Source organism: Methylobacter sp. (genome assembly GCF_030680395.1).
Lineage (GTDB): Bacteria > Pseudomonadota > Gammaproteobacteria > Methylococcales > Methylomonadaceae > Methylobacter_A.
Map to the genome: position 1 here is coordinate 1 of NZ_JAUXVR010000024.1, position 57,671 is coordinate 57,671.

Sequence of the window (57,671 nt, forward strand, 5' to 3'; positions counted from 1 at the left end):
GCGCCGATGATAGTGTGGCAGTTTGCCATGCGAAAGTAGGGAATTGCCAAGCGCTTAAATTAAAAACCCAAGCCCAAACGCTTGGGTTTTTTTTTGACCGCAATTTGGGGAAAATCACGCGCAGACGCACGGGGCTCATCGTTTTTAGATGTATTAAACAGCATCAAATAATTAAAGAGTGGCTCAATAAGGTGTTTTGTTTTAGCTTTTTCGTTTTATCAGAAAAGACCAGTATTAATAATGCTAAATTTCATTCTGAAGCATGTTGCCGAATATAACATGCTGAGCTATCAAGTTGTTGAGGTGCAAGGTGCGTAAAATCCATGTTATAAATATTCATACCCTTGAAAGTTAAAAAATTGGGCGCATTATTAATTTCTCTAACTATAGAGTCTGAATGTCATGTATTTTTTATGCTTTTGACAAATGTTATTTATTTTTAACCAGTTCGCGTAAAATCAAGTGATAAAAATCCATTAACACTTCCGGGAAACATCATGAAAAAAATTCTTTTCTTAACTGTTTTATTGTCGGCAGCAACAGCTTTTGCTGATGATGCTAAAAATGAATGGCATAACACTACTCTGTCTGATGCCACAATTAAGAAAATTCAGGATGCTAAATATCAATATAAAAAGTGTGTTTCGGATGAAATGCAAAAACCCGCTTATCAGGAGCAGGAAAGTCGTCGGGCAACTGATGCGATTATGAAACAATGTGAATCGGTTTTATCCGAAATGCGCGAAGTTTATCTGGCTGAAAAAGTGCCGGGTACCATTGCTGATCGTCATTTGAAACAAATGCGCATGCAAACTACCCGTAACGTTCTGCAAGGTATGATGTTTGGTGAAGCGGCCCGCAAATCAGGTCAACAATAACAACTAAAAGAGCCTTATGTAATGAATACTTATGCAATCGATTTATCCTTGAAACCTACTACATTCGATTTATGGCATGTTTATTTGACAGGCACTGTCGCCTTGCTATCGCTGATTTTAATCGTATTATTGCTGTCGATGTTGATCAGTCAACTTCGTTGCAAAAAAAGATCGGCTGTTCAGCAAACTGCACCAGCGCCTGAACCGATAGTAAAAATTGTCGAGAAAATCGTCGAAGTTGAAAAGCTTGTTCATGCACCCGCACCGGAACCTGTTGTATTAAAGGAGGCAACCCCGGATTCTGCTTTGCAATTACTGGGTTTGCTGCAAGCAGAAGCGCGCTTTATCGATTTTATCAAAGAAGATATTGCAGCTTTCAGCGATGCCGATATTGGTGTTGCTGCCCGCGTCGTCCATGAAGGATGTAATAAGGCAATTAATGAGCACTTTACTTTAGCCGTCGTCCGCAACGAGCAGGAAGGCAGTAAAGTCACTCTGCCGGAAGGTTTTGACGCCGCTACTATACGCTTAACCGGCAATATCGTTGGTGCTGCTCCTTTTACCGGCACACTGGTTCATAAGGGCTGGCAAGTTACCGGTATCAAGCTGCCTAAATTGACCTTAGGGCATAACGCCGCTATTGTTGCGCCGGCAGAGGTTGAGCTATGAGTGATTTGTCCGATCAGATACAACCGGAAAATGTTGCAGAGGGAACAGCTGTGACAGACACAGAAAGCTCCCCGGACCAACTAATGACAGCTGAATATCCGCAAAACGGAATACGGTTTGCTGTCGGTATTGATTTGGGGACGACGCATTGCGTTTTGTCTTATGCTGATCTTGAGAATATCGATGATGAAGAGTTCTCACCTCAAGTTATGGCTGTACCGCAACTGACATCTCCCGGTTCAGTTGAGGAAAAGTATCAGTTGCCGTCATTTTTATATTTGGCTCACGAAGCAGAACTTGCAGAAGACTCGATCTCGTTACCTTGGGTTGCAAAACCGGATTATCTGGTCGGCGAAATCGCCCGTAATCTGGGCAGCAAGACTCCGATACGTTTGGTGTCCAGCGCTAAAAGTTGGTTATGTCATGCAGGGGTGGATTGCAAAGCGCCTATTTTGCCTGCCGAAGCTCCTGATGAAGTTAAACGCATCTCGCCATTCCAAGCAACTACTGCTTATCTGCAACATCTGCGTGATGCCTGGCAGAGCCTGCATCCAAATGCGCCGCTGGATCAGCAAGATGTGGTTATTACCGTGCCGGCCTCATTCGATCCTGCTGCACGAGAGTTGACGGTTGAAGCGGCGCGCGCCGTGGGCCTCGGTCAGGCAATTCTTCTGGAAGAACCGCAAGCCGCGTTATACAGTTGGATAGAGAAAAGCCACGGAGACTGGCGCAAACATGCAGAGGTGGGCGACATTATTCTGGTGATAGACATCGGCGGTGGAACCACCGACTTATCATTGATAGCAGTCACTGAACAAAACGGTAATCTGGAACTTACCCGAGTAGCGGTTGGCGACCATATCCTGCTGGGCGGCGACAATATGGATTTGGCCTTGGCTTATACCGTTAAAGCAAAGCTTGAGAAAGACGGAAAACGCTTGGAGCCTTGGCAGATCCAGGCCTTGACTCATAGTTGCCGCGATGCCAAGGAGAAAATCTTCAATAACCTCGAAGTTGACAATGTCCCGCTGGTGGTTGCAAGCCGCGGTTCTTCTTTAATCGGCGGGACATTACGCACCGAATTAACCCGTGAAGAAGTCAATCGGGTATTGGTCGAAGGCTTCCTGCCTCAAGTGGCAGTCAGTGAAAGACCGGTAAGTCGTCTCCGTACCGGTTTAAGAACAGCCGGTTTGCCTTATGCCCAGGATGCCGCCATTACTCGTCATCTGGCGGCGTTCCTGGGCAAACAACAAGGTGCTACGGACGAGCTTAAAGACATCAATCTACCGGAACATGCGAGTTTCTTGCATCCCACTGCTGTGTTGTTTAACGGCGGCGTGTTAAAAGCAGGAGCCTTGGCTGAGCGTTTAATGGATGTATTAAATTCATGGTTAAGTGCAGAGCAGGCCCCCGAAGCCAGATTATTGGCCGGTGCGGATCTTGACCTGGCGGTCGCCCGTGGCGCTGCTTACTATGGCTATGTTCGCAAAGGCAAGGGTGTGCGCATTAAAGGCGGCACGGCAGCCTCTTATTATGTCGGCATAGAAAGTGCTATGCCCGCAGTACCTGGTATGACGCCGGAAATTCAGGCCTTGTGCATTGCCCCGTTCGGTATGGAAGAAGGTACCCAACAGGAATTGCCGGATGATGAGTTCGGTTTGGTGATCGGGGAGCCGGTACGGTTTCGCTTTTTCGCCTCCAATACCCGGCGTGAGGATAAAGTCGGAACTCGTCTGGATTATTGGACTAACGAAGAGCTCGACGAATTGGATGAGATTGAGATTACCTTGTCGGAAGAAGGTCGCAAACCGGGCGAAGTCATACCTGTGCATTTATGCGCGGCCGTAACCGAAGTAGGCACGCTGGAACTGCAAGCGGTTTCCCAAAAAGATAGTGGTCGATGGAAGATTGAATTTGATGTCAGAGGAAGTGATGAGTAGAGCTAACGGGTTGATCGCTCTTTGAGAGCCAGTCTACTGAACAGTAGTGACCTGCCGATAAGTGGGTAAAGCAACAATGTCCACAAAGGGTGATCCTCTAACTGAGTCATATAAAAAATGAATCAAAAAAAACGATTAATCATAGCCATGACCGGTGCAACCGGTGCGGTTTATGGAGTAAGGATGCTGCAAATTTTACAGGCGCAGGAACAATGGGAAACGCATTTAGTTATTTCTTCGGCCGGTGTGGTGAATTTAAAGCATGAAATGGATATGAAGCGGGGCGAGCTGATCGAGTTGGCCGATGTCACTCATGGCATCAATGATATTGCCGCCAGTATTTCCAGTGGTGGGTTTAAAACGGAAGGAATGATTATCGCCCCGTGTTCAATGAAAACTTTGGCGGCGGTTGCGCATGGTTTTGGCGATAACCTGATTTCACGGTCGGCTGACGTGGTGTTAAAAGAGCGTCGGCGCTTGGTGGTTATGCCCCGCGAAACGCCGTTGAACCTGGTACATATTCGGAATATGGCGAGCGTGACGGAAATGGGCGGCATTATGTTTCCGCCGATGCCCGCTTTTTACAGCAAGTCGGATTCGCTGGCGGCAATGGTCGATGAAACCGTTGGCCGGGTTTTGGATATGTTCGGGGTTAATGTCGACGGCTTGTACACGCCTTGGGAAGGGTTAGACGCTTAAAAGGATAAATTTTTCCACCACAAAGACGCGAAGAAAAAACATAAATTTCGTGTCCTCGTGATGAAAATCCGAATATGCAAGATGTTATTTTTTACCGGGCAGCGACTTATGACAACAGTCGCGAATTTTTGCTGTTACGGAAAATGAGCGGTTTTTCATTGTCAGCTAGGGCGCTCGCCTTTGCTGAGTCTATCGCTTCCTGAATAACATGATGATTAGGTGATTTGCTGCACACCGGGTCGGCAGCATACATGTCGCCGCTTAATAAATAAGCTTGGCAACGGCAGCCGCCGAAATCTTTTTCTTTTTCATCGCAGCTGCTGCACGGTTCTTTCATCCATTCAAAACCACGGAAAAAATTGAAGGCTTTCGATTCGTTCCAGATTTGTTCGACGCTGTATTCTTTCACATTGGGGCAATCCAGTCCCGGCAATTCGCGGGCGGAATGGCACGGCAGGGCTACGCCGTCCGGTGCGATGGTCAAGAATGTTGTACCCCAGCCGTTCATGCAGGCTTTGGGCCGATCTTCATAAAAATCCGGCACCACATAATAGATCTTCATTTTACCGGCGACTTTTTCTTTAAAAGCCTGCGCGATTTGTTCTGCCTGTTCAAACTGTTCCTTAGTCGGTAGCAATAAATCGCGGTTGGCATGTGCCCAGCCGTAATATTGGGTATTTGCCAGTTCCAGATAATCAGCACCTAGTTCCTCCGCCATTTCCAGGATTTGCGGCATCTGGTGAATGTTTTCTCGATGTATGACCACGCACAGCACCATCGGGTAGCCGTGTTTTTTGACCAGATGCGCGACTTCTTTTTTGTGCTGGAATGATGCAGTGCCGGCGATATGGTCGTTCAGTTCCTGACTGCTGGCTTGAATACTGACCTGAATATGATCCAGTCCCGCTTCCTTGAGTTGAATGATTTTTTCTTCAGTCAGTCCATACCCAGAGGTGATCAGGTTGGAGTAGTAACCTAGATCTCTGGCATGTTTAACCAGTTCAGGCAGATCCTTGCGGGTTAACGGTTCCCCGCCGGAAAAGCCCAGTTGCACGGCGCCCATTTTGCGGGCTTGGGTGAGTACGCGCTTCCAGTCTTCGGTGTCCAGTTCGGATTGATATTTCGCATAATCAATCGGGTTAGAACAATAAGGGCATTGTAACGGGCAGGAATAGGTAAGTTCTGCCAGTAACCAGCGAGGAGGAGTCATATTAGTTTTGTTGGATCCAGCCATTTTTTAAAGCGACCTCTAAGAAAGCGGTAATGTCATTTGCGAGACCTGTCGTTGCAAATTTTTGTTCCAGGTCAGTGACGATTTGGGCAAGGTTGCGCGTGCCGTCACACATCTTCAGAATTTCCGCAGAGCTTTGGTTAAGTTCTACCATGCCTTCAGGATAGAGAATAACATCTTTCTGTTGTACTTCTTCCCACTGCAAACGGTGCATGGAGGAAAATTTGATGGTTTGCTTTGGATTAATGCTCATTTTTTAATATTAAAATAAGGCGGCATTTCGTGAACATAAGCCATATACATCGCATCCGCCATTGTCCATAACACGTCCAGTTTAAATTGCAGGATTTGAATCATGCGCTCTTGCTGTTCGCGGGTTTTATACCAATCCAGCGTGATCGCCAAGCCGTGCTCGACATCGCGTCGTGCTTCAGTCAGACGTTTCCGGAAATAGATATAACCTTCCTGTTCTACCCAAGGGTAATGTTCGGGCCAGTTATCCAGACGTTGCTGATGAATTTTAGGAGCAAACAGTTCGGTTAACGAAGAGCTTGCCGCTTCGTGCCATTCCGCCCGGCGGGCAAAATTAACATAAGCATCGACAGAAAAACGCACGCCCGGCAGAACATATTTTAACGAGGTAATGTCTTCGCGCGTCAAGCCGACGGCCATGCCTAGCTGTATCCATGCCTCAATGCCGCCCGGATCGCCGGGGTGTCCGTCATGATCCATAATACGCTGTATCCATTTTGCGCGGGTTTCGCGATCCGGACAATTGGCCAGAATATTAGCGTCTTTAATCGGAATGCAGACCTGATAATAAAAACGGTTGGCGACCCAGCCCTGCAATTGCGCTTTGGTGAGTTTACCTTCGTTCATCAGAGTATGGTAAGGATGATGAATATGGTAATGGCTTTCCATGCCGCGTAGTTCGGCTTCAAATTGTTCTTTGGTCCAGGCTTTATTATCGCTGCTCATGTTGCATCCTTTATAAGTCGATTTCCAAACCGTCGTAGGAGACTTCAATGCAGGCGGCATTAAGTATTTTACGTTGTTCGGAATCGTCGTCTAAGATCGGGTTGGTGTTGTTGATGTGGATCAATATTTTGCGGGCTTTTGCAACCCCGTTCAAGACTTCTATCATGCCGCCTTCGCCGGATTGAGGCAAATGGCCTATTTCTCGGGCTTTTTTATGGCTGATGTTCTGCGTACACATTTCATCATCGGTCCAGAAAGTGCCGTCTACCAATAAGCAGTCAACGGCTTGCATGGCCGCCATGACATGCGGTTCTATTTCACCCAGACCGGGGGAATAAAACACCTTTTTGCCGGTAGAAATTTGTTCGATGATGACGCCGATATTGTCGCCGTCATGCGGATCATGTCGGTGCGGAGAATAGGGCGGCGCCTTGCTTTTTAAAGCTTGGGTATAAAAGCGCAAGTCATCTATGCCGGGAATGGTAAAACTGCTGCCGTCGAAAGGAATCGGGTGATGATTAACGGTACAGTAATCTTCCAGCATGTTAAATAAGGGAAAGCCTGTGGTCAGGTCTTGCTTGACCATTTCCGTGCAGTAAACGTCCAGCGGTTTGCCTTCCCTGAGCATCAGCAGTCCGGTGGTATGGTCAATCTGGCTGTCGATCAGCATGATGGCTTTAATGCCGGTGTCACGAACGCCTTCTTTAGGTTGGATAGCGGGAAAAGCTTCCAGTTGCGCACGAATGTCAGGAGAGGTATTAAACAGCAGCCAGTTAAGGTTGTCGGTACTTACCGCAATGGATGACTGGGTACGGGCTTTGCCGTTCATTTCCTTGTGCCGCAAGCGGTGACAATTATGGCAGTTGCAGTTCCATTGAGGAAAACCGCCGCCTGCACCTGAACCGAGAACTCTGATCTTCATAGTTTGAAAGGTAGCTTAAATAAAGAATGAATATTAAATGATACGGGAATAAAGAATATCAGGCAAAAAAAAGGGGCTCATCAAGAGCCCCTTTTTGATCCAAATCGAATTAACGATTGTAGATGTACATTGTTACTTCAAAACCGAAACGCAGGTCTGTGTAGCTTGGTGTTTCCCATTTCATTGTGAACCTCCAGAAGTGTTTAAATTATTATGCTAGCTTGATCAAGTAAGCTGAATTGAAGTATACGATGAACTATTTTTTTACGCAACTTTTGACATTGCCGAAACCGACAATCTTTGTTTTTTATACGGTTCTTGCGCTGTTTAGCGGCAAGGCTGAAACAGGAAAATCGGTGATAACCGGTTAAATTACAAGATGTTTAGATAGGTTGTGAAAGATGTTTTTTTGCCAGGAAGAGAGTATTATCTTATTTCACCTTAAAAATAATAATACACATATGAAAATATGAGGAGGGGTCATGGGTGGAGTTACTGAGTTATTTTTTATTATGATACTTATTGCTGCGTTTGCGTTCGCACCATTAGGATATTTTATTTATAGATTTACGAAAGAAAGTGGCAAACCTTTCGGTGAAATTGAGCCGCATGGTGATAGTCCGTCTGCGGTGAACGATTTTGCAGAAAAAGCAATTAAATATGTCCAAGGATTGTTTGCCAAAAAATAATAATATGTTTATTAATGAGCTTTCCAGGTGATTTTATTCGCCTGGAAATTTCTCATACCAGCAAGTCTATAAATTGCCGCAGGTCGGGCAGTTAAGGTTTTTTCGCAGCTTCATCGTATTCCATTCCATCGTTAAGCCATCCAGCAGCAATAACCGACCGGTTAAAGTTTCTCCGATATTCATTAGTAGTTTCATTGCTTCCAGTGCCTGAATACTGCCGACTACGCCGGTAATAGGTGCTATGACCCCGTTTGTAGCGCAATTTTGTAATTCTTCGCCGTCGCTGTTATACAGGCAGTTGTAGCACGGGCTGTGATTTTTGCCGGGCGTAAAAACGGTCACTTGGCCTTCAAAGCGAATCGCCGCACCGGAAACCAGGGGCGTTTGCTGTTTGACGCAGGCCTTATTGATCGCAAAACGCGTTGAGAAATTATCACTACAGTCCAAAACCACGTCCGCTCTTGTCACCTCTAATTCAAGTTGTTCACCCTCCAGCCGTTGTTTGACAGCCCTGATCTTGACATCGGGATTTAGTTGATTAAGCGTTTGGCGGGTTGAAATTACTTTATCAGTCCCAATATCAGGCGTGTGATGAGTAATCTGCCTTTGCAAATTGGATAAGTCTACAACGTCATTATCATAAATAACGATATTGCCGACACCAGCCGCCGCAAGATACATAGCAGCGGGGGAACCGAGCCCTCCTGCGCCGACAATCAGTACGCTGGCAGCGAGAAGTTTTTGTTGTCCCTCAATATCAATCTGGGGAAGCATGATTTGGCGACTATAGCGTAATAGTTGGTTGTCATTCATAAGTCATGTTGTTGCTGTATTGTGACGCAAGATAATGCCAAAGAACTTGACACACTGCAAAAGCTCATTATCATTAGCACTCATTACTAGCGAGTGCTAATAACAAAGTTTACCCTTTAATTTTAATGTTAGGAGATATTGATGAAAATACGTCCGTTACACGACAGAGTGATAGTCAAACGTGTGGAAGAAGAAACTACAACTGCCGGCGGTATTTTACTGCCAGGTTCAGCAGCCGAAAAACCAAGCCAAGGCGTGATTTTGGCAGTAGGTACCGGCAAACAACTGGACAATGGCACAGTACGCGCTCTGGAAGTTAAAGTCGGCGATAAAGTATTGTTTGGCAAATACTCCGGCAACGAAGTTAAAGTTGACGGCGACGACCTCATCGTTATGCGTGAAGAAGACATCATGGGCGTTTTAGGTTAAACCTGAACACATTAATCATATTCATATCAAAATAGAAAGGAATAAAAATGGCAGCAAAAGACGTATTATTCGGTGATGATGCTCGTATTCGTATGGCGCGCGGCGTAAATATTTTAGCAAACGCAGTGAAAGTGACTTTGGGTCCTAAAGGCCGTAACGCGATTTTGGACAAAAGCTTCGGCGCTCCAACCATCACTAAAGACGGTGTATCGGTTGCTAAAGAAATCGAATTAAAAGACAAATTCGAAAATATGGGCGCACAGATGGTTAAAGAAGTGGCTTCACACACTTCCGATGTAGCCGGTGACGGTACCACTACTGCAACTGTGTTGGCGCAATCCATTGTTAACGAAGGCTTAAAAGCCGTTGCAGCGGGCATGAATCCTATGGATTTAAAACGCGGTATTGACTTAGCCGTCATTAAAGCCGTTGAAGCCATCGTTGCCTCCGCAACCCCTTGCACCGATAATAAAGCGATTGCTCAAGTAGGCACCATCTCTGCAAACTCTGATGAGTCTGTCGGCAAAATCATTGCAGAAGCGATGGAAAAAGTCGGTAAAGAAGGCGTTATCACTGTTGAAGAAGGCACAGGCTTAGACAACTCACTGGATGTCGTTGAAGGTATGCAGTTTGACCGCGGCTACTTGTCACCTTACTTCATCAATAAACAAGAAAACATGAGCGTCGAATTAGACGATCCATTGATTCTGATTTACGACAAAAAAATCTCCAATATCCGCGATATGCTGCCAACATTGGAAGGTGTTGCTAAAGCCGGTCGTCCTTTATTGATCGTTGCAGAAGATGTAGAAGGCGAAGCGTTGGCAACTCTGGTTGTTAACACCATTCGCGGCATCGTTAAAGTTGCAGCTGTTAAAGCGCCTGGTTTCGGCGATCGTCGTAAAGCCATGTTGGAAGACATCGCTGTATTAACTGGCGGCGTGGTTATTTCCGAAGAAGTTGGTTTGAGCCTGGAAAAAGCTGAATTATCGCAACTGGGTACAGCCAAAAAAGTACAAATCACTAAAGAAAACACCACTATTATTGATGGTGCGGGTTCTGAAGAACAAATCAAAGCGCGTGTTGCACAAATTCGCGCACAAGCCGACGATGCAACTTCCGACTATGACAAAGAAAAGCTGCAAGAGCGTCTGGCTAAATTAGCGGGCGGCGTTGCGGTTATTAAAGTCGGTGCGGCAACTGAAATCGAAATGAAAGAAAAGAAAGCCCGCGTTGAAGATGCATTGCATTCAACACGTGCAGCGGTTGAAGAAGGCGTTGTTGCCGGTGGCGGTTCAGCTTTGGTTCGCGCTATTTCCGCTCTTGATAACTTGGAAGGCATTAACCACGATCAAACAGTCGGTATCAACATTCTGCGTCGCGCAATGGAAGAGCCTTTACGTCAAATTGTTTCTAATGCCGGTGATGAGCCTTCAGTTGTTTTCAACGAAGTGCAAAAAGGCACAGGTAACTTCGGTTACAATGCGGCAACCGGTCAATACGGCGACATGATCGAAATGGGTATTTTAGACCCTGCGAAAGTAACCCGTACTGCACTGCAAAACGCAGCTTCTGTTGCCGGCTTGATGCTGACTACCGAAGTGATGATTGCCGATGCGCCTAGCGAAGATAAGGGCGGTCATGGCGGTCATGATATGGGCGGCATGGGCGGTATGGGTGGCATGGGCGGCATGATGTAATTTTGCTGTCTTAAAGCCTCGTCGCTTTAAGTGAAATAAAAGCCCCGGTTGTTTTTGAAACAGCCGGGGCTTTTTTTATTGCAGGATGTGTTAAACGCAGTGAAACGCATCCTTTGCGATTGGGGGGTGCACGTCGCCTAAAGCGCCTACTGTTGGTGTTTAGCTCACCCTGCGGCACTGGTCTTTCGCGTTCCGATCTGAAAGTTATCGGTATTTATTTTGGGCTGTGCTAAATTTAAACGGCTAATACCGTAAAGCGAGCGGTAAACTCTGTGCAATGATACCGGATGAATGGTTTTTAGAGTAAACAGGCAATCGCCAAAAGTAGGCGCTTTAGGCGAAGCTTCCGCTCCTTACCTACATCCGTGTAGGCAATGCGGATATTGCAGCAGTGCCGAGTTGCAGCTCATTAGACGCCGAAAAAATTTATAGCCGACTACAACTGACCAACTATCTCATGGATATTACCAAAAAAATTCGTATCGGCGATCTGCTGGTACAAAACCAGATTATCACCCAGGAACAACTCACATCGGCACTGGCCGAACAAAAGAAAACCGGGAGACAGCTGGGTCGCACCCTGATCAATTTAAACTTTGTTAATGAAACAGAGCTGCTTAATTTCCTGTCACAGCAATTAAAAATTCCGTTTTTGGATATTTCCCAATATCCCCGTAAACCTGAAATCATCAAACGATTATCTGAGGCATTAGCGCGACGTTTTCGTGTCTTGCTGCTGGAATATAATGAATTTGATGTCCTGTTGGCTATGGCGGACCCTACCGACTTAATGGGGCTGGATGAATTAACGCGTATTCTGAAAAAAACCATTCGCCCTGTGGTTGTCAGAGAATCAGATTTGTTGATTGCGATAGACCAGTCCTATCGCCGCACCGATGAAATCGATAATCTGGCCGAGCAATTGCGTAGCGATATGTCGGAAGACGACAATATCGATCTCAATTTGCTGTTGACCTCGGCCGATGCAGCCGATGCGCCCGTTGTAAAACTGCTCAAATCAGTATTCGAAGATGCTGTAAAAGTGCGGGTTTCCGACATTCATATAGAGCCGCAGGAACATAAACTGTATATCCGGTTTCGCGTTGACGGCGTACTGCATCAGCTAACCGAAGCCGATCTAAAAATTGCCACAGCGCTGGTATTGCGGCTTAAACTCATGTCCGGCCTGGATATCTCCGAAAAACGTTTGCCACAGGATGGTCGTTTTCAGATTAAAGTGCAGCAACAGGCGGTAGATGTGCGTATATCGACCATGCCGACTATTTACGGCGAATCCGTGGTCATGCGTTTACTGATTCAAAATGCCGACGGGTTTTCGCTGGAAAAACTGGGCATGCCGCCCGAGATGCTGGCGCGTTTTCGCAAGCTGCTGCATCGCCCGGATGGCATGATACTGGTTACCGGGCCAACCGGTAGCGGTAAAACTACCACTCTTTATGCAGCCCTCAGCGAACTCAACTCTACCGCTAACAAAATCATCACGGTTGAAGATCCGGTTGAATACCGTTTGCCTGGTATTAACCAGGTGCAGATCAACGAAAAGATCGATCTCGATTTTGCAAGAGTATTGCGCTCCGCCCTGCGTCAGGATCCTGATATCATCCTGGTGGGCGAGATGCGTGACCATGAAACCGCCCAGATTGGCTTGCGAGCCGCTATGACCGGCCATTTAGTGTTATCAACACTGCATACTAACGACGCTGCCAGTTCCCCAATTCGCCTGATTGATATGGGGGTGCCCCGCTTTATGGTCGCCATGTCCTTGCTGGCCGTCATTGCCCAGCGTCTGGTGCGAGTAGTCTGCACGAGCTGTATTCAGTCCGCCATACCGGAACCTTTCGAACAAACATGGCTCAAACTTGAATTGGGCGATACCTTGGATCAGCATGACTTTGTCCGGGGCAGAGGCTGTACCCAATGTAATGGCACCGGCTATCAAGGCCGGGTAGGTATTTACGAGTTGCTGGAAATGAACACCAAACTTACCGATGCCGCCAATAGTCATGACACCAATATTTTTATTAAACACGCACGCCAGCAGATGGCAGGAAAAACCTTGCGCAGTAGTGCAGTGGCAATGGTTGTTGCCAAACGCACTACAGTTGCAGAAGCCATGCGCATCAGCAATCAGTTTGAAGAATGATTAAAGAAGGCGAAAGACGAAGGGCTAAAGGCGAAAGTTACCTTTGCTTTCCCTGTACTTTTTTCGTGTCTGCCGTGGTTTAATATCTTAGCCTTTAGCCTTTAGCCTTTAGCCTTTAGCCTTTAGCCTTTAACCTTTAACCTTTAACCTTTAACCTGCTTCCATGCCATTTTTCTCATACAAAGGCCGTAACAATAAGGGCGAGCTGGTAAAAGGCGTATTGGAGAGCTTTGACCGTAACGCGCTGGCAAAACACCTGCTTAGTATCGATATTACGCCGGTCGAAATTTTACCCGGCTCAGCGCCCTCCGCCGAGATCAACCTGTCCATCAATCTGTTTGAAGAGCGTATAGAGCCGATTGATATCATGATGTTCAGTCGGCAGATGTACACGCTGCTCAAAGCCGGCATTCCTATCATGGGCGCTCTGAGTGGGTTGCTGTCCTCGACCAAAAACAAGGCATTGGTTAAAGTCATCTCCGACATTCGCTCAAGTCTTGATAGCGGTCGCGAGCTATCCGCCGCGCTCAACCTGCATCCGAAAGTGTTTGACGGTTTTTATGTCAGTATGATCCGCGTCGGCGAAACCACCGGTATGCTGGATAAAGTATTTATACGTTTGTTTGAACATCTTGAATTTGAAAAATTCATGCGTGAGCAGATCAAAGCGGCTTTACGCTATCCCACATTTGTCATGATTGCAATGACCGTGGCGGTTGTCGTTCTTAACATATTTGTTATTCCGGCATTTGCTAAAGTATTTCAAGGCTTGGGGGCAGAGCTACCCTTAATGACGCGCATACTATTGAGTTTTTCTAATTTTATGGTGACTTCGTGGCCTTATTTGCTGGCCGGTTTTGCTGGGATCGTATTAATGTTTCGCTCATATGTCGTATCGGATAAAGGCAGGTATCAATGGGACAGCTTCAAATTAAAAAGTCCTCTTGCCGGCCCGATTATCCATAAAGCAACGTTGGCGCGCTTTGCCAGGAGCTTTGCCCTGTCCAGTAAAAGCGGCGTACCGATCATGAGTGCATTAACGCTGGTGGCGCAAACCGTCGATAACGATTTTATTGCGCAAAAAGTGGAACAAATGCGCACCGGTGTTGAGCGCGGCGAATCTATTCTGCGCACAGCAACCAATACCGGTGTTTTTAACCCTTTGGTACTACAGATGATTGCTGTTGGCGAAGAATCGGGCGCACTAGATGACTTGATGGAAGAAATTGCCGATATGTATCAGCGCGATGTTGAGTACGAAATCAAAAACTTGGGTGCCAAAATCGAACCGATTATGATCGCATTTCTCGGCATACTTGTGCTTGTCCTGGCCTTGGGTATTTTTCTGCCAATTTGGGATCTTGGTAAAGCATCTATGCATAAAAGCTAATCATGAAGCTGAATATTTTTCATTTTGCAGTCGCAAACCTGTTCAATTTTGCCATCTCCAATGGCATTATCGCCATACTGGTCTTCGTTGTGCTGTCTAATATTGACCGCGCACAAAGCCAAGTTGAAGCGTCAATGATGGAAACCGACGTGGCTAATATACGTTGGGAGCTGCGCGAGTTGTGGGCTCACCGTAATGCGACCGGGCAATCGATTGCCGTTAGCGAGCTAGATAACGCCAATCCGTTACGATTGGTGAATGAACAGCCGAAAAATTATAGCGGCGAGTATGCACAAACGCCTTCAGAGGCTGAGTCCATCTGGTATTTTGATACTAAAGCCAAGCGCCTGGTTTACGTTTTTAAAGATGGTCACCAAGTACGCTACCGATTAACCGGCACTGCCAAACGTAATCGAGCTTCATTGGGAGCGATGGGCGGAATAGACCTGGTGCTTGAGTAGGGCTAATATTAGAAATCTTAATATCACCGCTTAGCGGAAACTCAAACCAGTGATAAAATTGAAACCGTATCACTCGTTCAGTTAAGAGTAGAATTTTTAATAACATCAAACCTTGTGAACGCAACTAAAAAACATGAATAAATCAAAAGGCTTCACCCTGATTGAATTGATCGTCGTCATCGTAATCCTGGCCATTTTGGCGGCAGTAGCATTACCGCGTTTGACCAATTTGCAGCTTGATGCCCGTATTGCCAAACTTAATGCGGCGCGCGGCAGTGTTGCAGCAAGTTCGGCGATGGTTCATGCCACCTTGTTTGCGCGCAATGGCAGAGCGGATACGGCAGCGTGTCCTGCTGGGGGCGGCACGGGCAATAATAACTCTACGGGTGCCGGCACCCTGTGCAGCGAAGCGGGCATTATTAACCTGGTTAATGGTTATCCCGCAGCTACCTCAATCGGCACAACGGGTATACTGACCGCCGCAGGCCTGACCACCGTATTTAATCCAAACCAGACCGAATTGCAGGCAGAGGGTTATGATTACACCACGTCAGGATCGGTAGCCACTTTTCAAGTACGCGGCGGAAGTTCTTCCAGCGCTTGCTCATTTACCTATACCGAACCTGTCGCTAATGCCGCGCCTATTATCAGCATTATTACCACGACCGGGTGTTAGTTATCAAACCCAGCGTTCGCGATTGATGGGCTGCACGTTGCTAAGCACATCTTAGGTTCTAAAAACGAATTCCTTCCCAGTCTCTAAGAAATATGAATATGAAACAACAAGCTGGTTTTACATTGATCGAGTTGGTCATGGTGATTGTTATTCTCGGTATTTTGTCGGCTACGGCATTACCCAAGTTCATCGACTTTGGCGATGATGCCGCTCAGGCTGCTGTGGATGCGGTGGCGAGCGCAATGTCTTCAGCTTCAGCCATCAATTACTCGGATCGCAAGGCAAACGCCAGCAAAGGTCAAGCAGTTGCTAACTGTAGTGATGCGGAAAGCTTGATGCAGGGGGACGAAATGCCGACTGATTATACGGTGGCTGCTGCGCCAATTGCTAACGGAGCAACGGGCAATTGCACCATAACCGGCAAGAACAGCAAAACGGCTACAGCAAGGGTCGTTGGCATTTCCTGAGCGGGAGGATGCCGGGTTGCGCGAGGCAGACCGTTATGAGCCGCTTTTTTAAAGGACTTTGCGTTTGCCCTGCGCAGGTACCTGTCAGCGGAAAGCTGCGTGCGGATTGTCCCGGCTTCCGAGACAATGGTTTTACCCTGATCGAGTTGGTGATGGTCATAGTGGTGCTCAGTATTCTGGCGATATTCGTCTCGCCGAAGATATTTGATTCCCAGGATTACTATGCTCGCGGTTTCCATGACGAAACGCTCGCCCTGTTGCGCTACGGGCAAAAGACCGCCATCGCACAACGCCGTATAGTTTGCGTGGCATTTGACTCTGACAGCGCGACCCTGACCATCGCCTCCGCTGAACCTCCTTCTTTAGACTGCAACACCGATCTTGTAGGTCACAACGGAACGACGCCTTACAAAGTCACAGCCAAACCGGATGTCAATTATGCAGCTGTGCCGACTGACTTCAATTTTAATGCCTTGGGTCAGCCAATTAATGCCCTGGGGCAACTAATTAATGCTCTGGATCAGCCAAGCGTCGAGGTATATGGACACTCTCAAACCGTTAGCGTTGAGGCGGATACAGGCTATGTACATGAATAGCTCACGGCAACGGGGTTTCACGCTGATCGAGTTACTCATGTTCATCGTGATAATGACCATAGGCATGCTCGGAATTCTTTCGGTAATGGATCTTACTGTGCAGCATAGCGCCGACCCCATGGTGCGTAAACAGGCGGCTGCGCTGGCGGATTCCGTTATGGAAGAAATTCTGCTGATGGCGTATGCAGATCCTGACGGCCTGCCGAACGTGGTGGAATCGGGACGGAGCACTTATGACGATGTCGATGACTACAACGGCCTGACCCAAACTGCGTTTGGCCTGCCGACGGAATTGGCCGGTTACGGGATCCTGATTACGGTGGCTCCTGAGGCGGCGCTGAGCGGCGTCACCATGAAAAAAGTCACCGTCCAGGTGACCAGCGGCGATGAAAGCATCAGCATGGTCGGCTACCGGGCAGGCTACTTATGATGCGCATTCAGAATCGTATGCAAGGCTTTACCCTGATCGAACTGCTCATGGTGATCGTGATTACCGGCATCCTGGCGCCCGTCATCGCGACCTTCATCAAGCAGCCGGTGGATGCCTATTTCAACAGCGTCCGTCGGGCAGCGCTTACCGACGAGGCGGATACCGCCATACGCCGCATGGCGAGAGACATTCACAAAGCTTTGCCCAACAGCATTCGTAACCCTGACAATAATTGCATCGAATTCATTCCTACCAAGACCGGCGGACGGTATCGTGCCTCGGGCAACGGAGATTTTCTGGACTTTACTGCGCTTGATACCAGCTTCGATATGTTCGGCCTGAACATCGCTCTGCCTGCCGACCAGAAAATTGCGGCGGGTGATATGATCGCGGTCTATAACCTGGGCATGACCGGTGCGAATGCTTACAACGCAGAGAATACGGCCACAGTGGCCAGTGTGGGGGATGGCGATCTGCCCGGCGAGGCCAAAATCACCTTTACCGCATCTAAGCAATTCCCGCTTGCCTCCAGCAGCCACCGGTTTCACGTCATTCCGGCTAACGAGAAAATTGTTTCTTTCGTATGCAGTGGCGGCGAGCTTTATCGCACCAGCAACTACGCCTATACAGATTCTTGTTCTACGATCGGAGGCGCATTGCTGGCGCAACATGTAACTAGCTGTACTTTCGCCTATAACAATTTCGACATGCAACGCAACGGATTGGTGCGGATGACGATCACATTGACCGATGACAGCGGTGAGAGCGTGTCGCTGTATCACGAAGCGCATGTCGACAACTCGCCATGATGCGCGCGCGACAGCCTCAGCAAGGGTTTGCCCTGATCGCCGCCATTTTCCTGCTGGTGGTGCTGGCTGCGCTGGGCGCTTTTATGGTGACAGTTTCCAATGGGCAACATCTGACCTCGGCGCAGGATATACAAGGCTCACGCGCTTATTGGGCGGCGCGTGCGGGGCTGGAGTGGGGGGTGGCCGGCGTTGTCGACTCTGAAGACTGTTCGGCTGGAACCCTAAGCGTTGAGGGGTTTACTGTGAGTGTGACTTGCACTCCGTTCTCTTATGACGAAGGTTCGGCGACGAAAAAACTGTTTACGCTGGAATCGGTCGCGAGTCAAAGCGGCGCAGCAGTGGGCAGTATTGGTTTTGTTGAGCGCAAACTGCGGGTATCGGTGGAGATTTGAATCAGATACTGAGGTATCCCCATAAAATAAGTTTATAAAACAACCGGTTTTTGATATTTTGCGCATTCAATATATACAACATAGTTGAAAAGTCGTCATGCCGGCAGGGATGCCGGACTCCAGTCACAAGGATGTGAAACTTTAAAATACCACTCGCTTTTATTAAGCGCCTGGAAAGTCACCCAAGTTACCATCCCCTTCGACTACGCTCAGGACAGGCATGGCACTGGATTCCGGCATCCCTGCCGGAACGACGAGCTTGGGAAACTCGTGGGGATATCTCAAAATCAGATAGCTTTATGCGGGTTTCCAAGTCTGACTTAACGCGAATCGGAGTTTGCCCCGTCCAAACGTTTATACCATGCCGAGCTAAGCAACTGCATTTAACCGGTGCAAAACGAATCGGACCGAACAGCAACCTAATCCGGCTTAAGTAGCGTGCTCCGGTAGGATGAGCGAGAATCTTATAATGGAGCTTTAGCAAGCCAGGAAAAAATGCTAGACTTAATACAATGTAGATTAAGTTTTAGGTTCATTGGATTGATTTTACTAAGAGGCGATCTGGTAATCAGGTGCGATATGAGGAGGGTGCGGAGATCCAGACAGCTGCGTTGATTTTTTAGAAGCTTAATATTTAGTCGCTATTTCTTACGAAGTACAATCCCATTATTTTTTTGCCGCAAAAACTGCGGCTTTTCCAGGAGTCAATAATGAATAAGCAATTCAACGGCCAACTTAAAGGCCAACAGTCCGGTTTTACCCTAATAGAATTGGTGATGGTGATCGTAATTCTCGGGATACTGGCCGCCACGGCTTTGCCGAAGTTCATTAATTTGGGTGCCGATGCGACAACCGCCGTGGCTTCTATGGATGCTGGCGCAATAAAAACACATAATGCCAACAGATTGGCGTGTTTAGAGCTTCATCCTGGTGATGATACGACATGTGGCGTCATAAGCACCCTCCAATAAAATTGCTTACCAGTCGATTGGTGTGGAACGGGGTTTGCCCCCGTTCCGAACGTTTACACGATGCCTGAGCCAAGCGGCTGTATTTTTAATCTGCACACAACGTTTTTCTCGTTCCCGCGCGTCACGTCCATTGTTATACACACGTTGTAGATTCTTGTAGGAACGATTGACCTCAGCTGCTGTACTTTCGCGCCGGGATTGGCGCTCCCACTCTACAGTTTTCAACCATAAATTTTCTGATGATGTCCTGGCTCAAGTTCTTTGTCTCAATCACCAAGGGGGCGCTTGCGCCCTTTTTTGTCGTTTGCGCATTAAGCTTTTGTTTGTTGACGCCATCAAGAGGTGGCGATTACGTTTACTGGTGGCAGGGCTTATGTTTGCTGATAGCATTGCTTAGCTTGCAACAACGGCAGTTTGCGCTGTCCTGGATCAGTCTCGCATTAGCCGGTTTTTGCGGCCTGTTGCTGGTCAATACGCTGTATCTCAACCCGGTTTACCATGCCGATGGCATTTATTTTCCTGCAACGCTGTTGCTGGCTTTTCTGGCCGCCTCACGCTATGCCGACTGGTTGGCGCAAACGGGCTTTAAGATATTCTGTGCGTTTATCGCCCTGATTGCGGTGTGGGCGCTGGTGCAATGGCTGGCCGGCTGGGGTTTTCTTGATGAAAAAAGCGCGCGTTCCGTGGCGCTGTTTGTAACGCCTAATACTCTGGCGACGGTGCTCAACCTTGGTTTGTTGCCGATCCTGGGCTTTTATCTGCTAGGTTGCGGCGGACGCAGCGTGTATATGCTGGTGCTGTTGCTTTTTGCGGCACTGCTGGCAACGCAAAGCCGTGGCGGTTATTTAGGTTTGCTGGCAGGCATTTTGTTCTTAGTGAGCTTTGTCGGACAAGCCTCGGTCATCGCCCAGTTGCAACGCTACCGTAAAATAGCGGTGGGGTTTATCGCCGTTTTTGGTTTCTTCAAATTTTACGCTTGGCTGGGGCTGGCCGATTGGAGTCTGGATAATGTTGCTGCTACGCTCAGCCACGGCGATTCCTCATTCCGCTGGGAAATATACCAGGCCGCTTGGGCCGGATTGGCTGAGCATCCGTGGTTGGGGATCGGTTACCATAACTTTCGCTATTATTTCGAGGCTCATAAAGTGTCTCCATTTCTCGATAGCACCCTGCTCTTTGTTCATAACGACTACCTGCAATTCGCGCTTGAGACCGGTTTGCCGGGCTTGGGTCTGTTTTTGTTGCTGATTGCCGTCGTGTATGGGCAGTTGATTAAATTGCGGCGGCAGGCCATGGTCGAGCAGCGTTTGCCGCTGATCCTGTCTGCGGCCGCCATCACCTCCATGCTGGTCCACGCGCTGGTGGATTTTCCTTTCTATATCACGGTTCTTCAGGCTGTTTTTGGCGCCTATTTGGGCGTTATCAATCGGTGTATTATCAACATGGGCGCAAGGCAGTGGTTGCTGCCAAAAATGCCGGAACAGGGTTTTTTAGGTCTGAGCCCCGGTTTTATCAACAATATGCCGGCGGTTGGCCTGATGGTATGGCTGGGCTTGCCGGCTTTTGCTGACGTTTCCGCCGGCTATGGTTTAGCTCGATTGCAACACGATGACGCGCAACATGGCTTATATGGGTATGCCGTTGCGCGGACTTTGCAACCGCGCAACGCCGATTACTACAGGCAAGAGGGGCTGATCTGGAAGGAACAGGGCGTTGCCCTGGCGAAGCTCGAGTGGCTGGAAAAAAGTGTTGCCGCTTTTGATCGAGGGATTGAAGTGAACCCGTATGGGACCAGAAATTTGCTAACTAAAATCGCCCTGTACCGCGAACATGGAACCCTGTTTAAACAACCGGCCTCACATCAGGACATCATGACCTGGATCAATCAAGCCAAAAGCCTGCGACCGCATTCATATGACGTTCAAATGGAATATGTGCATTGCCTGGACTTTGTCGGCGAATATGCCCAATCCATCGAACAAGCCAAAATACTGCTGCGCATGCGACCGCAATCCAAAGCAGCGCAAAAATTATTGGAATCAGTGTCGCGTAATTAAACGGAGCAAGGGCTTTACGGTGTCGAACTGGTCGTGATTATGGTTATACCATGGCATCCTGTTGACCTATACAGCCTCATGCCCATCACTATGGCTCTTCAATATTGAGCGTCACATGTCGCATCAAGTCATTTTAATCAACCGTATAGCCGGGTAGGGCGCGGGTTTGGATAAATTAGAAAAATAACCGATGATGAATTAAAATCGTCTTGCAGCCTCAAGGCGATATGTTTACGCATAATAACAATCCATGAGAATTGCACCTCTGACGCACTCGTCATCAAAGAAACCGCAAACGCAGTATTTGGCGAGCGAGCCGCCATATGGCTGTTCGGGTCATGCACGGATGGCACGTTAAAGAGTAGGGGCATTGATCTGTGTGTCGCCGATCAAAAAATAGACATCATCAATAAAACAGGTGCGCTCCGAAAAGACAGAACAACCAAGAGAATAAAAAATGCATGGCATGATGGTTTGGAAAAATAGAGTCTGTTTTAGTTTGTTTTGTTTGCTGCAAAGATGGGTAGGTTGGATTACGGCTTTTTGTAAGCCAATTTATTGCGGTCAAAAATATTGGACTAAGAAAAGCGACAACCCAGCCTACGGTGTTCGAGCCTTATCGCCGTTAGCTGAAAATAAACTTTTGGCCATTCTTTTTATAGCGGCAATTTTTTTATGCTCTCAACATGTAGCAAACGCAGCGGTTGCCTATGGTTCTAGTGGCAGCGCGGCTACAGGAACGACATCACTTTCAGTTCCGTATCCAGCCAGTATTGCCGCAGGTAATTTGCTTGTAATGATTGTTGGCAACAAGTATCCCACCAATGGTCCGGCAACACCGTCCGGCTGGACATTGGTTGCCAATGGGCAAGGGTCTGGCGGACTTGGCTCGGCCGGCGGCGACAGCGGACAGGTCTACAGCACCATTTTTGTCAAAGAAGCTCTCGGTACCGAATCTGGCAATCTCGCGGTAACGGTTACCTCAGCCAATACTTCCATGGCACGGATGTTTCGTTATACAAAAACTGCTGGCACGACTTGGAATTATGCTGCCACAAACGGGAGTGATAATTCTGCTGGAACCACGTGGTCTGTGACCGGTGCAGCCAATCCGGGGATTACTTTCGGTGACGTGCTGATTGTAGGTACCTCGTTGAATGGAAATAGAGTCACAAATTGGACTGAATCTGTTTCCGCCACGGGCGCTACTTTCGGAACCACTGCCGAGAGAAACGATTCAAACAGTAATACCGGGGATGATATGGCGCTCATCGTCTCGGAACATTCTGTAACCGCCGGGACTGCCTCGGCTGCCCCCGTCTTTACTATGACTGGGTCCAGTGGATCTGCGAATACTAATAGTCCCACAGGCGCATCGGTGATTTTGCGGGTCAGGGAGGTTCCTGTAAATTGTACCAGTCAAGCTACCGGCAACTGGAATGCGTCATCAACCTGGACGCAATGCCGAAACGGTATTCCACTGGCCAGCGACACTGTCACCATCGCCAGTACTCATAACGTAACGCTGAATGTCAACACGCCTACGCTGACTACGCTGACCATCAATTCTGGCGGCACCTTGACCAATACCGGCAGCAATACCATTACCCTTAGCGGCGCGATGAGCAATGCCGGTACCTATTTCGGCGGCAGCGGCGCTGTTACTTTCGGAAGCAGCTTTACCAATACCGGCAGCTATTCCGCGGGCAGCGCCACGACTACGCTGACGGGCAATTTCAGTAACAGCGGCACGTTTACCGCCAGTACCGGTACTTGGGTGTTTTCGGGTAGCTCGGCGCAGTCGCTGACCGGCGCTACCAGCTTCAACAACCTGACGTTAAACAATGCCGCAGGTCTCACGCTGAATAATGGCGTTACTGTCTCTAATACGCTAACACTAAGCAGCGGAACATTGGCTGTCGGGGCAAATACGCTAACGCTCAATGGCCCGGCGATTGCGGGTACTGCGAACAGTCTGGCGACGACAACGTCTTCGAATCTCATCTTTGGAGGCAGTTCTACGGGGGTAACGGTGCCTGGCAGTGTTACGACTCTCAATAATCTGACGATTAATAACAGCAACGGCATCAGCCTCGGCGGCAGTTCGGTGACCACTACGCTGAGTGGCATATTGGCGCTTGATACAAACAAGCTAACCACAGGCACGAATACGTTAACTTTGGCAGGAAACTGCACAGCGAGCAGTGGAAGCGGCAGTCTCACACGTACCAGTGGTTACGTGATTGGTAACCTGAAGCTGACGTTTCCGGCGGGAAACAGTACCTGCATTTATCATGTCGGCGACAGCATTGGTTACTCTCCGGTTACTATGGCTATAGCAGTCACTGGTGCCGGAACGCTTTCCGGGCGCGTTGATGCATCCGATCATCCCGATACAACGGCAGCCGCTTCCGGCCTCGACGCTACAAAAAGCGCAAACCACTACTGGACGCTGACGGCGGGGACACTAACCCATACCAGTTATTCGGCAACCTTCCAGTTTTGCGCCAATTCCGGTTCATGCACGGCTACCGAAGTGGATTCGGGAGCCGACACCAGCAGTTTTATCGTTGTTTTGAAGACCTCAGGTACTTGGTCGACAAAGACGGTCGGCACCAAGGACGCCTACTCCACTCAGGCTACCGGTATTACCGGTTTTGGTGAATTTGCCGTAGGCGAACTTTCCACCAATAACTGTTATAGCGACGAGTTTACCGGTGCCGATAGTTCTTCCGCTGGAACTAATTGGTCAGTAGGATACAAAACAGGGACTTTCGGTAATCCGGTTATTTACGGCAACAGGCTGCGGCTTACCAATGCATCAAGCAGCGCGGCCACTTGGGCAACGTTGCAAAGGCTATTCCCGGCATCGGGTAACAAGGTTACTGTAGAGTTTAATCTCTTCTCTTATGGGGGTACCGGTGGCGATGGTATTGCTGTGGTTCTCTCTGATGCCTCCGTGGCGCCCCAGGCTGGCGCCTTCGGGGGATCTCTCGGCTATGCTCAAAAAAGCAATCCCGGATCCGATTGCACGACGACAGGCGGTTGTCCTGGATTCAGTGGTGGCTGGCTCGGGATTGCGTTTGATGAATACGGCAACTTTTCGACCAATATCGAAGGTCGCTTTGGCGGTTATGCGGCAGCAATACCGCAATCAGTAGCCGTGCGTGGTTCCGGTTCAGGCATGTCCGGTTATCGTTTCCTGCAGGGAACAGGTACGCTGAGTCCGGTACTTGACGGCAACAATACGGCTAATCCTCCCCACCGTTACCGCATCATTGTCGATCATACAGACGGTGTTCACGCTTGGGCGTCAGTGGAGCGCGATACTTCCGGTGGAGGCACGGCCTATACGACGCTGATAGGCTGTTCTCCGGGGGTAACAAGCGGTTGTACGGCTTTTGATGTCAAAGATCCAGGATATAGCCAGAATGCGGTGCCCTCTTATTGGAATCTGTCTTTTACCGGTTCTACGGGAGGTTCAACCAACATACACGAAATTGATGCATTGAAAGTTTGTACTGTTCAAGGACTAGCCAGCCCAGTTCTTCACCATATTAAAATCGAGCATGGAGGAACGGCCTGTACCTCCAATGCTGCGACGGTAACAGTTAAAGCTTGTGCTGATGCGGACTGTAATGCACTTTATATGAGCAGTGTGACGGCCACCCTGAGCACCACGGGTGGCTCTTGGACACCTGCATCGCCGATTACCTTCAGCGGCGGTCAAACTACCGTGACACTCACCGATAATACCTCTCGCTCGGATACTTTGGGTGCGACTGCAACTTCGCCAACGGCAAATGATGTGACTGAGTGTTATAACGGCACGACACAGACGTGCATTTTGACCTTCGCTGCTTGCACATTTGATGTGATTGAGGTGGGGGCTGCCGTGAATACACCGATTTACACCAAACTGGCGAACACGGCTTTCAGCCTGGATGTGTTATCCAGGAGTGGTGCTAGTCAGACATTGACGGCTATAGAACTGGTGGATATGAGCAGCGGCACATGCACTAGCCCGGCCGGCGTGCTATCGCCAGTAACTTTAAGTCCCGCATTGACTGGCGGCGTTCCTAACTTTAGTGGAAATCAGCGCAAGACATTTAGCTTTACCCACAACAATGCCGCTCCTAATGTTCGGGTACGCGTCACTACTGCCGGTCCCTTTTATTCATGCTCGTCGGATAATTTTGCGATCCGCCCTCAGACTTTTACCGTAACAAGTAACAACGCTACGCAGACCGGTAGCAGCGGAGATCCCGTTTTTCGAGCAGGAGCAGACCCTTTTACGCTGTCCGCGACAGCTCTATACAGTTCAATCATTACCACCAATTACACAGGCACACCCAAGCTGAACCTTGATTCGGGAATGGTCACGACAACGCTGGCTCATGTAGGGAGTCTTGGCTCCACCACATTTTCATCGGCTACTAGCGGTGTTGCCACGGCAAGCGGTCTAACCTATTCGGAGGTGGGAAATTTCAGCCTTGCCCAGTATGCAGTTTATGACGATACCTTTGCCCAGGTGGACTCAGTCAAAGGAGAATGTACTTCGGCTTTTAGTAATACGTTGTCTAATAGCAGGTATTCATGCCAGTTCGGATCATCTGCTGCAGGAGCATTCGGTCGTTTCGTACCCGATCATTTTACGGTGTCTGCAACTGTAGCCAATGTCTGTACGGCAGGTACCTTTACCTATATGGGACAGACTTTCTCGCTGTCTACTGCCAATGTGGTTGAAGCCGAAAATGCGGCTAATGGCGTGACACAGAATTACGCTGGAGCTTATGCACATGGCACTATCAGTTTCGGTGCCGAGAATGACGATAATGGGACGGATCTATCTTCACGCCTTACTTTTTCCAATAATGGCAGCTGGGCTTCCGGTATCTACACTCTGACGAGTGCAATCGGTACGTTTGCCCGCCCCACGGCTGCGACAGCCGATGCTACATGGGGCTCTTACGAATCCCTCGATATTGGTCTCACGGTGAATGATAGCGATGTAACGACATCGCCCAAGGTCAAAGATGCCAACATGACCCCCGGTACTGTTGGCGGCAGTAGCTTTACGTACAAGAAACTTTCCGCAAGCGCGTTACATATGCGTTTCGGGCGTATCGGTCTGCAAAATGCCTATGGTTCTGAGTTAGTAGATTTGGCTATGCCGTTAACGGCTGAATATTGGAATGGCGATAGCTGGGTAAAGAACACTGATGACCAATGCACAACCGGCATTACTCTACTTTTACTGCCCGATCCCATTGCAGCTGATGGGCTAGTACCGGCAGAATTATGTGTTTGGGATACTGGGTCTGCTGGCAGTAGTGGTTTGGGCTGTGCAGTGGCTGGTACGATTGCCAATAGATTCACTCAGCCACCGTTAGCCGGGGATTTTAATTTAAATTTTAGAGCTCCCGGCATTGGTAATACCGGCGCACTGGATATTACGGCGACGGTACCTGTCTGGATGCGGTTCAACTGGGATGGTGTGGATCAGGGCAGTGATGGCAATTTGTTCGATGACAACCCCACCGCTCGCGTTACCTTTGGTATCTACAAGGGTAATAGTAGGTTTATTTATATTCGTGAGCTTTATTAAAGCGAGGTGTGGGCTTTAAATCGCCATGTTTTGTTTTTTGTCCTTAGGGCTAATGGAACAGTCTTACCTTTAATGAGTGCCTGACTTAAAGCAGTGTATCGATATTGCTCAATAGCTGCTGTAACTTCTCTGCGAGGACTTAAGTTATTACACCCTGTAAGAAAGAAGAGGCTGGCTGAGTATGCATCAACCAATGAATATTCATATTTGCTGTTAAATAAAAGCTAAATTACACTAGCCGTAACGGAGAATAATAATTAACCAAAAGGCGTGGGCCGGTAATTCCGGCGTAAAGAACACGCGACTTTTTCTGGATTTTATATCTCAATCCAGTGAACCGGGTTCGCGTATGTGACATTTTTCATAAGGTGTGCTTTCAAAGCATTATCCATAAGGAGAATAACCATGGCACAAAAAAAAGATTATTTAAAAGGCCAGCTTGGCAACGCTGTTTCCGCCATTATCAAGGGTATCGATCGTGATGTGGAACGTGGAGAAGATGCCCTGATGTTGGGGCTTTGCATTGTTATGTTGTCTTCCACTTTTGCACCTGTAGCGCCACCGAACATTCTACTGCCTCTGGTGGCGCTTACTTTTGCCACTTCGTCGGGCTTTGCACGGATGAATTACCGCAACATGGAACGAAAACTCCTGGAATCGATGGCTCAGCTTGAGGGGAATGACAAAATCATCCTGCATCCGATTGCCGCTGTTTTTGCCGAGTATCCGATGCATTCTTTGGCGGAGTCGTTTAATCCTTTAAAAAACCTGAAGAGAACGTGGAAAAGTGCGCTGGGTGGAATCCTGATTAATCCGCTATGGATGCCCATTTTCTATGTGATGGGTATGCAAATCATCGAAGAAAAAAATCTGGGTATTTTGAATCGGGCTATTATCGGTGTCGAGCAAAAAATATCGTCCTTGTCTTCTGTAGTTTAGTTGTAGTTGGGTTGGCAGCGTCAATCTAATCTATCTTACTTCATGTGCAAAATAGACTTTATAATGGACAAGATGTCCTTGAGTTTAAAAAATTGTTAATGACCCAAACCGCATAATCTCGTAAAATTACCCCAGTTTTGTTTTTTTACAACGGGATGAGTCCGTAAGGGTTCATCCCGTTTTGCACATTTGAGGTGACGTGTTTGACTAGGTCTGCTTTATTGGTTTTGGAAGATGGAACGGTTTTTAACGGTGTAGCCATAGGTGCAGATGGGTGTTCCGTGGGTGAGGTTGTTTTTAATACGGCTATGACCGGGTATCAGGAAATTCTCAGCGATCCTTCTTATGCCCGACAAATTGTGACTTTAACCTATCCTCACATTGGTAATGTCGGAACGACTGACGAAGATGACGAGTCTGCTGATGTTTTTGCCAGCGGACTGGTGATCCGGGATTTGCCGTTGTTGGCCAGCAACTGGCGCAGCAAAAAAACCTTGCAGCAATATTTGCTTGATAATAACGTCGTCGCTATTGCCGATATTGATACCAGGCAATTAACCCGGATTTTGCGTGACAAAGGCGCGCAACGCGGTTGTATTATGGCGGGTGAATCGGTTGATGTGGATGTTGCAAAAAAAGCGATTGAAGGCTTTCCAGGGTTAAAAGGGATGGATCTGGCTAAGGAAGTCACTGTTGATCGGCCTTATGAATGGACTGAAAATATCTGGCATTTGCAGCATGGACATACGCAAGCCGAAAATCTGACCAAGCACGTTGTGGCTTATGATTTTGGCGTTAAACGCAACATTCTCAGGTTACTGGCTAATCGCGGTTGCCGCGTCACCGTTGTTCCTGCAACGACACCGGCTGAAACGGTGTTGGCGATGAATCCTGACGGCGTTTTCCTGTCCAATGGCCCCGGCGATCCTGAGCCGTGTACTTATGCCATTGAGGCCATCAAAACCATTCTGGAAAAGAAAATCCCGGTATTCGGTATTTGCTTGGGACATCAGTTATTGGCTTTAGCCAGCGGCGCGACAACCGAAAAAATGAAATTCGGCCATCATGGCGCCAATCATCCGGTTCAGGAAATAGCCACGGGCCGGGTTATGATCAGCAGTCAGAATCACGGGTTTGCGGCCAATGAAGCCAGTCTGCCTGACAATGTCGTAGCGACTTATCGTTCATTATTCGACGGCAGCTTGCAGGGCATCAAGCGGACGGATTGTCCTGCAATGAGTTTTCAGGGCCACCCTGAAGCAAGTCCCGGTCCTCATGATGTGGAGGCTTTATTCGATGATTTCATCGAGATGATGGAACAAGCATTGTAGGGCGAATTCATTCGCCCTACATGGATGCAAGAGCAGCGTAGCGTAACCCGCAACAACCTTGGGTTACGCTATCCAGCCTACATAACTAACAGCAATATATAATGGTAACGCATACAACATGCCAAAAAGAACCGACATAAAATCGATTTTATTACTGGGGGCGGGTCCCATTGTTATTGGTCAAGCCTGCGAGTTTGATTATTCCGGAACTCAAGCCTGTAAAGCGCTTCGGGAAGAGGGTTATCGCGTTATCCTGGTAAATTCCAATCCGGCAACGATTATGACCGACCCGGATATGGCGGATGCGACCTATATCGAGCCTATCGACTGGCAAACCGTAGAAAAAATCATCGCTAAAGAGCGCCCCGATGCCATATTGCCGACCATGGGCGGACAAACTGCGTTGAATTGCGCGCTGGATCTTGATGCGCATGGTGTTTTGGAAAAATACGGCGTCGAGATGATCGGGGCTACCAAAGAAGCGATTAACAAAGCCGAAGACCGTGAGCTGTTCAACCAGGCAATGCGAAAAATCGGTTATGAAGTAGCCAAATCAAAAACTGCGCATTCTATGGAAGAGGCGCTGGCGGCGCAGCAGGAAGTGGGTTATCCGACCGTTATCCGTCCTTCATTTACGATGGGCGGCAGCGGTGGCGGTATCGCTTACAACAAGGAAGAGTTTGTTGAAATCTGCGAGCGCGGCCTGTATTTATCGCCAACCAATGAGTTATTGATTGAAGAATCGGTGCTGGGTTGGAAAGAATACGAAATGGAAGTGGTGCGAGATTCAAAAGATAATTGCATCATTGTCTGTTCTATTGAAAACTTCGACCCGATGGGCGTGCATACCGGCGATTCAATCACCGTAGCCCCCGCGCAAACGTTGACCGACAAGGAGTATCAGATCCTGCGTAACGTCTCTCTGGCGGTATTGCGCGAGATTGGCGTCGATACCGGCGGTTCCAACGTACAGGTTGCAATTAATCCGAAAGACGGCCGGATGATCGTTATCGAGATGAATCCGCGCGTATCGCGTTCGTCTGCATTGGCGTCCAAGGCAACCGGTTTTCCGATTGCTAAAGTGGCGGCAAAACTGGCGGTAGGCTATACGCTGGATGAATTGAAAAACGAGATTACCGGCGGCGCAACACCGGCATCGTTTGAGCCGACGATTGATTATGTCGTCACCAAGATTCCGCGGTTTACCTTTGAAAAATTCCCGCAAGCGGATGACCGTTTGACCACACAGATGAAGTCTGTCGGTGAAGTGATGGCTATCGGCCGGACTTTTCAGGAATCACTGCAAAAAGCGTTGCGCGGATTGGAAATCGGCATCAGCGGTCTTGATGAGATTATCGATTTGAATCGGGAAGATGCTCGCGAAAAGATGCAGCGCGAAATGCGCCATCCGGGGCCGGACCGTTTACTTTATGTTGCCGATGCGTTCCGTAGCGGCATGAGTCTGGACGATGTGCATGAGGCCAGTAAAATCGATCCGTGGTTTTTGGCGCAGGTTGAGGATTTAGTCATTACTGAAAAATCATTGTCGACTAAAACCTTATCGACCTTGAAAGAAGGCGAGCTGTATAAATTAAAACGCAAGGGCTTTTCCGATATACGTCTGGCCAAATTGCTGGATACGTCCGAGTCTGAAGTGCGCAATGTGCGGCACAAGCAGAATATTCGCCCGGTTTATAAACGCATAGATTCCTGTGCCGCCGAGTTTTCGTCCGACACGGCTTATTTGTATTCGACTTACGAACAGGAATGCGAAGCGCGGGTTTCCGACAGGGAGAAAATCATTATTCTCGGCGGCGGACCTAACCGTATCGGACAAGGTATCGAGTTCGATTATTGCTGTGTTCATGCGGCCTTGGCATTGCGCGAAGACGGCTATGAAACCATCATGATCAATTGCAATCCTGAAACGGTTTCTACCGATTTCGATACTTCGGACCGGTTGTATTTTGAGTCGTTAACGCTGGAAGATGTGCTGGAAATTGTCCATATTGAACAACCTAAAGGCGTGATTGTGCAATATGGCGGCCAAACGCCGTTGAAACTGGCGCGTGCATTGGAAGCGGCGGGCGTACCCATTATCGGTACATCGCCGGACTCGATCGATTTAGCTGAAGACCGTGAGCGTTTCCAGAAGCTGCTGGAAAGACTGAATTTAAAGCAGCCGCCCAATGCGACAGCCCGTTCTGTCGAACAGGCGATTAATGCGGCAAAAGAATTGGGTTATCCTTTAGTGGTTCGGCCTTCTTATGTTTTAGGCGGTCGGGCTATGGAAATCGTCTTCAATGAAGAGGGTTTGCAGCGTTATATGAAAGAAGCAGTCAGTGTTTCTAATGATTCGCCGGTATTGCTGGATCGTTTTCTTGACGATGCCGTCGAAATGGATGTTGATGCCATTTATGACGGGGAGCAAGTGTTGATTGGTGGTTTAATGGAGCATATCGAACAGGCGGGTGTGCATTCGGGAGACTCGGCGTGTTCGCTGCCCCCGTATGAATTAGCGCCGGAGCTTCAGGATAAATTGCGTGAGCAAGTGACCAAAATGGCCGAAGCGTTGGGCGTTGTGGGTTTGATGAATACCCAGTTTGCTATTCAGGGCGAGGATATTTACGTGCTTGAAGTTAATCCACGGGCTTCGCGTACTGCACCTTTTGTATCCAAGGCGACCGGTTATGCGCTGGCTAAAATTGCGGCGCGTTGCATGGTCGGGCAAACTTTGGCGCAACAAGGCATTACCAAAGAGCGCATTCCTGATTATTATTCGGTTAAGGAAGCGGTGTTTCCGTTTGTTAAGTTTCCAGGCGTTGATCCTTTATTGGGGCCTGAAATGAAATCAACCGGTGAAGTGATGGGGGTGGGCAAAACCTTCGGTGAAGCTTTTGCTAAATCTCAGCGTGCTGCCGGTGTCAACTTGAATCACAGCGGCAAAGTGCTGATCAGTATTCGCGATGCGGATAAAGCAAAAGCGCCTGATGTTGCCAGAATGCTGGTCGATAAGAAATATGAAATTGTTGCTACCGGTGGCACGGCAAAGTTTCTTAAAGACGCCGGCATTCCTTGTGAAGTGGTTTATAAGGTTAACGAAGGTCGCCCGAACACGGTTGATATGATTAAAAACGATCAGATTCAGCTGATTATTAATACGACGGAAGGCAAAAAAGCAATTTCGGATTCATTTACCATGCGCAGAGAAGCCCTGCAGCACCGCGTAACTTATTACACGACAATGGCCGGAGCAAGAGCGGCCTGTTACGCGCTGGGTGAATTGGATGCAGGCGATGTGAATTGCTTACAGGATCTGCATAAGAGTCTGGTTTGAGGCGAAAGGCAAAAGACTAAAGGCTAAAAGAGCGGCGACTTTCGCTGTTTGCCCTTAGCCTTTAGCCTAAAAAATAATTATTGGAGTTTTAAAATGAATAAAGTACCTCTCACCGTCAAAGGTGCGGAAAAATTACGTGCCGAACTGGAAGAATTAAAGTCGGTTGTGCGTCCGCGTATCGTTGCATCGATTGCTACGGCTAGAGCGCATGGTGATTTGAAAGAAAACGCCGAATATCATGCTGCGAAAGAGCAACAAAGCTTTGCCGAAGGACGTATTTCTGAAATTGAAGGTAAACTTTCTAATGCGCAAATTATTGACATTACCAAGGTGGATGCCAATGGGAAGGTGGTGTTTGGCGCGACAGTGGAAATAGAAGATATTGAATCCGAGAGAAAGGTGACGTATCAGATTGTTGGCGAAGATGAGGCCAATATCAAGGAAGGTCGTATTTCAATCGGCTCGCCGATTGCCAGGGCTTTGATCGGCAAAGAAGTTGAAGATGTTGTTACGGTTAAAGCACCGGGCGGCAATGTCGATTATGAAATTATTTCGATTGAATATATTTAAGTTAAAGGCTAAAGGCTAAAGGAGGCGTGTTATTCCCTTTTGCCTTTCGCCTTGTATCTTTGGCCTTGTTTATTTGTCAGGGTTTAATCTGTAAATAACTGCAATTTGCCCAATACTCTGAATGAGCTCTGCTCCGGTATCAGCGCAGATTTTCTCGCTGATCAGCTTACGATCGTCCCTTTCAGCGCGTATTCGCACTTTAATCAGTTCGTGGCTGTTAAGTGCCAATTCAATCTCTGCCAGCACGGCGGCTGTAAGTCCTGATTGGCCAATCATAATGACAGGCTTTAAGCTGTGCGCTTGAGCCCGGAGTTTTTTCTTGTCTGCAGAGTTCACTCTTTAATTCCTAAATCAAAATCCTAAATTTTACACTAAAATACAGTTATGGGACGAAGTAAAAGCAGTAGTCGTTGGATGCAGGAACATTTTGAGGACGAATACGTCAAAATGGCGCAAGCTCAGGGTTATCGTTCGCGTGCGGTTTTTAAATTGAAAGAAATTCAGGATAAAGATCAGCTTATTAAGCCGGGGATGAATATTATTGATTTGGGCGCGGCTCCCGGGGGATGGTCTCAGTTTGCACGGCAGATTGTCGGGAAAAAAGACAAGATTATTGCTTTGGATATTTTAGCGATGGATCCACTGGAGGGTGTCGATTTTATTCAGGGCGATTTTCGTGAACAAGCCGTTCTGGATCAATTGTATGCTGTTCTTGACGGGGCTCCGATCAATCTGGTGATGTCGGATATGGCGCCTAATATGAGCGGCAATAAGGGTGTAGACCAGCCTCGATCAATTTATTTGGGAGAGTTGGCATTGGAGACGGCCAAGACTGTGTTGGCAAAAGACGGGGTTTTTCTGGTTAAACTATTTCACGGGGCGGGTTTTGAGGATTTTCATAAGGAAGTTCAGAAATCTTTTGCAAAAGTGGTTATCAGAAAGCCAAAAGCGTCAAGACCGCGAAGTAATGAGGTTTATATTTTAGCTAAAGGCTTTAAATAATCTTATGTGACCCTAATATTAGGAGAACGAGGTGTGCCGCGTATGATGAAATCGTATTTTTATATACGGGTGATCCAGATAAATAACGACAGTCAGGAAAGTTAACTCCTGATATAATTAATCAGTTTTTAAATCGAGAGCCGTTCAGGCCCAGGGTGTGTAAATTGAATGATATGATGAAAAATATAATCCTATGGGTCGTCATTGCAGTGGTATTGATGTCCGTCTTTAATAATTTTGGTCCGCAAAATGATAGGGCTGATTCGTCGATGTCTTATTCGCAATTTATCGAGTCGGTAAAAGCGGGTCAGGTTCAGCAAGTGATGATTGAAGATAATATCATCAAAGGCAAAATGCAAGGTGGTCAGATATTTAAAACCTACGCCCCCTCAGATCCCCATTTAGTCGATGATTTGCTGGCAAATGGCGTTGAAATCAAGGCCGTTCCACCCGAGCAGCCTTCTATGTTAATGCAGTTGCTGGTTTCTTTTGGGCCGATGTTATTGCTTATTGCAGTGTGGGTCTTCTTTATGCGGCAAATGCAGGGCGGTGCCGGTGGCGGTCGCGGTGCAATGAATTTTGGTAAAAGCAAAGCCCGTATGCTTGAAGAAGACCAGATTAAAGTGACTTTCGCTGACGTGGCTGGCTGTGATGAAGCTAAAGAAGAAGTTGTCGAAATGGTCGATTTTCTTAAAGATCCGGCAAAGTATCAGAAATTAGGCGGTAAAATTCCTCGCGGCGCGTTGATGATTGGTCCTCCGGGAACAGGAAAAACCTTGTTGGCCAGGGCTATTGCCGGTGAGGCCAAAGTGCCGTTCTTCACTATTTCCGGTTCGGATTTTGTTGAAATGTTTGTCGGTGTAGGCGCATCCCGTGTCCGTGACATGTTTGAACAAGCTAAAAAACACGCGCCTTGCATTATTTTTATCGATGAAATTGATGCAGTGGGTCGTCAACGTGGCGCCGGTTTGGGCGGCGGTAATGATGAGCGTGAGCAGACATTAAATCAGTTACTGGTTGAAATGGATGGCTTTGAGGGTAACGAAGGTATTATCGTTATCGCTGCAACAAACCGCCCCGATGTATTGGATAAGGCTTTATTGCGTCCAGGTCGGTTTGATCGTCAGGTAACGGTAGGTCTGCCGGATGTCAGGGGGCGTGAGCAGATTCTTGCTGTGCATATTAAAAAAGTGCCGATTGCCGATGATGTTGAGGTTAAGTATATAGCGCAAGGTACACCGGGTTTTTCCGGAGCCGATTTGGCTAATTTGATTAATGAAGCCGCTTTATTCGCCGCAAGAATGAATAAGCGCGTGGTTAATATGTCGGATCTTGAAAAAGCCAAGGATAAATTGATCATGGGCGTTGAAAGAACCTCTATGGTCATGAATGAGAAAGAAAAGAAAATGACTGCTTATCATGAAGCAGGGCATGCAATTGTCGGTAAGCTGGTCCCTGAACATGATCCTGTCTACAAAGTTAGTATTATGCCTAGAGGTCGTGCGCTGGGTATTACCATGTTTTTGCCTGAGCGAGATCAATACAGCGCCAGCAAACAAAAACTGGACAGTATGATTTCCAGTTTGTACGGCGGACGTATTGCCGAGGAAGTGGTTTTTGGTCGGGAACAAGTGAGTACCGGCGCATCCAATGATATTGAGCGTGCTACTGAGTTGGCCAGAAATATGGTGACTAAATGGGGTTTTTCTCAACGTCTTGGGCCATTATCATACAGTGAAGAAGAAGGCGAGGTCTTTCTGGGGCGTTCAGTGACTCAGCATAAAACAGTTGCTGAAGAGACTTCTCATACCATTGATGAAGAGATTCGCTCTTTTATTGATCGGAATTATGAGCGTGCCGAAACAATTTTGAAAGAGAACATAGATATCCTTCATGCTATGGCGGAAGCGTTGATGAAGTATGAGACTATCGATAAATATCAGATTGAGGATTTGATGGCTCGCAAACCGGTAAGAACCCCTCAAGGATGGGATGATAAGCCTCCTTCTTCTCATGGTGATGTCATAACTGATGATGTTAAGAGCAAGGACGATATAAAGAATGAGAAATCAATTGGCGGGACTGCTGCAGAGCAAAACTGAGGATTCCCTGAATTAACACTAAAGGAGAGGCATAATATGTCTCTCCTTTTTTGTATGTAATTTATAAAGGTCTGGTGGAAACAGTAAGCTGTTATCTTTAGCCTTTTACCTACTTTTAGGTTTTAGAACTATGACAAAAAAATATTTTGGAACTGATGGCATTAGGGGAAAGGTCGGTGAGCATCCAATAACGGCAGATTTTTTCTTGAAGCTGGGTTGGGCTGCCGGGCGAGTGTTTGCGAATGAGGGGCATGGTTTTGTCTTGGTCGGTAAAGACACACGCATTTCGGGCTATATGTTTGAGTCTGCATTGGAGGCCGGGTTGACTGCTGCAGGTGTCGGTACTCGCTTGTTAGGGCCTATGCCAACGCCGGGTATAGCCTATTTAACCCGTACCTTAAGGGCGCAGGCAGGTATTGTCATTAGCGCCTCTCATAATCCGTATTATGATAATGGCGTTAAGTTTTTCTCGGTACAGGGGACGAAGTTACCGGATGAAATAGAACAAAAAATAGAAGAGTATATTGACTCGCCGATGACAACGGTAGAGTCGTCAAAATTGGGTAAGGCGAAAAGGTTGGTTGATGCTCCCGGTCGCTATATTGAATTTTGCAAGGCCAGCGTGCCGACTCGACTTGATTTTAGCGGCATGAGGATCATAATCGATTGTGCTCATGGCGCGACCTACCATATCGCGCCGCATGTATTTAGCGAGGTAGGTGCTGAAGTAGTTACGATTGGAGCGGAGCCGGACGGCCTTAATATTAATGATGAATGTGGTGCAACCAAGCCGGAAAAATTAGCTGCAACGGTTTTATCTTATCGTGCTGATTTAGGTATTGCTTTGGACGGCGATGGCGACCGATTGGTAATGGTCGATCATAAAGGTGAAATCGTTGATGGCGACGAGCTTATTTATATTATTGCCAAAGCAAGATTAGCTGCAGGGTTGATGTCCGGCCCAGTCGTAGGTACTTTAATGACAAATCTGGGTATGGAGCATGGCTTGAAGAAGTTGGGGCTCAAGCTGCTTAGGGCTAATGTGGGTGACCGATATGTTATGGAAATGCTGACAGAGCACAAAGGGATTTTAGGCGGCGAAAATTCCGGGCATATTATTTGTCTGGATAGGACAACAACCGGTGATGGTATTATTGCCGCTTTGCAGATCATGGCGGAAATGCAAGATAGCGGTAAAAATTTACATGAATTGAAATCCGGGATGCAAAAATATCCGCAAGTTCTGGTAAACGTCAAAGTTGATAAGAAAATAGATCCCGATGAGGATGAGGCTATACAAAAAACGGTGAAAGCTATCGAGAAAAAGTTGGGTGATAATGGTCGGGTATTGCTTAGAGCTTCGGGAACAGAGCCATTAATTCGTGTAATGGTAGAGGGTCAACAGGAAGATTTGGTTAAAAATTACGCTCATCAAATAGCTGATGATGTTAAGAAAGTAATGGGGGCTTGAATTAGGCGCTATTAATATATATTATAGATGGTTTGATTCTATGTGAGGAGTAGTGATGCGTCGGTCTCTAGTTGTAGGAAATTGGAAGATGAATGGAACTCTCGCCAGTGCCGAGTTGCTTGTAAAGGGCATCATTGCAGGGTTAGGGGAAAACATTGCGGATATCGTGGTATGTGTACCTTATTTGTATTTACCTAAAGTAAGCGAATTAGTTAAGGATACCGCATTGGCATTAGGCGCGCAAAACGTTGCAGATAAGTCTTCAGGCGCTTATACCGGAGAGATTTCGGCAGCGATGCTAAGCGAATTCAATTGTGAGTATGCTCTTGTCGGGCATTCTGAAAGACGCAGTTATTACGGCGATACTGATGAATCGGTTGCCGCGCGTTTTTGTCAGGCGCAGGAACAAAATATTATTCCTATTCTGTGTGTAGGTGAAACGCTGGAGCAACGCGAACAAGACCAGACCTTTGTGGTGATCAATGCACAGCTTGATGCCGTAATTAATTTGGCGGGCATAGCAGCTTTTGGTGCAGCTGTGATTGCCTATGAGCCGGTTTGGGCTATAGGGACAGGAAAAACAGCGACTGATGAGCAGGCTCAGGAAGTTCACCGGTACATAAGGCAGTACATTGCTGCTAAAGATCAGGCTATTGCTGATAAAATACAAATTTTATACGGCGGTAGTGCCAAGCCGGATAATGCAAAAGGCTTGTTTGCCATGCCGGATATTGACGGCGGTTTAATTGGTGGGGCTTCGTTGGATGCGGAATCCTTTTTAAAGATTTATCATTCAATTTAGAGTAATTTAAACTTTATTATGTATCAGGTAATTATTGTTGTTCATGTGCTGTTGGGTTTAGGGGTTGTTGGATTGGTATTAATGCAACAAGGCAAAGGGGCTGATGCTGGTGCTGCTTTTGGCACAGGATCTTCAGGGTCTGTTTTTGGAGCTCAAGGTGCGGCATCTTTCTTGTCTCGAGCCACAGCAATTCTGGCAACTTTGTTTTTTATGACCAGCTTGGGGCTTGCAGTGTTAAATGGTAAGCAGGGTGCAGCTTACGACTTAATGAACACCCCCAAGGTTGAACAGGATACGCTTGGTATCCCTGATGTGGGCGGTGCAAAAGGAGCGGGTAGCGCTTCTTCAGTGACTGATCCGAAATCTGAAGAAGTGCCTGTTGCTGCTCCGGCGGTTTCCGGAACTGAACAGGCAGTTGAAAAAAAGTAATACGTATTGTTTATGACACAAGTAAATGCACTTTATAAAAAAATAATTAAAATAGTGTGTATTAAATAGTATCTTTGCAATCATGTTTTAGCCGATGTGGTGAAATTGGTAGACACGCCATCTTGAGGGGGTGGTGACGAAAGTTGTGCCGGTTCAAATCCGGCCATCGGCACCAAATATACCCTGCTAGGGGTTTTCTCTAGTGGGGTGTTTTTTTGTTTGCTACAATGAAAATGAAGAAATAGGTTTCTAGATTAGAAGTGCGATACAGAAAAATAATTAGGCTATACTTAGTCAGTTAAATGTAGGACGCTGTATGTTCGTACGGAGTTTTGCTTTGAAAATTAGAGATTAATGGAGAAAACAATGGCAAGTATTCTTGCAGTTGACGATTCAGCTTCAATGAGAAAAATGGTTTCATTTACTTTAAGAGCTGCTGGATACGATGTCGAAGAAGCAGTGGATGGAGTTGATGCTTTAGAAAAAGCGCAAGCTAGGAAGTTCGATTGCGTAGTAACTGATGTCAACATGCCAAATAAAGATGGAATCACTTTAATTAGAGATTTGCGAGCGCTTCCAGATTATAAATTTATTCCCATGCTGATGCTGACGACAGAGTCAGGAATCGAAAAAAAGCAAGAAGGTAAAGCTGCTGGCGCAACAGGGTGGATGGTTAAACCTTTCAATCCTGATCAATTATTAAAAACATTACTAAAAGTTTTGGGCTAGTTAATGCTATCGTGCCTAAGTATGTTAATTGCGCGTAGCGAAGTCTATGCCTGTTGATATATTTCAGTCCCACGCAGCTTTATTCTGAAGGTTTAGATGAATGGTTTAGGTGTTTATCCAAACAAGGATCAATAAAGAAAGTTTTCGGGTTAATCTTGTTTAAATGAATTTAGGCGCACACAGGTAAGTCTATGTCTATTGATATGTCACAATTCCATCAAGTCTTTTTTGAAGAATGTTTCGAAGGACTGGAAGCAATGGAGTCAGGATTGTTAACGCTCGATATGGGGGATATTGATTCAGAAATAATCAATACCATTTTCAGGGGAGCCCATTCGATAAAAGGCGGCAGTGGAACTTTTGGTTTTACCGTTGTTGCTGAATACACCCATATTATGGAAACCCTGCTTGATGAAATGCGAGATGGGCGTAGAAAGGTAACTCAGCCTGCAGTAGACGTTTTGCTTGGATCTGTTGATTGTCTCAGAGAGATGTTGACTGCGATACAGAATGAACAAGACATTAATAATGCCAGTGTAGGAAAGCATAAAGCAGCTTTGGAAGTTGTGCTTAATGGTGGTTCGATGCCAGAAGAGTCAGTATTTCCAGTTGAGCAGGAACTGGTGGATGAAGAGGTTTCTGTTAATGATGCTTCTGATATTGATGAAGAAGAGTCCGTTGGATTAGCAGAGCAGGGCTGGAAAATAGCTTTTTGCCCCTATTTGGATTTGCTTAAAACCGGCAACGATCCGGTAAGATTATTTCGAGAATTAAATGAGCTAGGTGAATTAACAACTACTGTTAATATTCAGGACGTTCCTGGCTTTTATGAGTTAGATCCAGAGGAATGCAATATTTCTTGGGATTTAAAAGTTGTCGGGGATATTTCCGGCGATGAAATCAGGGAAATATTTAATTGGGTTGAAGGCGACTGTGAAATGGAAATTCAGCCTCTTGCTAAAGCCGTAAAATCCCCCCCCGTTGTAAGAAAAATCGATCCTGAACCCGCCGCAGTAATCATACCTGATAATCACGCTCCAAAATCCGCTGAGATCAAACCTAAGCCGGTTACGGAAATTAAAAAATCCGATTCTCAAGATTCTGACAATGAAGTAGCAAAAACTACGGCAAAGGCCAGTTCAATTAGGGTAGATACTGACAAAATTGATACTCTAATCAATATGGTTGGCGAAGTTGTGATCACACAATCTATGTTGGGTTTAGTTGGTGAGAACTTTAGCATGGATAAAGTTGGTCAACTTAAAAGAGGACTTGCTCAGCTAGAACGGCATACTCGAGACTTACAACAAAGCGTCATGAATATCCGGATGCTTCCTATTAGCTTCGTTTTTAGCCGATTTCCACGCTTAGTACATGATATTAGCAGTAAATTAGATAAAAAAATTGTTCTGAAACTGGTCGGAGAAAATACCGAAGTTGATAAAGCCGTCGTTGAGTTGATCAATGATCCATTGGTTCATTTAATTAGGAATAGTCTGGATCATGGTATAGAAATGCCCGCGGACAGAGTCGCAGCAGGCAAGCCGGAAACAGGAACCATCGAATTAAAAGCATATCACCGTGGCGGCCACATTGTCATAGAAATTATTGACGATGGGCGTGGATTAGATAAAGATAAATTACTATCAAAAGCCATAGAAAAAGGATTGGTTGAAGAAAATAACCTTCTTACTGAAAAACAGATATTTGAACTCATCTTTATGCCTGGTTTTTCTACGGCTGAACAACTCACTGATATTTCCGGTCGCGGTGTAGGTATGGATGTTGTGAGAAGGAATATTCTGTCGTTAGGCGGCAATATAGAAATTATTTCGGAACTGGGTAAAGGAACGACCATAGCAATCCATTTGCCGTTAACGTTGGCAATTCTTGATGGTCAGTCTGTTGCCGTGGGTGATGAGACCTACATTGTGCCGCTAGTTTCTATTATTGAATCAATTAATATTACAGAAAGAATGCTAAACAAGGTTGCAGGTAAAGGGGAGACTTTCCGCCTACGCAATGAATATTTACCTGTAATTAGAATGCGCGGAATTTTCAATGTTCATTCGGGCAATCCGACCAAGTCGAAAGAGGGTGTTCTTGTGGTCGTTGAGGGACAGGGTGAGTTGTGTTGTTTACTCGTAGATGAGTTATTGGGCCAACAACAGGTTGTTATTAAATCATTGGAAGCAAATTACCGACGGGTGGAAGGCGTTTCAGGTGCAACTATTTTGGGTGATGGCTCTGTTGCGCTGATTCTAGATGTTCCGGGTTTGGTGCGATTTTCAATCCGCTAATACATAGATAAAAGCACACTACATAAAAGCAGATATGGCACAAGAAGCTGAAAATAAAGATATCGATCAATATCACTATAGTAGAAACTTGGATAACGCTGTGCAATATCTGAGTTTTGCCTTAGGTAAAGAAGAATATGGTGTTGACATTCTTCGAGTACAGGAAATACGGAGTTGGGAGCCTGTTTCCAGAATACCTAATGTTCCTTGCTATGAGAAAGGTGTTGTCAATTTGCGCGGCTCTATTGTGCCGATCCTCGATTTGAGAGAAAGGTTCAATTTGAGTAAAGCCGAATATACGCCGTTAACAGTAGTTGTCGTGTTGCAAACCGGAGATAGCAACAAGACACGCATAATGGGTGTTGTTGTTGACTCGGTCTCCGATGTAATTAGTGTAGATAAGACTGAAATTCAAAGTGCTCCGGATTTTGGAACTAAAGTAAGTAACGAATTTATTAATGGACTGGTATCGGTTAATGAACGCATGGTAATGCTGCTTGATGTGGACAAATTACTGAAACTGGAAGAGCTTGATCAGGATGAAAGTTAATGATTTTCAAGTGCCCCATGTGGGTAAATGTATTTTGCATGGTTTGAGAGGTAAGGTAGCGTGAAGATTAATATGCCGGTAACTAATAATGAAGTTATTCTTAAAAAGGGTACCATTTTAGTTTCAAGAACCGACTTGATGGGACGTATTACCTACGTCAATGATGCATTTGTTGAAACAAGTGGGTTTACCCGTGATGAGTTGATGGGACAGGAACATAATATCGTCCGTCATCCAGACATGCCAGCGGAGGCTTATGAGGACTTATGGATAACCTTAAAACAACTTAGACCCTGGCAGGGACTGGTGAAGAATAGGTGTAAAAACGGCGATCATTACTGGGTCGAGGCAAATGCCATGCCGTTGTTTAAAAACGGAAAAGTCTATGAATACCTTTCCGTTCGACATCCTCCAAAGCGCGATGCAATTCCGGCAGCGGAACAGTTGTACAAGAAAATTAGCGCTGGTGAAGTAAAGTTAAAGTCAACCGGTTTAGGGACGATATCTAAATCAATTAGCGAAATTGCAATAGCGAAAAAGAATGCTTTTGTGGTGATCGCTTTCTTGACCCCTATCTTTTTTCTGATGTATCGATTGTTCTTGACGCAAGAGTATGTTTTGTTAGCGGGTGTTGCCTTGTTAGCCATAACGGCATCGGCCCTCAGTATCAATATGACCAAGGTAATAACCGACACGCTGGAAACTGCCATTACTATTTGCTACCGGCTTAGCAGTGGTAGTTTCGGAAATAAGGTGAACCTGAAACGAGAAGATCAGCTGGGTGATTTCCTGCGTGGTTTGTATTGTATGGAAGTGAAGCTGGGTGTGGACTTGGCTGATTTCAAGCAAGGTCTAGCAGAATCGAAACGGATTACTCAGGCTCTGGACAACGTTCAATCTCCTGTCATGGTAGCGAATAAGAACTTTGAAATTATTTACATGAACGATAGCGTTCAGAAGATGTTCAAGACCGCAGAAAGCGATATTCGTAAACAATTACCTGGTTTTTCCTCCGATAAATTGATGGGTTCCAATGTTGAGTTATATCACGCTACTATTAAAAGTGGGATATTGGAGAAATCACAAGAATCACTTAGATCGCAACTGGTCATTGGCGGTCGGCATCTGAGTATTATCGTTAGCCCTGTTAGTAGCGAGGGCGAACGTATTGGTTATGTTGCTGAATGGCAGGATAGAACCCATGAAGTTTTAATTGAGCAAGAAATCGATCAATTGGTGCAGGGCGTTAAAGCCGGTGACTTGAGTGCGCGTATAAAATTAACTGACCAACAGGGATTCACTAAAGCGCTATCTGCCGGTATCAATGAATTAACGGATGTAATTGAAAGCGTATTTGGCGATGTTAACAGGGTCATGGAGAACATGGCTGAAGGCGATTTAACTACCGCTATTACCAATGAATACCAAGGTGTTTACGCTGAATGTAAGAATAATATTAACACTACCTTAGCAAAACTCAGCGAATTTATTATTCAAATCAGGGATGCCGCTGATTTTATAGATAGTTCATCACAAGAGATGGCCAGTGGTAATAACAACCTTTCACATCGAGCCGAGCAACAAGCGGCCAGCCTGGAAGAAACGGCCGCCAGTATGGAGGAGTTAGCCAGTACCGTAAAAAATAATGCGCAGAATACAGTTCAAGCGACTGAAGTTGTTAATTCGGCAAGTCAATTAGCTCAAAAAGGCGGCGGTGTAGTTAAGTCTGCTATTCTTGCAATGCAGGAAATTAATGAAAGCAGTAATAAAATCGCTGAAATTATTGGCGTAATTGATGAAATTGCCTTTCAAACTAATCTATTGGCATTAAACGCATCTGTAGAGGCTGCGAGAGCAGGAGAGCAGGGGCGTGGGTTCTCAGTTGTTGCAACAGAGGTTCGTAATTTAGCTCAACGAAGTGCAACTGCCGCACAGCAAAGTAATGAACTAATCCAAAACAGTGTGCAAAAAGTTCGTGCCGGAACGGCATTCGTTAATGAAACAGGCGCAGCATTAACTGAAATTGTCGATAGTGTTGCAAAAGTTGGCGACATCGTTGCGCATATTGCCAGTGCCAGTTCGGAGCAATCGGCGGGTATCGAGCAAGTCAATCAAGCGGTTTCTCAAATGGACGATATTACTCAGCAAAATGCGGCTTTGGCAGAACAGGCCGCTGCCGGTAGCATTGCCATGAGTGAGCAGTCTACCAACATGACCCAGTTGCTTAGTTTCTTTAGAGTCAATTCAAAGAATACTTCGGCAACGACTAGATCAGTTGCTCATAGTAAGGCGCCTGTAGCGCCAATAAGAGTAACAGCAAAAAAACCTGTAGTTTCTGTTTTATCTCCAAGTAAGCCTAAAATCGATAGTAGCGACGAATGGGAAGAGTTTTAATGATGCTTAAAGCTGCAAACTATATAACCGACAGGAAACTATAACAATGACAACAGATGTGCAGTCAAATAATAGTCGGGTAGAGCAATTTCTCACCTTTCAACTTGCAGGCGAAGCGTATGGCGTTGAAATTTTGAAAGTACAAGAGATTCGTGGTTGGGAAGCTGTTCGCGTGATACCGAATACACCTGCTTTTGTTAAAGGCGTGTTGAATTTACGCGGATCTGTCGTGCCCATCATAGATTTACGGGAACGATTTTCTCTAGAGCATTTCGATTATTCTCCAAAAACGGTTGTTATTGTGCTCTGTGTTGAACATGGTGCAAACCAATTTGTAATGGGCATAGTGGCTGATGCAGTTTCTGATGTGCTGGATATTAATTTGGAAGACATCAAAAAAGCCCCAAACTTCGGTTCAAAAATTGATACGCGCTACATGCGAGGTATGCATGTGTATAAGAAAAAAATGATTATGCTGCTGGACGTTGATAAATTGCTCAATCCCGATGAGGTTGAGGGTATTGAAAGTTTGGTGTGACAGGTGAGAATTGTTGCAATAATTAATCAGAAAGGCGGTGTTGGCAAGACGACTACTACTGCGAATTTATGCCATGCGATTGCAGAATTGGGCTCAAAAGTTACCGCTATCGATCTTGATCCACAAGGCCATTTAGCCGTTTCTTTAGGTATTACAGCGCAGGATATTGGCGGTATTGATGAAGCTATGCTGAAAAAGAAAGAAGTTCATCAGCAGCTTATTTCCGTCAGGGATAATCTGCAATTAATTACATCAGGATCAAAACTTAAGGATATTGAGCAGTTAACCGGCAATAATTCACCTCGCGGTGTTTTATTAAAAAATGCCTTGCATGGAAATCTTACAGATCAGGACTTTATTTTTATTGATTGTCCACCTTCTTCCGGATTACTGGTTGCGAACGCATTAATTGCAGCTGACGAAATTTTAATTCCTATGGCCAGTGATTTTCTTGCCTTGCAAGGATTATCTCATCTAATGGGTACTATTAAGAGGTTTGAGAAAGCTTTGCAGCGTAAATATAAAACATTATTGGTGATGTCGCGATATTCACCCAATAGAAGAATATCGAGCCAGGTATTAAATGTTCTACTTACGCATTTTCCTGAGCAAATATTAGCAACAGTCGTTAGAGAAACAGCATTGCTTGCAGAATGCCCCAGCTTTGGTAAAACAATTTTAGAATATAGTCCGAAAAGTCGTTCGGCAAGGGATTTTCGTAGCCTTGCTCATGATTTTCTTGAAAGCAAGGTGATGTATGGCAACAAGTGAAGAAAATAATTTAATCGGATACGATCCTCTAGCATGGATGGAGGTCGATACCGATAAAAATGAAGATCATTTGGTTACGGATGATTTGATAGGGAATACTGATGAAAATGCGATTTTAAATATAACTAAAGAGGATGAATTAGTAATAGATAAAGTCGATGATGAAAACGTTAGTGCTTTCATAGAAGAAATGGCTGATGACTACTCCATGGATGCAAACGGCATAGTACCGCAGGAAGCAGATGCCGATGATTCGGTACCAGAGGAAGTGGAAGATTCATTAATTGATTTAGACGCTACGTTGACTATTCAGAATGTCGTCAAGTTACACGAAAGGCTGAAGAATTTATTGGCCATGCATGATGAAATCGAAATAAATGCATCTGATGTATCATCAATAGATACAGCCACTTTACAACTACTTGTTTCGTTGAAAAAAGATGCAGTTAAGCTGCAAAAGAAAGTAACCATTATTTATCCATCCCCACGATTTGTTGAGTCTGCCCAACTGCTGGGTTTATTGGACGTACTCGACGTTCATGACGCGTAACTGACGGGAAGCAGTTTAAAAATGGCCATTGTTGAGAAGGTTCGCGAATTTAAATTCACTGCGGATGACTTTAACTTTTTAAGAAAACTGTCCAATGAACATTCAGGTATTCAGGTTCCTGATGAAAGATTTGATATGTTTTATTCCAGACTGTCCAAGCGGGTGAGGAAACTTGGATTAACGGATTTTAAGGCGTATTGCCAGTACCTTAAGGATTATCCGGATCACGAATTTACTGAATTTATTAATGCTATAACAACTAATTTAACGGCCTTTTTTAGAGAAATGCATCATTTTGATTATGTCCGTGATGTTGTTATTCCAGAAGTTTTGATGCGGAATAAAACCTCCCGGCAAGTTAGAGTGTGGTCCGCTGGTTGCTCTACTGGTGAAGAGCCTTACTCTCTAGCGATTACCTTGTTGGAAAATGTACCTGTTGATTGGGATATCAAAATATTAGCAACTGATTTGGATACTAATGTTTTGAAAACAGCATCGGATGGTATTTACACGGAAGATCGTGTCAGTGACTTATCAGAAGATATGCTGAAGCGGTGGTTTATGCGAGGTAAATCATCGCAATCCGGTCAAGTAAAAGTAAGACCTCAGTTACAACAAATTATTCAGTTTAAAAAGTTAAATTTGATGCAAGACTGGCCGATGAAATGCCATTTTGACTTTATTTTCTGTCGTAATGTTCTTATTTATTTTGATCGTGAAACGAAGACATTGCTTGCTCAAAGATATGCTCAAATGCTGTCCAGCAAGTCATGGTTATTTATAGGACATTCAGAATCATTAAACCAGCTTTCAAATGAATTTGAGTTGGTTGCGTGTACCAGTTACAGGAAAAATTCATAAATACTAATGAGTACTAGCAATGATATTGGTCTACCCTCCATCGACGGTTTTGATCACATTAACAGGTATATCGATAAAGAGCGTGGTGTAATTGCCGCAAAGATTTTGCCGGGTGAATACTATGTAACTCAAGATGATGAATTGATTACAACCGTATTAGGGTCTTGTATATCGGCATGTATTAGGGACAAGGTGTCAGGCTTAGGTGGAATGAATCATTTTATGTTGCCGGAAACCACAGCCGACAAGCTGAGGCAAGGTAATGAAGCGGTTGTCGGCAATGCAACCCGATACGGAAATTATGCCATGGAACATTTAATTAATACTATTTTGATAAATGGCGGCAAAAGGAAAAATCTGGAAGTTAAAGTATTTGGCGGCGGTAAAATCATTCCAACCTTGACTGATGTTGGCCTTAAAAATATTGACTTTATCCTGGAATATATTGATACAGAAGGATTGTCCTTATTATCTCAGGATTTAGGCGATATTTATCCCAGAAAAATAATTTATTTTCCTAAGACTGGGAAAGTCGGAATGAAAAAAATCGAGCATTTGCATAATGATACAATTGTAAGAAGAGAGCGACAGTACTTTAACAATATTAAAAATGCACCTGTTGAAGGTGATGTTGAGCTTTTTTAAGAAGATACAATGAACAACAAAATACGCGTATTGATTATTGATGATTCATTGTTAATCCGAAAGGTACTAACTGAAATTTTAAATTCCTCTTCAGATATCGAGGTAGTTGGCACTGCAGAAGACCCTCTTATTGCCAGAGAGATGATCAAAGAATTAAATCCCGATGTATTGACGCTGGACATTGAAATGCCGCGTATGGATGGAATAACTTTTTTACGCAATTTGATGCGATTGAGACCAATGCCTGTTGTGATGATTTCAGCACTCACAGAAAGTAACGCTGAAGTTACCTTAACTGCTCTGGAGTTGGGAGCGGTAGACTTTATAGCTAAGCCGACAATGGATGTAGAAAATACACTGAATGACTATGCCGAAGACATAATTGCCAAGGTAAAAGTAGCGTCACAGGCTAATATTAGAAGGCTTGAATGATGAGTTTAAAATCGGAAGATTTGGAGTAGTACTGGATATTACATGAAAAAATGTGTGATTATCAGAATGAAAAACTTCATAAATTTCAGTAATGATGTCATCGCTTAAATTAAAGTGGTAACAATCAATATTAAAAATACACCTATTGACGGTGACGATGGGCTTCTTTTAGAGTGAATTTATGGGTAAGATACGCGTATTGGTTATTGACGATTCAGCATTAATCAGAAAAATACTGACTGAAGTTTTAAGTTCGTCACCTGACATTGAGGTAGTCGGTACCGCAGCAGATCCTCTTATTGCTAGGGAAATGATTAAACAATTAAATCCGGATGTATTAACGCTGGATATTGAAATGCCGCACATGGACGGGATAACTTTCTTAAGCAACTTGATGCGCTTAAGGCCAACTCCGGTTGTGATGATTTCCACGCTTACTGAACATGGTGCAGAGGCTACTTTAAATGCTCTGGCACTAGGTGCTGTAGATTTTATTGCTAAACCCAAAGTCGATGTTGTTAATACTCTGAATGAGTATGCCGAGGAAATTATTTCCAAGGTCATCGTTGCGGCGCAAGCAAAAGTAGGAAATGATTACAGTAGAGTGGTCAAACCCAAACACTCTGTAACAACTGTTCCCGAGATTTCAGAAAAACATTCAGTCGATGTGATTCTGAAAGCGGCACCTATAAAAACACATATTAACTCCACCAATAAAATAATTGCTTTGGGTGCCTCAACAGGTGGAACAGAAGCGATTAAAGCTGTGGTTAAAGGATTTCCAGCAGATACCCCGCCTATTTTAATAACGCAACATTTACCCGCTGCATTTAGTGAATCATTTGTTCGGCATATCGGGCTTGCAACGGAAATGTCAGCTTGTATTCCCAAACATGGCCAAATCGTTGAACCGGGTAATATTTATCTTTCACCTGGAGACAGGCACATGCTGGTGATTAGAGAAGGGAATAAATATATTATTCATTTGAGCGATGGATTGCCTGTCAATCGTCATAAACCGGCAGTTGATGTACTGTTTCGTTCAGTCGCCCAATGTGCAGGTGCTAATGCCATTGGTATACTATTAACAGGCATGGGTGCTGACGGAGCAATGGGCATGAAAGAAATGCATGATGCGGGTGCTAAAACAGTTATTCAGGATGAGCAATCCAGTGTGGTCTGGGGTATGCCGGGCGCTGCATTCAAGTTGGGGTGTACTGACTATGTGGTATCGTTAGAAGAAGTTTCGCATAAAGTGTTAAGCTTGGTTAAAGCTGGCAGTAGTGGTAAGGCTCTCTAATAACTTATCAGCCTTTTTCGGATGTAGTTGGCAGCGCTATCTTATATGAATTTATTTCATAAGAACTTACCATTGCAGGATAGGTAATGTATTGTGCCAGATGCAGAATTTTAAAAATATTACTTTTCATGTTGTGTAATTAAATATGACTAATCAGACTAAATCACAATTTATTGCAGTCGCTTCAATTACCTCGGAGTTAAGTGCAGTTATGGTGGTAGCTAAGGAAATATCATTAGCGGCGGCCAATGCCAAGGCTATTGCATTTAGGGCTGGAGATAAAGCAAAAGGATTTCAGCCGATTACTGACTTTATTAATGAATTGGCTAAAGAAACAATTGAACTGGTTACTAATATCAATATATATGCGTTGGTGTTATATCGATTGACTGTCGATGAATTCCAAAAAACGGCTGCTTATAATAAATTCGAGTTGGCAGCAAAAATGGCTGAAGGGGCCGTTTATGCCAAATCTATGCAGGAGCCGGTAGATCATGCAAGGCTTTCCATGCAAGATTGCCAGAGACAGTTTAAACGGGATGTGTCGCAACTGCTAGGTCAACTTGAGGCCGTGATGCATCATGCGCGTGCCGCGCGGGTTATTGCCGCAAACTCAAGAATTGAAGCATCACAGGCGGGTGAATATTTACAGAGCCTGCAAGCAGTTGCTGAAAGTGTAGATAAAGCTGCACATACCATTCATGATAATGTGCAGCGGTGCAGAATCGCATTATCCATTTATCGCAATAGCTGAATAGCTGCTAACACAGAAGGCTTGTTTTTTATGAAAATGACCAAGATATATGAAGGATCGCACCAATGGATTATGTTTGGAAGGGATGAAGGCAAGCCCGGTAATATAGTCGATACCAACCAATATGTAGTACGCACGGCAAACCGCTGTCTGCTTTTGGATCCAGGCGGTGCCGAGTTGTTTGCCCCGATGATGGCGGCTGTGTTGCATCATGCTCCTGTGGATCAAATAACGGATCTGTTCGCTTCGCATCAAGATCCTGACGTGATCTCATCATTGGGCTTATGGGATCAGGCCTTAACAAATGCCAAGCTCCATGCTCCGGCTATTTGGGAAGGTTTCTTACGGCATTACAGCTGTGAATCAATAGAATATGTTCCTATTCCAGATAATGGCGGAACAATTAAATTAGAGTCTGTGGAATTGCAGATTATTCCAGCCCATTATTTGCATTCATCCGGCAATTTTCATGTCTATGATCCGCAAGCCAAGATTTTGATGTCAGGTGATGTTGGGGCTGCTATCGAAGGGCCTGATTCTCCTGTGTTTGTCGATAATTTCGCTGCGCATGTTGAAAAAATGCGTTATTGGCATCAACGATGGATGCCGTCAAATCAGGCAAAAAGAGTATGGATTGAGCGGGTAAGAAATCTTGATATTGATATTTTGGCTCCACAGCATGGGCGGATGTTTAAGGGTGATGATGTCAAACGGTTTTTAGACTGGTTTGATGCTTTACAGGTAGGTATTGCTGTTTAATCAATTTTAAAACGTGACCAGTTCATTTGAAAAGGAAGCGATATTTTATGAAGCCTGTGGTTTTTCATTGATGTTTCTAATTTTGAGGGCTGGTTACGGTATAAATTGGATTTGTCATTAATTCAATGTTGTCGGATTTTTAAGGGTAATTTTTGTAACCAGCCAGCCCTTTCAAATGATTAAAACTTTATTCTATCGCTTTGGTTCAACATGACTGACTACTAGCACTTCTTTGATATTTTCTTCTTCACTTTTACGATATACCCAAGCCATAAACAATTGGTATCCCAAAGCCAACATCACCGAACCCAGAAACAAACCGATAATCCCACCGGTAGCCATGCCGCCTAACGCGCCCAGAAGAATCACCGGCATTGGTGCATCCACGCCTCGGCCTAACACCAAGGGTTTGAGGATATTGTCCGCCATCCCGGCAACCAGGGTATAAACAGCAAACATCACCGCTACCGTAGTGGAATCGTTAGTGTAAAACACATAAATGATGGTCGGCAGTGCAATAAAGATGGCAGGGATTTGAACGATGCCCAACAACAATACCAACAAGGCCCAAATACCGGCGGCGGGAATGCCCGCCAAGATAAACCCAGCCCCCAGTAAAAGGGCTTGAACGCAGGCAATGCCGATGACGCCCTGCGCCACGGCACGGATAGTCGCGGTCGCAAGCGCGACCAATACTTCCCCTTCCTCGGGTCCGGCCATCCGTTTGGCAATGGCCTTTGCCGCCGCATAGCCAGATGAGCCATAGGCCATCCATACCCCGGAAAGCACTAAGGCCGCCAAAAACATCAAAATGGCCTTGCCGGCGCTGGCGGCATAGCCCAGAATTTGTTTGGTGACTACGCTGATTTTGGGTTCGTATTTCGCTACTACGCCGCCAAGATCGGTATGCGCAGCCGACCATAACGCATATACTTTTTTCCCCACCACCGGCCATCCGGCGACAGATTCACTGGGCGCAGGCACTTGCAATGTCCCGCTTTGGACTTGTTTCACCAAGTCCGTGGATGAGTCCGCGAAGGAAAATGCCAATAAGGTAGTGGGGATGAATACGCTCAACACTATCACCAGCACCAAGGCCGTTGCGGCATAACCATCCCTGCCACCCATCTTGCGGACGATCAAGGTATGCAGGGGATACAAGGCCACAGCCAATATCAGCGACCATAACATCAAGCCGATAAAAGGCTTGAATATTTGATAGCAATAAACTACCAAAAAAACGAGCAATCCGAGGCGGATGAATAAGTCGAGCAATTTGCGCGAGATAAGCTTTTCCAAGGTCTTATCGGGTAACGGATTCTTTTCATTGTTCATAAGTGAAACTCAAATAATCCAGTATTAAGCAAGAAAGCCCCCTCAAGGGGGAGTTAGAGACAAACGGGGCAGTGCCCGATACAACGGCAGTCGCGTTAAATTCATGTCGTTTGTTTTGAGCATCCTTGCCCAAAACAAGCTATCGTAAAGCGAATTCCCGATTCAAACATAACGTCTTACTATTACCTATTAGTTCCTTGTGAGGATTACTTCCCTAGGGTTTGATAAAAATTATCTATCCAATAGATAACTCTCACACATTTCTGGATCAGTACAGATAAAGTCAGAGTGATTACACTTATTGATTCTTTCTCAGCAGCGGTAAATCGGATGCAATTTCGAGATCAAGTAAAAGGCCGATCTCGTATTCTACTTGCAAAAATTTTGTAGCAATTATTGGCGAAGTGGCTTTTTTTATTTTACCGTAATAATCTTCGAGCAATTCCAGCTTCTTTTTACGTATTGCAAAAGCACGTTTAGCAAGACTGTTTGCGGTATCGTCAGTCATCGTGTTCAAGTTGAACTGGTAATCGCGAATTAACGCCAGCCTTTCGTTATTAAGCTTTTTCAATTCCGACTCATACGGGTAATATTCGTGCCAGAAAGCATTATAATTCGGATCGTTCTGATCCAATTCCATAACCTGATTGATTAAGACCACCTTATCCTGTCTCATTTCTGCTCTGACATAGTCTACATACGCAACGGTCTTATCACTCATAGGTGGAGCTTTTGGTGTTTCTGTTGCACAACCGGTCAGCAGCGCTCCCATTACGGCAATCACCGATAAGCAGTATGCCTTTTTGTTCTCAACTGAGATGTTTATCATCTTATTTTCTCCATACAAACGAAATAAACGAAGAACACAAAAAACCTCTTCGTGTTGGGTTAAATGATCATTTGTTAAATACACTTCATTATTAGGAAATTTTCATCAACAACTGAATAGTTCAAAAGGTAACACTTTTAGTCTTTCGGCTTCTCTGAGGCCGGAAGTCCTGAACATGTAAAAATCATTACAAGGACTTCTCCAAGCGGGCAATAAACCGCTTAGGGCTTGCTTTCGACATATGAAGCGCTTGAAACTCCGCGCTACGGCTACGGTATGTTCCATTGCACTGCAGGCATGGCTGGTAAAATCGATCATCACTTCGCTAGAGTTGGCTGGAAATTCCGGTTTTCCAATGCCCAACAGCGTGAAATGTCTTCTCATGCGGTCGAGCATATGATCCAAATCCGATAGCAGACTGAGGATATCGGCCGAGGTGTCGGGCAACAACATCTCAGTGTACAGCGTTAAGCCGATATTTGAGCGCAGGCTGTCGCCAGTGGATTCGAAAGCAGCGAGCTGTTGCTGTTTGTCTTCGGTCGTCACAGCCCAGCCTTCTTTAAGATAGGCAATCATCCCTTCCTGATAAGCTAAAATCGCCATCGACACGGCATCCAACAGTTCCTGGATCAGCGACTGCACAATACGAGTCGTGCGAAAAGGGGAGAGTTTGAATTCCACCATGGTAATTATTCCTCTTCTAAGGTTTTTCGGGCTTGTTCCAACAACACGCGTTGCTCATCATCCATCTCGGGAAACTCAAGGTCGAGATCGCGCAATGTCGTGGTGACAATGTCGGCGACCACGGCTCGAGTCGCCCATTTGTCGTCGGCCGGCACAATATACCAGGGCGCCCATTTGGTGCTGGTTGCGCTGATGGCTTTTTCGTAGGCGTCGACATAATCGTCCCAGTAGCCGCGCTCGTTAAGATCGGCAAGTGAAAATTTCCAGTTTTTTTCGGCTCGTTCCAGCCTGTCCATGAATCGCTGTTTCTGTTCTTCCTTGGAGACGTGCAGAAAAAACTTCAACACGACCGTGCCGTTGCGCACCAGATGACGCTCGAAGGCGTTGATGTCGTCATAGCGATCCTGCCAAAACGCCTTGCCGTGCTTGCCGTCCGGAAGTTTTTGTTGTTCCAGCATGTCTTTGTGGACTTTGACCACCAGCACGTCTTCGTAGTAGGAACGGTTGAAAATGCCGATGCGGCCGCGCTCGGGCAGGGATTTCATATAACGCCAGAGGAAGTTATGGTCCAGTTCTTCGGCCGACGGCTTTTTGAAGCTGAAAACCTGGCAGCCCTGAGGATTGACGCCCGACATGACGTGCCTGATGGTGCCGTCCTTTCCCGCCGCATCCATGGCCTGCAACACGATCAACAAGGCGTAGCGGTCATCGGCGTAAAGCAATTGCTGGCATTCGGACAGCTCTTCAATGCTGGTTTGCAAAACCTCGTTTGCTCTTTCCTTAACGAACTTCTTACCTGCGGATTTGAATTCATCGGTTTGCTCCCAGCCGGTATGGTAATCCTTGAGCCGGATTTTTGTATCCGGCTTAACCTTGAACAAATCAATAACGTCTTTTCTAATCATGGCAATGCTCCTTGCAGCAGCTTTGGGGTCTATTAGGCGTTATGGCCCGGTAAATATTGATCGGCAAGTTGTTCGATGTCTTTGCCGTAGCGTTCGTAATCCGGCGAATCGGGACGGCTGTAATTCCAGTTTTTATAGAGGCCGGTCAGCTTGGTAAAAAAATCCCGGGCTTCGTTTTTGTCTTGAAACTTGAATTCCGCCACAACCAGCTTTTTTAACACCTTGAAACTGGCCAGCTGGCGCTCGCGGGGCATGCAGGCATCGACTTCGTCAAAAGCATCCTGCTGCAAATAAACCATGTCCAGCAGCATCGATTTTTGCCATTCGATGAAATCTTCCAGGGTAATGCCTTCTTCGCCGGTGACCTGCATGATTTGATAAATGCCGTCGCCGCGCTCCAGCAGGGTCATCATGTTTTTAACATCATTAACCCACTGTGCATTGAGTTCTTTGGTAAACCAGGGCGCCAATTGATCCAGGTAGCGGGACCACGACAGCAGCGGATCGATGGCCGGATAAAAGCGTTTGTAGGCGCGATCGGCGGACAAGCCGAGGAAGGTCTTGACGGTGCCGAGCGTGGACTGGGTGACCGGTTCCTCGAAATTGCCTCCCGCCGGAGACACCGTGCCAATCAAGGTCAGCGTGCCGGTGGAGCCGTCGGCGCAACGGATTACGCCGGCGCGCTCGTAAAGATTCTTGATCGCGGAATCGAGATAGGCCGGGAATGCTTCTTCGCCGGGGATTTCCTCCATCCTGCCCGACGTTTCGCGCATCGCCTGCGCCCAGCGCGACGTCGAGTCGGCAATCAGCAACACGTCGTAGCCCATTTGGCGGAAATATTCCCCCAGCGTGATACCGGTGTAGATTGATGCTTCGCGGGCCGCGACCGGCATTGAGGAGGTGTTGCAGATAATGATGGTGCGATCCATTAACGTGCCGCCGGTGCGGGGATCGGCCGTTTCCGGGTATTCGTGGATGGTTTCGACGACTTCCCCGGCGCGTTCGCCGCAAGCGACAATGATCACGATGTCGACGCTGGAGTAGCGCGCGATCAGGCTCTGCAAAACCGTCTTGCCGGCGCCGAACGGCCCTGGGATGCAGCCCGTGCCGCCTTGGGCAATCGGGAAAAAAGTGTCGATGATGCGGGTGGCGGTGGTCAGCGGTTTCGATGGGAACTGCCGCTCAATAAAACGCCTGCGCAGCAGGTTCTCTGGAATCGGACGCCGGATCGGCCAGCGGCACGCCATGGTCAATTCCTTTTCTTCACCGTTCGACGTCTTGTAGCGCGCCACAACCTCGTTAATGGAAAAACTGCCGCCTCGAATCCAGGTCAACTGGACAGGTTCCGCTTCATTGAAAGGAACCATGATCTTGTGTTTGAACGGGCCTTCGGGCACCGATCCTAGCACGCCGCCGGGAGGCAAGGAATCGCCTATCTCCGCATCCGGCGTAAACTGCCATTTTTTATCGGGATCAAGCGGCGGCATTATGATGCCGCGCGGCAGAAAAAAACCGTATTTTTGCGCCAGGCCGTGCAAAGGGTTAAGCAAGCCGTCGAAAACCTGGCCCAGCAGCCCGGGGCCCAAGGTTGCTGAAAGCATTTCACCGGACAGCTCCACCCGGTCGCCAACCCGCACGCCGCGGGTATCCTCGAACACCTGCATGTCTGCGGTGCGTCCCCGCACCCGAAGGATTTCGGCCTTCAGCCGTTCTTCGCCGACGCAGACGTAGCCGACTTCGTTTTTCATCACTTCGGAGGCTTCGTCAAACTCGATCAGGACCAGACTTTCCTTGACGCCTACCACGGTCGCATAGACGGCGCCGGTATTTTCATTGGACATGTTTTATCTCCTCGATCAATACTTGGAAGCGTTGTTTCGCGGCGCTTGCATCGCGTTGTAGCCAAGCCTGCAAAATATCCCATTTGAATACAAAGGCGGTGATCGCTTCGAAACCGAAAGGACGCATATCACCCAAACGGGACAGCTTCCGCCATACGGTATCCATCAGCAGGCGGTCCAACGCCATCGCATCGGCAGCCGCCAGATAGCTGTCGGCTTCGTTCACCCAGGGATAAACCGTGCCCAGGCGAAAATCGGCTGCATCCCAATGCGCTTCGATATGCTTGACCCAATGGCCGACGCCCCAGCCTCCAGTGTATTGCTCCGGATCACGTCCGGCTTGCCTGATGCGCAGTGCGGCAACAACGGTTTGTATATCCAGTCGGTATTCCACGAACTCCCGTAACACCGGTTCGCTTATGCGTTGCAGCCCAGTCTTATATTGTGCGGCGATATTGCCGCCGCACAATTTGCCGGCAGACAGCCGCCAACCGGCCAGAAATTCAGCCTGGAAGATTTGCCGGCTTTGATCCGTCTCCAGC

General features: G+C 46.4%; 55 protein-coding genes and 1 tRNA gene (1 of these 56 running past the window's edge). 43 read left to right on the forward strand and 13 right to left on the reverse strand.

Annotation, left to right across the window (positions count from 1 at the left end; genetic code table 11):
* The 5 genes from Q8L79_RS09170 to Q8L79_RS09190 form a co-directional block, all read left to right on the forward strand.
* Positions 1 to 278: hypothetical protein (locus tag Q8L79_RS09170; protein WP_305270272.1), on the forward strand; the 278-nt coding region annotated here is incomplete at its 5' end.
* 219 nt (positions 279 to 497) lie between these two features.
* A complete protein-coding gene (locus tag Q8L79_RS09175; RefSeq protein WP_305270274.1) occupies positions 498 to 878 on the forward strand; it encodes a hypothetical protein in 381 nt (126 codons plus the stop codon).
* Between the two features lie 21 nt (positions 879 to 899).
* On the forward strand, positions 900 to 1,547 hold the full coding sequence (locus Q8L79_RS09180) for a DUF2760 domain-containing protein (RefSeq protein ID WP_305270275.1): 648 nt from the start codon (positions 900 to 902) through the stop codon (positions 1,545 to 1,547).
* Between the two features lie 83 nt (positions 1,548 to 1,630).
* Positions 1,631 to 3,487, forward strand: coding sequence for an Hsp70 family protein (locus tag Q8L79_RS09185; protein ID WP_305270276.1), 1,857 nt, complete (start codon positions 1,631 to 1,633; stop codon positions 3,485 to 3,487).
* 117 nt (positions 3,488 to 3,604) lie between these two features.
* Positions 3,605 to 4,186, forward strand: coding sequence for a UbiX family flavin prenyltransferase (locus Q8L79_RS09190; RefSeq protein WP_305270277.1), 582 nt, complete (start codon positions 3,605 to 3,607; stop codon positions 4,184 to 4,186).
* Between the two features lie 106 nt (positions 4,187 to 4,292).
* On the opposite strand, the gene pqqE is transcribed toward Q8L79_RS09190, so the two are convergent.
* From pqqE to pqqA, 5 genes are all read right to left on the reverse strand, one after another.
* A complete protein-coding gene (pqqE, locus tag Q8L79_RS09195) occupies positions 4,293 to 5,420 on the reverse strand; it encodes a pyrroloquinoline quinone biosynthesis protein PqqE (RefSeq protein ID WP_305270280.1) in 1,128 nt (375 codons plus the stop codon).
* The gene (pqqD, locus tag Q8L79_RS09200) at positions 5,398 to 5,670 is read right to left on the reverse strand and encodes a pyrroloquinoline quinone biosynthesis peptide chaperone PqqD (protein ID WP_305270282.1); all 273 of its coding nucleotides are present in this window, start codon (positions 5,668 to 5,670) and stop codon (positions 5,398 to 5,400) included. Before pqqD ends, pqqE begins: the two co-directional genes overlap by 23 nt.
* The gene (gene pqqC / locus Q8L79_RS09205) at positions 5,667 to 6,395 is read right to left on the reverse strand and encodes a pyrroloquinoline-quinone synthase PqqC (protein WP_305270284.1); all 729 of its coding nucleotides are present in this window, start codon (positions 6,393 to 6,395) and stop codon (positions 5,667 to 5,669) included. Before pqqC ends, pqqD begins: the two co-directional genes overlap by 4 nt.
* A 10-nt stretch (positions 6,396 to 6,405) precedes the next feature.
* Complete coding sequence (gene pqqB / locus Q8L79_RS09210) at positions 6,406 to 7,317, reverse strand: pyrroloquinoline quinone biosynthesis protein PqqB (protein ID WP_305270286.1); 912 nt, start codon at positions 7,315 to 7,317, stop codon at positions 6,406 to 6,408.
* A gap of 109 nt (positions 7,318 to 7,426) precedes the next feature.
* Complete coding sequence (pqqA, locus tag Q8L79_RS09215) at positions 7,427 to 7,501, reverse strand: pyrroloquinoline quinone precursor peptide PqqA (protein WP_006892363.1); 75 nt, start codon at positions 7,499 to 7,501, stop codon at positions 7,427 to 7,429.
* 298 nt (positions 7,502 to 7,799) lie between these two features.
* On the opposite strand from pqqA, the gene Q8L79_RS09220 reads away from it, so the two are divergent.
* Positions 7,800 to 8,006 carry a hypothetical protein gene (locus Q8L79_RS09220; RefSeq protein ID WP_305270288.1) on the forward strand — a complete coding sequence of 69 codons (207 nt, stop codon included), beginning with the start codon at positions 7,800 to 7,802 and terminating at the stop codon, positions 8,004 to 8,006.
* A gap of 66 nt (positions 8,007 to 8,072) precedes the next feature.
* On the opposite strand, the gene Q8L79_RS09225 is transcribed toward Q8L79_RS09220, so the two are convergent.
* Positions 8,073 to 8,819: a molybdopterin-synthase adenylyltransferase MoeB gene (locus Q8L79_RS09225; protein ID WP_305270289.1), complete on the reverse strand. Its 747-nt coding sequence runs from the start codon at positions 8,817 to 8,819 to the stop codon at positions 8,073 to 8,075.
* 141 nt (positions 8,820 to 8,960) lie between these two features.
* On the opposite strand from Q8L79_RS09225, the gene Q8L79_RS09230 reads away from it, so the two are divergent.
* The 18 genes from Q8L79_RS09230 (at position 8,961) to greA (ending at position 33,146) form a co-directional block, all read left to right on the forward strand.
* A complete protein-coding gene (locus Q8L79_RS09230; protein ID WP_300484561.1) occupies positions 8,961 to 9,248 on the forward strand; it encodes a co-chaperone GroES in 288 nt (95 codons plus the stop codon).
* A 47-nt stretch (positions 9,249 to 9,295) separates the two neighbouring features.
* On the forward strand, positions 9,296 to 10,948 hold the full coding sequence (gene groL, locus Q8L79_RS09235; protein ID WP_305270293.1) for a chaperonin GroEL: 1,653 nt from the start codon (positions 9,296 to 9,298) through the stop codon (positions 10,946 to 10,948).
* A gap of 457 nt (positions 10,949 to 11,405) precedes the next feature.
* A complete protein-coding gene (locus Q8L79_RS09240; RefSeq protein WP_305270295.1) occupies positions 11,406 to 13,112 on the forward strand; it encodes a GspE/PulE family protein in 1,707 nt (568 codons plus the stop codon).
* Positions 13,113 to 13,275: 163 nt separating this feature from the next.
* Positions 13,276 to 14,502: a type II secretion system F family protein gene (locus Q8L79_RS09245; RefSeq protein WP_305270297.1), complete on the forward strand. Its 1,227-nt coding sequence runs from the start codon at positions 13,276 to 13,278 to the stop codon at positions 14,500 to 14,502.
* 2 nt (positions 14,503 to 14,504) lie between these two features.
* Complete coding sequence (locus tag Q8L79_RS09250) at positions 14,505 to 14,963, forward strand: hypothetical protein (protein WP_305270299.1); 459 nt, start codon at positions 14,505 to 14,507, stop codon at positions 14,961 to 14,963.
* 133 nt (positions 14,964 to 15,096) lie between these two features.
* The gene (locus Q8L79_RS09255; RefSeq protein ID WP_305270300.1) at positions 15,097 to 15,639 is read left to right on the forward strand and encodes a type II secretion system protein; all 543 of its coding nucleotides are present in this window, start codon (positions 15,097 to 15,099) and stop codon (positions 15,637 to 15,639) included.
* Between the two features lie 98 nt (positions 15,640 to 15,737).
* Complete coding sequence (locus Q8L79_RS09260; protein ID WP_305270302.1) at positions 15,738 to 16,106, forward strand: type II secretion system protein; 369 nt, start codon at positions 15,738 to 15,740, stop codon at positions 16,104 to 16,106.
* A gap of 35 nt (positions 16,107 to 16,141) precedes the next feature.
* Complete coding sequence (locus Q8L79_RS09265; protein WP_305270304.1) at positions 16,142 to 16,702, forward strand: Tfp pilus assembly protein FimT/FimU; 561 nt, start codon at positions 16,142 to 16,144, stop codon at positions 16,700 to 16,702.
* Entirely contained in the window at positions 16,695 to 17,132 is a 438-nt protein-coding gene (locus Q8L79_RS09270; RefSeq protein WP_305270306.1) for a prepilin-type N-terminal cleavage/methylation domain-containing protein, read from the forward strand. Before Q8L79_RS09265 ends, Q8L79_RS09270 begins: the two co-directional genes overlap by 8 nt.
* Positions 17,129 to 17,941: a type II secretion system protein gene (locus Q8L79_RS09275; RefSeq protein WP_305270308.1), complete on the forward strand. Its 813-nt coding sequence runs from the start codon at positions 17,129 to 17,131 to the stop codon at positions 17,939 to 17,941. The genes Q8L79_RS09270 and Q8L79_RS09275 overlap by 4 nt, the downstream gene beginning before the upstream one ends.
* A complete protein-coding gene (locus Q8L79_RS09280) occupies positions 17,938 to 18,333 on the forward strand; it encodes a hypothetical protein (protein ID WP_305270310.1) in 396 nt (131 codons plus the stop codon). Before Q8L79_RS09275 ends, Q8L79_RS09280 begins: the two co-directional genes overlap by 4 nt.
* Before the next feature lie 710 nt (positions 18,334 to 19,043).
* Positions 19,044 to 19,304, forward strand: coding sequence for a type II secretion system protein (locus Q8L79_RS09285; RefSeq protein WP_305270312.1), 261 nt, complete (start codon positions 19,044 to 19,046; stop codon positions 19,302 to 19,304).
* Positions 19,305 to 19,543: 239 nt separating this feature from the next.
* Complete coding sequence (locus tag Q8L79_RS09290) at positions 19,544 to 21,361, forward strand: O-antigen ligase family protein (protein ID WP_305270314.1); 1,818 nt, start codon at positions 19,544 to 19,546, stop codon at positions 21,359 to 21,361.
* Between the two features lie 796 nt (positions 21,362 to 22,157).
* Positions 22,158 to 26,969, forward strand: a complete 4,812-nt coding sequence (locus tag Q8L79_RS09295; protein ID WP_305270316.1) for a DUF6701 domain-containing protein — start codon at positions 22,158 to 22,160, stop codon at positions 26,967 to 26,969.
* A 405-nt stretch (positions 26,970 to 27,374) separates the two neighbouring features.
* A complete protein-coding gene (locus Q8L79_RS09300; RefSeq protein WP_305270318.1) occupies positions 27,375 to 27,908 on the forward strand; it encodes a hypothetical protein in 534 nt (177 codons plus the stop codon).
* Positions 27,909 to 28,111: 203 nt separating this feature from the next.
* On the forward strand, positions 28,112 to 29,239 hold the full coding sequence (gene carA, locus Q8L79_RS09305) for a glutamine-hydrolyzing carbamoyl-phosphate synthase small subunit (RefSeq protein WP_305270320.1): 1,128 nt from the start codon (positions 28,112 to 28,114) through the stop codon (positions 29,237 to 29,239).
* A 118-nt stretch (positions 29,240 to 29,357) separates the two neighbouring features.
* The gene (gene carB, locus Q8L79_RS09310) at positions 29,358 to 32,576 is read left to right on the forward strand and encodes a carbamoyl-phosphate synthase large subunit (protein ID WP_305270322.1); all 3,219 of its coding nucleotides are present in this window, start codon (positions 29,358 to 29,360) and stop codon (positions 32,574 to 32,576) included.
* Positions 32,577 to 32,669: 93 nt separating this feature from the next.
* Positions 32,670 to 33,146, forward strand: a complete 477-nt coding sequence (greA, locus tag Q8L79_RS09315; protein ID WP_006892333.1) for a transcription elongation factor GreA — start codon at positions 32,670 to 32,672, stop codon at positions 33,144 to 33,146.
* Between the two features lie 69 nt (positions 33,147 to 33,215).
* On the opposite strand, the gene yhbY is transcribed toward greA, so the two are convergent.
* Complete coding sequence (yhbY, locus tag Q8L79_RS09320) at positions 33,216 to 33,482, reverse strand: ribosome assembly RNA-binding protein YhbY (RefSeq protein ID WP_305270328.1); 267 nt, start codon at positions 33,480 to 33,482, stop codon at positions 33,216 to 33,218.
* Positions 33,483 to 33,530: 48 nt separating this feature from the next.
* Here yhbY and rlmE point away from each other — a divergent pair, with 48 nt between their 5' ends.
* The 19 genes from rlmE (at position 33,531) to Q8L79_RS09415 (ending at position 51,535) form a co-directional block, all read left to right on the forward strand.
* Positions 33,531 to 34,148, forward strand: a complete 618-nt coding sequence (gene rlmE / locus Q8L79_RS09325) for a 23S rRNA (uridine(2552)-2'-O)-methyltransferase RlmE (RefSeq protein WP_305270330.1) — start codon at positions 33,531 to 33,533, stop codon at positions 34,146 to 34,148.
* A gap of 173 nt (positions 34,149 to 34,321) precedes the next feature.
* Positions 34,322 to 36,250, forward strand: a complete 1,929-nt coding sequence (gene ftsH / locus Q8L79_RS09330; RefSeq protein ID WP_305270332.1) for an ATP-dependent zinc metalloprotease FtsH — start codon at positions 34,322 to 34,324, stop codon at positions 36,248 to 36,250.
* A gap of 130 nt (positions 36,251 to 36,380) precedes the next feature.
* Complete coding sequence (glmM, locus tag Q8L79_RS09335) at positions 36,381 to 37,721, forward strand: phosphoglucosamine mutase (protein ID WP_305270334.1); 1,341 nt, start codon at positions 36,381 to 36,383, stop codon at positions 37,719 to 37,721.
* A gap of 55 nt (positions 37,722 to 37,776) precedes the next feature.
* Positions 37,777 to 38,523: a triose-phosphate isomerase gene (gene tpiA / locus Q8L79_RS09340; RefSeq protein WP_305270336.1), complete on the forward strand. Its 747-nt coding sequence runs from the start codon at positions 37,777 to 37,779 to the stop codon at positions 38,521 to 38,523.
* Between the two features lie 18 nt (positions 38,524 to 38,541).
* Positions 38,542 to 38,952: a preprotein translocase subunit SecG gene (gene secG, locus Q8L79_RS09345; protein WP_370869912.1), complete on the forward strand. Its 411-nt coding sequence runs from the start codon at positions 38,542 to 38,544 to the stop codon at positions 38,950 to 38,952.
* A 90-nt stretch (positions 38,953 to 39,042) separates the two neighbouring features.
* Positions 39,043 to 39,127: transfer RNA gene (locus Q8L79_RS09350), tRNA-Leu, on the forward strand.
* 191 nt (positions 39,128 to 39,318) lie between these two features.
* Complete coding sequence (locus Q8L79_RS09355; RefSeq protein WP_006892323.1) at positions 39,319 to 39,681, forward strand: response regulator; 363 nt, start codon at positions 39,319 to 39,321, stop codon at positions 39,679 to 39,681.
* A gap of 191 nt (positions 39,682 to 39,872) precedes the next feature.
* On the forward strand, positions 39,873 to 41,981 hold the full coding sequence (locus Q8L79_RS09360; protein WP_305270341.1) for a chemotaxis protein CheA: 2,109 nt from the start codon (positions 39,873 to 39,875) through the stop codon (positions 41,979 to 41,981).
* Between the two features lie 34 nt (positions 41,982 to 42,015).
* Positions 42,016 to 42,531 carry a chemotaxis protein CheW gene (locus Q8L79_RS09365; protein ID WP_006892321.1) on the forward strand — a complete coding sequence of 172 codons (516 nt, stop codon included), beginning with the start codon at positions 42,016 to 42,018 and terminating at the stop codon, positions 42,529 to 42,531.
* Between the two features lie 60 nt (positions 42,532 to 42,591).
* Positions 42,592 to 44,925, forward strand: a complete 2,334-nt coding sequence (locus Q8L79_RS09370; RefSeq protein WP_305270343.1) for a methyl-accepting chemotaxis protein — start codon at positions 42,592 to 42,594, stop codon at positions 44,923 to 44,925.
* Positions 44,926 to 44,971: 46 nt separating this feature from the next.
* Positions 44,972 to 45,463 carry a chemotaxis protein CheW gene (locus tag Q8L79_RS09375; RefSeq protein ID WP_006892319.1) on the forward strand — a complete coding sequence of 164 codons (492 nt, stop codon included), beginning with the start codon at positions 44,972 to 44,974 and terminating at the stop codon, positions 45,461 to 45,463.
* A 3-nt stretch (positions 45,464 to 45,466) separates the two neighbouring features.
* Positions 45,467 to 46,234 (forward strand): ParA family protein, encoded by a 768-nt coding sequence (locus Q8L79_RS09380; RefSeq protein ID WP_305270346.1) that lies wholly within the window; start codon positions 45,467 to 45,469, stop codon positions 46,232 to 46,234.
* A complete protein-coding gene (locus Q8L79_RS09385) occupies positions 46,221 to 46,784 on the forward strand; it encodes a lipid asymmetry maintenance protein MlaB (protein WP_305270348.1) in 564 nt (187 codons plus the stop codon). The genes Q8L79_RS09380 and Q8L79_RS09385 overlap by 14 nt, the downstream gene beginning before the upstream one ends.
* A 21-nt stretch (positions 46,785 to 46,805) precedes the next feature.
* A complete protein-coding gene (locus tag Q8L79_RS09390; RefSeq protein WP_305270350.1) occupies positions 46,806 to 47,645 on the forward strand; it encodes a protein-glutamate O-methyltransferase CheR in 840 nt (279 codons plus the stop codon).
* A gap of 6 nt (positions 47,646 to 47,651) precedes the next feature.
* Positions 47,652 to 48,290, forward strand: a complete 639-nt coding sequence (cheD, locus tag Q8L79_RS09395; RefSeq protein WP_305270352.1) for a chemoreceptor glutamine deamidase CheD — start codon at positions 47,652 to 47,654, stop codon at positions 48,288 to 48,290.
* Between the two features lie 9 nt (positions 48,291 to 48,299).
* Entirely contained in the window at positions 48,300 to 48,722 is a 423-nt protein-coding gene (locus Q8L79_RS09400; protein ID WP_305270354.1) for a response regulator, read from the forward strand.
* A gap of 181 nt (positions 48,723 to 48,903) precedes the next feature.
* Positions 48,904 to 50,022: a chemotaxis response regulator protein-glutamate methylesterase gene (locus tag Q8L79_RS09405; RefSeq protein ID WP_305270357.1), complete on the forward strand. Its 1,119-nt coding sequence runs from the start codon at positions 48,904 to 48,906 to the stop codon at positions 50,020 to 50,022.
* Between the two features lie 145 nt (positions 50,023 to 50,167).
* Complete coding sequence (locus tag Q8L79_RS09410; RefSeq protein WP_006892311.1) at positions 50,168 to 50,776, forward strand: hypothetical protein; 609 nt, start codon at positions 50,168 to 50,170, stop codon at positions 50,774 to 50,776.
* 30 nt (positions 50,777 to 50,806) lie between these two features.
* Positions 50,807 to 51,535 carry an MBL fold metallo-hydrolase gene (locus tag Q8L79_RS09415; RefSeq protein WP_305270359.1) on the forward strand — a complete coding sequence of 243 codons (729 nt, stop codon included), beginning with the start codon at positions 50,807 to 50,809 and terminating at the stop codon, positions 51,533 to 51,535.
* Positions 51,536 to 51,727: 192 nt separating this feature from the next.
* Here Q8L79_RS09415 and Q8L79_RS09420 read toward each other — a convergent pair whose 3' ends face one another.
* From Q8L79_RS09420 to Q8L79_RS09445, 6 genes are all read right to left on the reverse strand, one after another.
* On the reverse strand, positions 51,728 to 52,870 hold the full coding sequence (locus tag Q8L79_RS09420) for an AI-2E family transporter (protein ID WP_305270361.1): 1,143 nt from the start codon (positions 52,868 to 52,870) through the stop codon (positions 51,728 to 51,730).
* 298 nt (positions 52,871 to 53,168) lie between these two features.
* Positions 53,169 to 53,699 (reverse strand): hypothetical protein, encoded by a 531-nt coding sequence (locus Q8L79_RS09425; protein ID WP_305270363.1) that lies wholly within the window; start codon positions 53,697 to 53,699, stop codon positions 53,169 to 53,171.
* Between the two features lie 105 nt (positions 53,700 to 53,804).
* Positions 53,805 to 54,383, reverse strand: coding sequence for a DUF47 family protein (locus Q8L79_RS09430; RefSeq protein WP_305270365.1), 579 nt, complete (start codon positions 54,381 to 54,383; stop codon positions 53,805 to 53,807).
* A gap of 5 nt (positions 54,384 to 54,388) precedes the next feature.
* Positions 54,389 to 55,288 carry a polyphosphate kinase 2 family protein gene (locus Q8L79_RS09435; RefSeq protein WP_305270367.1) on the reverse strand — a complete coding sequence of 300 codons (900 nt, stop codon included), beginning with the start codon at positions 55,286 to 55,288 and terminating at the stop codon, positions 54,389 to 54,391.
* Positions 55,289 to 55,320: 32 nt separating this feature from the next.
* Positions 55,321 to 57,129, reverse strand: a complete 1,809-nt coding sequence (locus Q8L79_RS09440; protein ID WP_305270369.1) for a V-type ATP synthase subunit A — start codon at positions 57,127 to 57,129, stop codon at positions 55,321 to 55,323.
* On the reverse strand, positions 57,119 to 57,671 hold the 3' portion of the coding sequence (locus tag Q8L79_RS09445) for a DUF2764 family protein (RefSeq protein ID WP_305270371.1). 107 nt of this gene lie beyond the right edge of the window; only the last 553 of its 660 coding nucleotides appear in the window; its start codon lies beyond the right edge, outside the window — the gene reads right to left on this strand; the stop codon is at positions 57,119 to 57,121. Before Q8L79_RS09445 ends, Q8L79_RS09440 begins: the two co-directional genes overlap by 11 nt.

Excerpts from the sequence above, each read along its gene's own strand:
- Q8L79_RS09175 (WP_305270274.1), top strand. The coding sequence starts at position 498 with ATGAAAAAAATTCTTTTCTTAACTGTTTTATTGTCGGCAGCAACAGCT.
- Q8L79_RS09300 (WP_305270318.1), top strand. The coding sequence starts at position 27,375 with ATGGCACAAAAAAAAGATTATTTAAAAGGCCAGCTTGGCAACGCTGTT.
- Q8L79_RS09270 (WP_305270306.1), top strand. The coding sequence starts at position 16,695 with ATGAATAGCTCACGGCAACGGGGTTTCACGCTGATCGAGTTACTCATG.
- Q8L79_RS09225 (WP_305270289.1), bottom strand. The coding sequence starts at position 8,819 with ATGAATGACAACCAACTATTACGCTATAGTCGCCAAATCATGCTTCCC.
- pqqD (WP_305270282.1), bottom strand. The coding sequence starts at position 5,670 with ATGAGCATTAATCCAAAGCAAACCATCAAATTTTCCTCCATGCACCGT.
- rlmE (WP_305270330.1), top strand. The coding sequence starts at position 33,531 with ATGGGACGAAGTAAAAGCAGTAGTCGTTGGATGCAGGAACATTTTGAG.
- Q8L79_RS09400 (WP_305270354.1), top strand. The coding sequence starts at position 48,300 with ATGAACAACAAAATACGCGTATTGATTATTGATGATTCATTGTTAATC.
- Q8L79_RS09385 (WP_305270348.1), top strand. The coding sequence starts at position 46,221 with ATGGCAACAAGTGAAGAAAATAATTTAATCGGATACGATCCTCTAGCA.
- Q8L79_RS09425 (WP_305270363.1), bottom strand. The coding sequence starts at position 53,699 with ATGATAAACATCTCAGTTGAGAACAAAAAGGCATACTGCTTATCGGTG.
- Q8L79_RS09375 (WP_006892319.1), top strand. The coding sequence starts at position 44,972 with ATGACAACAGATGTGCAGTCAAATAATAGTCGGGTAGAGCAATTTCTC.
- pqqE (WP_305270280.1), bottom strand. The coding sequence starts at position 5,420 with ATGGCTGGATCCAACAAAACTAATATGACTCCTCCTCGCTGGTTACTG.
- greA (WP_006892333.1), top strand. The coding sequence starts at position 32,670 with ATGAATAAAGTACCTCTCACCGTCAAAGGTGCGGAAAAATTACGTGCC.
- Q8L79_RS09265 (WP_305270304.1), top strand. The coding sequence starts at position 16,142 with ATGAGCCGCTTTTTTAAAGGACTTTGCGTTTGCCCTGCGCAGGTACCT.
- tpiA (WP_305270336.1), top strand. The coding sequence starts at position 37,777 with ATGCGTCGGTCTCTAGTTGTAGGAAATTGGAAGATGAATGGAACTCTC.
- Q8L79_RS09190 (WP_305270277.1), top strand. The coding sequence starts at position 3,605 with ATGAATCAAAAAAAACGATTAATCATAGCCATGACCGGTGCAACCGGT.
- ftsH (WP_305270332.1), top strand. The coding sequence starts at position 34,322 with ATGATGAAAAATATAATCCTATGGGTCGTCATTGCAGTGGTATTGATG.
- Q8L79_RS09255 (WP_305270300.1), top strand. The coding sequence starts at position 15,097 with ATGAATAAATCAAAAGGCTTCACCCTGATTGAATTGATCGTCGTCATC.
- Q8L79_RS09185 (WP_305270276.1), top strand. The coding sequence starts at position 1,631 with ATGACAGCTGAATATCCGCAAAACGGAATACGGTTTGCTGTCGGTATT.
- cheD (WP_305270352.1), top strand. The coding sequence starts at position 47,652 with ATGAGTACTAGCAATGATATTGGTCTACCCTCCATCGACGGTTTTGAT.
- Q8L79_RS09405 (WP_305270357.1), top strand. The coding sequence starts at position 48,904 with ATGGGTAAGATACGCGTATTGGTTATTGACGATTCAGCATTAATCAGA.
- Q8L79_RS09250 (WP_305270299.1), top strand. The coding sequence starts at position 14,505 with ATGAAGCTGAATATTTTTCATTTTGCAGTCGCAAACCTGTTCAATTTT.
- pqqC (WP_305270284.1), bottom strand. The coding sequence starts at position 6,395 with ATGAGCAGCGATAATAAAGCCTGGACCAAAGAACAATTTGAAGCCGAA.
- pqqB (WP_305270286.1), bottom strand. The coding sequence starts at position 7,317 with ATGAAGATCAGAGTTCTCGGTTCAGGTGCAGGCGGCGGTTTTCCTCAA.
- carB (WP_305270322.1), top strand. The coding sequence starts at position 29,358 with ATGCCAAAAAGAACCGACATAAAATCGATTTTATTACTGGGGGCGGGT.
- Q8L79_RS09230 (WP_300484561.1), top strand. The coding sequence starts at position 8,961 with ATGAAAATACGTCCGTTACACGACAGAGTGATAGTCAAACGTGTGGAA.
- groL (WP_305270293.1), top strand. The coding sequence starts at position 9,296 with ATGGCAGCAAAAGACGTATTATTCGGTGATGATGCTCGTATTCGTATG.
- Q8L79_RS09260 (WP_305270302.1), top strand. The coding sequence starts at position 15,738 with ATGAAACAACAAGCTGGTTTTACATTGATCGAGTTGGTCATGGTGATT.
- Q8L79_RS09280 (WP_305270310.1), top strand. The coding sequence starts at position 17,938 with ATGATGCGCGCGCGACAGCCTCAGCAAGGGTTTGCCCTGATCGCCGCC.
- Q8L79_RS09440 (WP_305270369.1), bottom strand. The coding sequence starts at position 57,129 with ATGTCCAATGAAAATACCGGCGCCGTCTATGCGACCGTGGTAGGCGTC.
- Q8L79_RS09275 (WP_305270308.1), top strand. The coding sequence starts at position 17,129 with ATGATGCGCATTCAGAATCGTATGCAAGGCTTTACCCTGATCGAACTG.
- Q8L79_RS09390 (WP_305270350.1), top strand. The coding sequence starts at position 46,806 with ATGGCCATTGTTGAGAAGGTTCGCGAATTTAAATTCACTGCGGATGAC.
- Q8L79_RS09290 (WP_305270314.1), top strand. The coding sequence starts at position 19,544 with ATGATGTCCTGGCTCAAGTTCTTTGTCTCAATCACCAAGGGGGCGCTT.
- Q8L79_RS09245 (WP_305270297.1), top strand. The coding sequence starts at position 13,276 with ATGCCATTTTTCTCATACAAAGGCCGTAACAATAAGGGCGAGCTGGTA.
- Q8L79_RS09365 (WP_006892321.1), top strand. The coding sequence starts at position 42,016 with ATGGCACAAGAAGCTGAAAATAAAGATATCGATCAATATCACTATAGT.
- Q8L79_RS09355 (WP_006892323.1), top strand. The coding sequence starts at position 39,319 with ATGGCAAGTATTCTTGCAGTTGACGATTCAGCTTCAATGAGAAAAATG.
- Q8L79_RS09285 (WP_305270312.1), top strand. The coding sequence starts at position 19,044 with ATGAATAAGCAATTCAACGGCCAACTTAAAGGCCAACAGTCCGGTTTT.
- Q8L79_RS09240 (WP_305270295.1), top strand. The coding sequence starts at position 11,406 with ATGGATATTACCAAAAAAATTCGTATCGGCGATCTGCTGGTACAAAAC.
- Q8L79_RS09295 (WP_305270316.1), top strand. The coding sequence starts at position 22,158 with ATGATTGTTGGCAACAAGTATCCCACCAATGGTCCGGCAACACCGTCC.
- glmM (WP_305270334.1), top strand. The coding sequence starts at position 36,381 with ATGACAAAAAAATATTTTGGAACTGATGGCATTAGGGGAAAGGTCGGT.
- Q8L79_RS09220 (WP_305270288.1), top strand. The coding sequence starts at position 7,800 with ATGGGTGGAGTTACTGAGTTATTTTTTATTATGATACTTATTGCTGCG.
- Q8L79_RS09410 (WP_006892311.1), top strand. The coding sequence starts at position 50,168 with ATGACTAATCAGACTAAATCACAATTTATTGCAGTCGCTTCAATTACC.
- Q8L79_RS09420 (WP_305270361.1), bottom strand. The coding sequence starts at position 52,870 with ATGAACAATGAAAAGAATCCGTTACCCGATAAGACCTTGGAAAAGCTT.
- Q8L79_RS09435 (WP_305270367.1), bottom strand. The coding sequence starts at position 55,288 with ATGATTAGAAAAGACGTTATTGATTTGTTCAAGGTTAAGCCGGATACA.
- Q8L79_RS09415 (WP_305270359.1), top strand. The coding sequence starts at position 50,807 with ATGAAAATGACCAAGATATATGAAGGATCGCACCAATGGATTATGTTT.
- Q8L79_RS09180 (WP_305270275.1), top strand. The coding sequence starts at position 900 with ATGAATACTTATGCAATCGATTTATCCTTGAAACCTACTACATTCGAT.
- Q8L79_RS09430 (WP_305270365.1), bottom strand. The coding sequence starts at position 54,383 with ATGGTGGAATTCAAACTCTCCCCTTTTCGCACGACTCGTATTGTGCAG.
- Q8L79_RS09360 (WP_305270341.1), top strand. The coding sequence starts at position 39,873 with ATGTCTATTGATATGTCACAATTCCATCAAGTCTTTTTTGAAGAATGT.
- secG (WP_370869912.1), top strand. The coding sequence starts at position 38,542 with ATGTATCAGGTAATTATTGTTGTTCATGTGCTGTTGGGTTTAGGGGTT.